At 68.7% G+C, this 54845-nt stretch carries 53 protein-coding genes (1 of these 53 running past the window's edge); 33 read left to right on the plus strand and 20 right to left on the minus strand.

Annotated features, from left to right (window positions below; genetic code table 11):
- Window positions 1-213 precede the first annotated feature (213 nt).
- Window positions 214-1506, minus strand: coding sequence for a cytochrome P450 (locus AC1RSK_RS21325; protein WP_492909701.1), 1293 nt, complete (start codon window positions 1504-1506; stop codon window positions 214-216).
- Window positions 1507-1653: 147 nt separating this feature from the next.
- On the opposite strand from AC1RSK_RS21325, the gene AC1RSK_RS21330 reads away from it, so the two are divergent.
- Genes AC1RSK_RS21330 through AC1RSK_RS21340 form a run of 3 tightly spaced genes read left to right on the plus strand, consistent with a single transcriptional unit; the run spans window position 1654 to window position 4714 of the window.
- Window positions 1654-3075 carry a carotenoid oxygenase family protein gene (locus AC1RSK_RS21330; RefSeq protein WP_492909702.1) on the plus strand — a complete coding sequence of 474 codons (1422 nt, stop codon included), beginning with the start codon at window positions 1654-1656 and terminating at the stop codon, window positions 3073-3075.
- Window positions 3076-3086: 11 nt separating this feature from the next.
- A complete protein-coding gene (locus AC1RSK_RS21335; protein ID WP_492909703.1) occupies window positions 3087-3878 on the plus strand; it encodes an enoyl-CoA hydratase/isomerase family protein in 792 nt (263 codons plus the stop codon).
- 47 nt (window positions 3879-3925) lie between these two features.
- Window positions 3926-4714, plus strand: a complete 789-nt coding sequence (locus tag AC1RSK_RS21340) for an SDR family NAD(P)-dependent oxidoreductase (protein ID WP_492909704.1) — start codon at window positions 3926-3928, stop codon at window positions 4712-4714.
- Between the two features lie 29 nt (window positions 4715-4743).
- Here the strand turns inward: AC1RSK_RS21340 and AC1RSK_RS21345 are convergent, their stop codons facing one another.
- Window positions 4744-7215, minus strand: a complete 2472-nt coding sequence (locus tag AC1RSK_RS21345; RefSeq protein ID WP_492909705.1) for a helix-turn-helix transcriptional regulator — start codon at window positions 7213-7215, stop codon at window positions 4744-4746.
- Between the two features lie 124 nt (window positions 7216-7339).
- Between AC1RSK_RS21345 and AC1RSK_RS21350 the strand changes: the two genes are divergently transcribed.
- Window positions 7340-8491, plus strand: a complete 1152-nt coding sequence (locus tag AC1RSK_RS21350; protein ID WP_492909706.1) for an acyl-CoA dehydrogenase family protein — start codon at window positions 7340-7342, stop codon at window positions 8489-8491.
- Between the two features lie 33 nt (window positions 8492-8524).
- On the opposite strand, the gene AC1RSK_RS21355 is transcribed toward AC1RSK_RS21350, so the two are convergent.
- Window positions 8525-9418 (minus strand): NAD(P)H-dependent oxidoreductase, encoded by an 894-nt coding sequence (locus AC1RSK_RS21355; protein WP_492909707.1) that lies wholly within the window; start codon window positions 9416-9418, stop codon window positions 8525-8527.
- 60 nt (window positions 9419-9478) lie between these two features.
- Between AC1RSK_RS21355 and AC1RSK_RS21360 the strand changes: the two genes are divergently transcribed.
- Both AC1RSK_RS21360 and AC1RSK_RS21365 read left to right on the plus strand, forming a co-directional pair.
- Window positions 9479-10414, plus strand: coding sequence for a phytanoyl-CoA dioxygenase family protein (locus tag AC1RSK_RS21360; protein ID WP_492909708.1), 936 nt, complete (start codon window positions 9479-9481; stop codon window positions 10412-10414).
- The gene (locus tag AC1RSK_RS21365) at window positions 10411-11364 is read left to right on the plus strand and encodes an alpha/beta hydrolase (protein WP_492909709.1); all 954 of its coding nucleotides are present in this window, start codon (window positions 10411-10413) and stop codon (window positions 11362-11364) included. The genes AC1RSK_RS21360 and AC1RSK_RS21365 overlap by 4 nt, the downstream gene beginning before the upstream one ends.
- Before the next feature lie 10 nt (window positions 11365-11374).
- On the opposite strand, the gene AC1RSK_RS21370 is transcribed toward AC1RSK_RS21365, so the two are convergent.
- The 4 genes from AC1RSK_RS21370 to AC1RSK_RS21385 all read right to left on the minus strand — a co-directional run bounded on the left by AC1RSK_RS21370 (window position 11375) and on the right by AC1RSK_RS21385 (window position 16497).
- Window positions 11375-13696, minus strand: a complete 2322-nt coding sequence (locus AC1RSK_RS21370) for a nitric-oxide reductase large subunit (protein ID WP_492909710.1) — start codon at window positions 13694-13696, stop codon at window positions 11375-11377.
- A gap of 253 nt (window positions 13697-13949) precedes the next feature.
- Window positions 13950-14978, minus strand: a complete 1029-nt coding sequence (locus AC1RSK_RS21375; protein WP_492909711.1) for a sensor histidine kinase — start codon at window positions 14976-14978, stop codon at window positions 13950-13952.
- Window positions 14975-15664 (minus strand): response regulator transcription factor, encoded by a 690-nt coding sequence (locus tag AC1RSK_RS21380; protein ID WP_492909712.1) that lies wholly within the window; start codon window positions 15662-15664, stop codon window positions 14975-14977. The genes AC1RSK_RS21375 and AC1RSK_RS21380 overlap by 4 nt, the downstream gene beginning before the upstream one ends.
- Window positions 15665-15690: 26 nt before the next feature.
- Entirely contained in the window at window positions 15691-16497 is an 807-nt protein-coding gene (locus AC1RSK_RS21385) for a MipA/OmpV family protein (protein WP_492909713.1), read from the minus strand.
- 157 nt (window positions 16498-16654) lie between these two features.
- On the opposite strand from AC1RSK_RS21385, the gene AC1RSK_RS21390 reads away from it, so the two are divergent.
- From AC1RSK_RS21390 to AC1RSK_RS21410, 5 genes are all read left to right on the plus strand, one after another.
- Window positions 16655-17584: a CE1 family esterase gene (locus AC1RSK_RS21390; protein WP_492909714.1), complete on the plus strand. Its 930-nt coding sequence runs from the start codon at window positions 16655-16657 to the stop codon at window positions 17582-17584.
- A 163-nt stretch (window positions 17585-17747) separates the two neighbouring features.
- The gene (gene paoA, locus AC1RSK_RS21395) at window positions 17748-18386 is read left to right on the plus strand and encodes an aldehyde dehydrogenase iron-sulfur subunit PaoA (RefSeq protein WP_492909715.1); all 639 of its coding nucleotides are present in this window, start codon (window positions 17748-17750) and stop codon (window positions 18384-18386) included.
- Window positions 18383-19333 (plus strand): FAD binding domain-containing protein, encoded by a 951-nt coding sequence (locus AC1RSK_RS21400; RefSeq protein WP_492909716.1) that lies wholly within the window; start codon window positions 18383-18385, stop codon window positions 19331-19333. The genes paoA and AC1RSK_RS21400 overlap by 4 nt, the downstream gene beginning before the upstream one ends.
- A gap of 3 nt (window positions 19334-19336) precedes the next feature.
- Window positions 19337-21532 carry an aldehyde oxidoreductase molybdenum-binding subunit PaoC gene (gene paoC, locus AC1RSK_RS21405; RefSeq protein WP_492909717.1) on the plus strand — a complete coding sequence of 732 codons (2196 nt, stop codon included), beginning with the start codon at window positions 19337-19339 and terminating at the stop codon, window positions 21530-21532.
- A 346-nt stretch (window positions 21533-21878) separates the two neighbouring features.
- Window positions 21879-23369 (plus strand): serine hydrolase domain-containing protein, encoded by a 1491-nt coding sequence (locus AC1RSK_RS21410; RefSeq protein ID WP_492909718.1) that lies wholly within the window; start codon window positions 21879-21881, stop codon window positions 23367-23369.
- Between the two features lie 112 nt (window positions 23370-23481).
- Here the strand turns inward: AC1RSK_RS21410 and ilvD are convergent, their stop codons facing one another.
- Both ilvD and AC1RSK_RS21420 read right to left on the minus strand, forming a co-directional pair.
- Window positions 23482-25320, minus strand: coding sequence for a dihydroxy-acid dehydratase (ilvD, locus tag AC1RSK_RS21415; protein WP_492909719.1), 1839 nt, complete (start codon window positions 25318-25320; stop codon window positions 23482-23484).
- Window positions 25321-25402: 82 nt separating this feature from the next.
- Window positions 25403-26344 carry an ornithine cyclodeaminase family protein gene (locus tag AC1RSK_RS21420; protein WP_492909720.1) on the minus strand — a complete coding sequence of 314 codons (942 nt, stop codon included), beginning with the start codon at window positions 26342-26344 and terminating at the stop codon, window positions 25403-25405.
- Between the two features lie 118 nt (window positions 26345-26462).
- Between AC1RSK_RS21420 and AC1RSK_RS21425 the strand changes: the two genes are divergently transcribed.
- The gene (locus AC1RSK_RS21425) at window positions 26463-27290 is read left to right on the plus strand and encodes an aldo/keto reductase (protein ID WP_492909721.1); all 828 of its coding nucleotides are present in this window, start codon (window positions 26463-26465) and stop codon (window positions 27288-27290) included.
- 9 nt (window positions 27291-27299) lie between these two features.
- Window positions 27300-28004, plus strand: a complete 705-nt coding sequence (locus tag AC1RSK_RS21430; protein WP_492909722.1) for a glutathione S-transferase family protein — start codon at window positions 27300-27302, stop codon at window positions 28002-28004.
- Between the two features lie 171 nt (window positions 28005-28175).
- Here AC1RSK_RS21430 and AC1RSK_RS21435 read toward each other — a convergent pair whose 3' ends face one another.
- From AC1RSK_RS21435 to AC1RSK_RS21445, 3 genes are all read right to left on the minus strand, one after another.
- Window positions 28176-30131: a methyl-accepting chemotaxis protein gene (locus AC1RSK_RS21435; RefSeq protein WP_492909723.1), complete on the minus strand. Its 1956-nt coding sequence runs from the start codon at window positions 30129-30131 to the stop codon at window positions 28176-28178.
- A 14-nt stretch (window positions 30132-30145) separates the two neighbouring features.
- Window positions 30146-30823, minus strand: coding sequence for a TorF family putative porin (locus AC1RSK_RS21440; protein WP_492909724.1), 678 nt, complete (start codon window positions 30821-30823; stop codon window positions 30146-30148).
- A gap of 134 nt (window positions 30824-30957) precedes the next feature.
- Window positions 30958-31521, minus strand: a complete 564-nt coding sequence (locus tag AC1RSK_RS21445; RefSeq protein ID WP_492909725.1) for a transporter family protein — start codon at window positions 31519-31521, stop codon at window positions 30958-30960.
- A gap of 145 nt (window positions 31522-31666) precedes the next feature.
- On the opposite strand from AC1RSK_RS21445, the gene AC1RSK_RS21450 reads away from it, so the two are divergent.
- Complete coding sequence (locus tag AC1RSK_RS21450) at window positions 31667-32017, plus strand: ArsC family reductase (RefSeq protein WP_492909726.1); 351 nt, start codon at window positions 31667-31669, stop codon at window positions 32015-32017.
- Here the strand turns inward: AC1RSK_RS21450 and AC1RSK_RS21455 are convergent.
- Together AC1RSK_RS21455 and AC1RSK_RS21460 are read right to left on the minus strand one after the other, a co-directional pair.
- A complete protein-coding gene (locus AC1RSK_RS21455; protein WP_492909727.1) occupies window positions 31980-33296 on the minus strand; it encodes a glycosyltransferase in 1317 nt (438 codons plus the stop codon). The genes AC1RSK_RS21450 and AC1RSK_RS21455 overlap by 38 nt on opposite strands.
- A complete protein-coding gene (locus AC1RSK_RS21460) occupies window positions 33293-33919 on the minus strand; it encodes a TetR/AcrR family transcriptional regulator (RefSeq protein ID WP_492909728.1) in 627 nt (208 codons plus the stop codon). Before AC1RSK_RS21460 ends, AC1RSK_RS21455 begins: the two co-directional genes overlap by 4 nt.
- A gap of 359 nt (window positions 33920-34278) precedes the next feature.
- Here AC1RSK_RS21460 and AC1RSK_RS21465 point away from each other — a divergent pair, with 359 nt between their 5' ends.
- From AC1RSK_RS21465 to panB, 7 genes are all read left to right on the plus strand, one after another.
- Window positions 34279-34722: a hypothetical protein gene (locus AC1RSK_RS21465; RefSeq protein ID WP_492909729.1), complete on the plus strand. Its 444-nt coding sequence runs from the start codon at window positions 34279-34281 to the stop codon at window positions 34720-34722.
- Window positions 34722-35240: an RNA polymerase sigma factor gene (locus AC1RSK_RS21470; protein ID WP_492909730.1), complete on the plus strand. Its 519-nt coding sequence runs from the start codon at window positions 34722-34724 to the stop codon at window positions 35238-35240. The genes AC1RSK_RS21465 and AC1RSK_RS21470 overlap by 1 nt, the downstream gene beginning before the upstream one ends.
- Window positions 35237-35530 carry a hypothetical protein gene (locus AC1RSK_RS21475; RefSeq protein WP_492909731.1) on the plus strand — a complete coding sequence of 98 codons (294 nt, stop codon included), beginning with the start codon at window positions 35237-35239 and terminating at the stop codon, window positions 35528-35530. The genes AC1RSK_RS21470 and AC1RSK_RS21475 overlap by 4 nt, the downstream gene beginning before the upstream one ends.
- Before the next feature lie 134 nt (window positions 35531-35664).
- Window positions 35665-36045: a DUF6249 domain-containing protein gene (locus AC1RSK_RS21480; RefSeq protein WP_492909732.1), complete on the plus strand. Its 381-nt coding sequence runs from the start codon at window positions 35665-35667 to the stop codon at window positions 36043-36045.
- A gap of 33 nt (window positions 36046-36078) precedes the next feature.
- Window positions 36079-36654, plus strand: a complete 576-nt coding sequence (locus AC1RSK_RS21485; protein ID WP_492909733.1) for an RNA polymerase sigma factor — start codon at window positions 36079-36081, stop codon at window positions 36652-36654.
- Entirely contained in the window at window positions 36647-37030 is a 384-nt protein-coding gene (locus AC1RSK_RS21490) for a hypothetical protein (RefSeq protein ID WP_492909734.1), read from the plus strand. The genes AC1RSK_RS21485 and AC1RSK_RS21490 overlap by 8 nt, the downstream gene beginning before the upstream one ends.
- Complete coding sequence (gene panB / locus AC1RSK_RS21495) at window positions 37030-37857, plus strand: 3-methyl-2-oxobutanoate hydroxymethyltransferase (protein WP_492909735.1); 828 nt, start codon at window positions 37030-37032, stop codon at window positions 37855-37857. Before AC1RSK_RS21490 ends, panB begins: the two co-directional genes overlap by 1 nt.
- On the opposite strand, the gene AC1RSK_RS21500 is transcribed toward panB, so the two are convergent.
- Entirely contained in the window at window positions 37854-38063 is a 210-nt protein-coding gene (locus tag AC1RSK_RS21500; protein WP_492909736.1) for a hypothetical protein, read from the minus strand. The genes panB and AC1RSK_RS21500 overlap by 4 nt on opposite strands.
- Before the next feature lie 224 nt (window positions 38064-38287).
- On the minus strand, window positions 38288-38542 hold the full coding sequence (locus AC1RSK_RS21505) for a hypothetical protein (protein WP_492909737.1): 255 nt from the start codon (window positions 38540-38542) through the stop codon (window positions 38288-38290).
- Between the two features lie 143 nt (window positions 38543-38685).
- Here AC1RSK_RS21505 and serS point away from each other — a divergent pair, with 143 nt between their 5' ends.
- The 4 genes from serS to AC1RSK_RS21525 all read left to right on the plus strand — a co-directional run bounded on the left by serS (window position 38686) and on the right by AC1RSK_RS21525 (window position 43202).
- Window positions 38686-40086, plus strand: a complete 1401-nt coding sequence (gene serS / locus AC1RSK_RS21510; protein WP_492909738.1) for a serine--tRNA ligase — start codon at window positions 38686-38688, stop codon at window positions 40084-40086.
- The gene (gene surE / locus AC1RSK_RS21515; RefSeq protein ID WP_492909739.1) at window positions 40083-40865 is read left to right on the plus strand and encodes a 5'/3'-nucleotidase SurE; all 783 of its coding nucleotides are present in this window, start codon (window positions 40083-40085) and stop codon (window positions 40863-40865) included. The genes serS and surE overlap by 4 nt, the downstream gene beginning before the upstream one ends.
- Window positions 40865-41536 carry a protein-L-isoaspartate(D-aspartate) O-methyltransferase gene (locus AC1RSK_RS21520; RefSeq protein ID WP_492909740.1) on the plus strand — a complete coding sequence of 224 codons (672 nt, stop codon included), beginning with the start codon at window positions 40865-40867 and terminating at the stop codon, window positions 41534-41536. The genes surE and AC1RSK_RS21520 overlap by 1 nt, the downstream gene beginning before the upstream one ends.
- Window positions 41537-41627: 91 nt before the next feature.
- A complete protein-coding gene (locus AC1RSK_RS21525) occupies window positions 41628-43202 on the plus strand; it encodes a peptidoglycan DD-metalloendopeptidase family protein (RefSeq protein WP_492909741.1) in 1575 nt (524 codons plus the stop codon).
- Window positions 43203-43425: 223 nt separating this feature from the next.
- Here the strand turns inward: AC1RSK_RS21525 and AC1RSK_RS21530 are convergent, their stop codons facing one another.
- Complete coding sequence (locus AC1RSK_RS21530) at window positions 43426-44259, minus strand: ATP-binding protein (protein WP_492909742.1); 834 nt, start codon at window positions 44257-44259, stop codon at window positions 43426-43428.
- Between the two features lie 159 nt (window positions 44260-44418).
- Here AC1RSK_RS21530 and yajC point away from each other — a divergent pair, with 159 nt between their 5' ends.
- The 6 genes from yajC (at window position 44419) to AC1RSK_RS21560 (ending at window position 49119) form a co-directional block, all read left to right on the plus strand.
- Window positions 44419-44727, plus strand: a complete 309-nt coding sequence (gene yajC / locus AC1RSK_RS21535; protein ID WP_492909743.1) for a preprotein translocase subunit YajC — start codon at window positions 44419-44421, stop codon at window positions 44725-44727.
- 37 nt (window positions 44728-44764) lie between these two features.
- Window positions 44765-46360 (plus strand): protein translocase subunit SecD, encoded by a 1596-nt coding sequence (gene secD, locus AC1RSK_RS21540; RefSeq protein ID WP_492909744.1) that lies wholly within the window; start codon window positions 44765-44767, stop codon window positions 46358-46360.
- 8 nt (window positions 46361-46368) lie between these two features.
- Window positions 46369-47373, plus strand: coding sequence for a protein translocase subunit SecF (gene secF, locus AC1RSK_RS21545; RefSeq protein WP_492909745.1), 1005 nt, complete (start codon window positions 46369-46371; stop codon window positions 47371-47373).
- Between the two features lie 2 nt (window positions 47374-47375).
- On the plus strand, window positions 47376-47729 hold the full coding sequence (locus AC1RSK_RS21550) for an Mth938-like domain-containing protein (protein WP_492909746.1): 354 nt from the start codon (window positions 47376-47378) through the stop codon (window positions 47727-47729).
- 69 nt (window positions 47730-47798) lie between these two features.
- Window positions 47799-48407: a urate hydroxylase PuuD gene (locus AC1RSK_RS21555; protein ID WP_492909747.1), complete on the plus strand. Its 609-nt coding sequence runs from the start codon at window positions 47799-47801 to the stop codon at window positions 48405-48407.
- A 61-nt stretch (window positions 48408-48468) separates the two neighbouring features.
- Window positions 48469-49119, plus strand: a complete 651-nt coding sequence (locus tag AC1RSK_RS21560) for a squalene/phytoene synthase family protein (RefSeq protein WP_492909748.1) — start codon at window positions 48469-48471, stop codon at window positions 49117-49119.
- A gap of 3 nt (window positions 49120-49122) precedes the next feature.
- Here the strand turns inward: AC1RSK_RS21560 and AC1RSK_RS21565 are convergent, their stop codons facing one another.
- The 3 genes from AC1RSK_RS21565 to trmFO all read right to left on the minus strand — a co-directional run bounded on the left by AC1RSK_RS21565 (window position 49123) and on the right by trmFO (window position 53161).
- Window positions 49123-51198: a S9 family peptidase gene (locus AC1RSK_RS21565; protein ID WP_492909749.1), complete on the minus strand. Its 2076-nt coding sequence runs from the start codon at window positions 51196-51198 to the stop codon at window positions 49123-49125.
- Window positions 51199-51270: 72 nt separating this feature from the next.
- On the minus strand, window positions 51271-51756 hold the full coding sequence (locus tag AC1RSK_RS21570) for a methyltransferase family protein (RefSeq protein ID WP_492909750.1): 486 nt from the start codon (window positions 51754-51756) through the stop codon (window positions 51271-51273).
- Between the two features lie 7 nt (window positions 51757-51763).
- Window positions 51764-53161 carry a methylenetetrahydrofolate--tRNA-(uracil(54)-C(5))-methyltransferase (FADH(2)-oxidizing) TrmFO gene (gene trmFO, locus AC1RSK_RS21575; protein WP_492909751.1) on the minus strand — a complete coding sequence of 466 codons (1398 nt, stop codon included), beginning with the start codon at window positions 53159-53161 and terminating at the stop codon, window positions 51764-51766.
- 118 nt (window positions 53162-53279) lie between these two features.
- Here trmFO and AC1RSK_RS21580 point away from each other — a divergent pair, with 118 nt between their 5' ends.
- Together AC1RSK_RS21580 and AC1RSK_RS21585 are read left to right on the plus strand one after the other, a co-directional pair.
- Entirely contained in the window at window positions 53280-54212 is a 933-nt protein-coding gene (locus AC1RSK_RS21580) for a hypothetical protein (protein WP_492909752.1), read from the plus strand.
- A gap of 107 nt (window positions 54213-54319) precedes the next feature.
- Window positions 54320-54845 carry the 5' portion of a hypothetical protein gene (locus AC1RSK_RS21585; protein ID WP_492909753.1) on the plus strand. The gene runs 425 nt beyond the window's last position, so 526 of the gene's 951 nt are visible here — the first part of the coding sequence; the start codon lies at window positions 54320-54322; its stop codon lies beyond the right edge, outside the window.

Consider the following 54845-nt stretch of genomic DNA (forward strand, 5'->3'; position numbering starts at 1 on the left):
GTCTACGCCGCCGGCGACCTCACCAACCCCACCTTGCCCTCGGTCACCACGGCGTCATGGCAAGGCGCGATGGCGGGCATCTTCGCCCAGCAGTCGATGCTGGTTTGAGAGCATGAATGCCCTTCTCCGGTTGCCGCTGACTATCATGGTCTGAAGGTTGCGGGCCGGGGCTCCTGCCGCGACAGGAAGGGTTCGCCTGGCGCCGGGACGAGTTCAGCGGGTCATGCGGTAGCGGATCGGCACGGACTTGGGCCCGTTCACGAAGTAGGAGTGGATTTGCGTCGCCGGGCCGGAGAGCTCGACGCTCTCAAGCCGCTCGATCAGACGCTCGAACAACAACCGCATCTCCAGCTTGGCGAGATGCTGGCCGAGGCAGACATGGGCGCCGTTGCCGAAGGCGATGTGGCGGGTCTGGCGGTCGAGACGGAACTCATCGGGCGCCTCGAAATGGGCCTCGTCGCGGTTCGCCGAGGCGTAGCACAGCATCAACCAGTCGCCCTGGCGGATCGGCTGGCCGGCGATCTCGGTGTCGGCGGTCGCCGTGCGCATGAAGGTCTTCACCGGCGTCTGAACGCGGATCGCCTCATCGACGAGCGCCGGGATCAGGCCGCGATCAGCCTTGACCGCGTCGAGCAGGGCAGGGCTCTGGGCAAGCGCCAGCATGGCGCCGGCCGTCGATGACGAGGTGGTGTCGTGTCCGGCGGTGGCGATGATGCCGTAGTAGCCCAGCTCCTCCTCGTGGGTCAGGGCCCGGCCATCGATCTTCGCGTTGGCGATGACGCTGGCGATATCCTCCCGCGGATTGGCGCGACGATCCTCGGTGATGTTGCGGAAATAGGTGTCGAGTTCCCCCACCGCCGTCGCGAACGCACGCAGAAGCGCGGTCGCGTCCTGCGGGTCGGCGGCCGCGAACTGGTCCGGGTCGCCCGGCGCGAAGATCTCCTGCGTGAGCCGCAGCATCAGCGGCTCGTCCTGTGGCGGCACGCCGAGGATGTCCATCACCACCCGGAGGGGATAGCGAAGCGCGATCGCCTCGACGAAATCGCATTCGCCCCCCAGCGCCGCCATCCGGTCGACGGTCTCGCTCGCCAGCGCGTCGATACGGGCCTCGATGGCCTTCAGGTTCTTCGGCATGAACCAGGCCTGGGTCAGAAGGCGCAGCTTGAGATGCCGCTCGCCATCCAGCTGGACGAGGGATTCCGCGAGATGCGGACTGCCGCCGGTCATGCCGCGGGTTAGATCGTCCGACGCCTTGTTGACCAGCATGGGATTGCGGTCGCCATTGTGGAACAGCTCGTTCTGGCGGCTGATCGCCTGCACATCGTCATAGCGCGTCACCACCCAGAAGGGGTCGTAGCCGGTCGGTTCGGCCCGCCCGAGCGGCTGGTTCCCGCGAAGCCATCGGTAGGCGTCGTGGATGGCCCCGGAGGCATAGGCGGCCGGACTCACCAGGGTCGCGGCGATGTCGTCGGGCAGGCGCAACGCGGGCGCGGTCAACGTCGGCATGGGCAGTCCTCCGGGCGGAGCGGCGGGCGCTCCTTGTTCCCCTGATCTGGAGGCAGGCGGACACCGACGGCCCCCACCTTTCGGATGGGGCGGCGCGTCTGGCCGCGAGCACTGTGGGACCAGGCGCGACAAGACGCGAGGACCCCGATGGCCGACGGAACGACCCTGCCTGACTCCGCGAACCTCTACCTGACCGGCGCCTATGCGCCCGTCCTCGACGAGGTGACCGCGAGTGACCTGGCGGTGATTGGAGAGATCCCCCGGGATCTGAACGGCATGTTCGTTCAAAACGGCGCCAACCCGCGGTTCTCACCGGGAGCCGGACATTCCTGGTTCGACGGCGACGGCATGGTTCACGGCGTGTCCCTGGACGACGGCAGGGCCACCTTTCGCAGTCGCTGGATCGAGACGGCCGGGCTGTCGGAGGACCTCGCGGCCGGCCACGCCACCTATATCGGCTCGCTGGCCAAGCCGGGGGCCGGAAAGCGGCACAAGAATGTCGCCAACACCGATCTGGTCTACCATTCAGGCCGACTGCTGGCTCTCTGGTGGGAGGGCGGCGAGCCCCATGAGCTCAGCCTGCCGGACCTGCGGACCAAGGGGACCTTCACCTACAACAACACCCTCGCCGGCGGCCTGACCTCGCACGCCAAGCTCGACCCGAAGACCGGCGAGCTGTTCTTCATCTCCTGGAGCCCCAGGCCGCCTTTCCTGCACGTCGGCGTCGCCAGCGACCAGGGACAGATCACGCGCTACACCCCCGTGCCCCTGCCTGGGCCGCGCGTGCAGCACGACATGGCGCTCAGCGACCGCTTCGTCTGCGTCTTCGACTTCCCGCTGATGGTCGACATGAAGCGCCCCGGCCAGGACACGCTGGGTTTCGTCCTCGATGCCGGGACGCCGGCCCGGTTCGGACTGCTTGACCGGCAGAACGAGGCCGCGCCGGTGCGGTGGTTTGAAGCGACGCCCTGCTTCATGTGGCATGTCTCGTCGGCCTGGGACGAGGGCGACACCTTCGTGCTGGTCGGCGCCCGCATCGGGGGGGCCACGCGGGTGGACAGCGCCGGAGGCGTCCATGACGACCTCCCGCTGGTGGACGGCGAGCACCGTTTCGACTCCCATCCCTACATGTGGCGGCTGAACCTGAGGACGGGGGCGGTCACCGAGCGGCAGCTCGACTACGCCTATGTCGAATTCCCGCGCGTCAACGACGCCCACATCTGCTCGGGCGCCCGCTACAGCTACATGGCCGAGATCAAGACCACCGAGCGGACGCTCAAGGCCGGCGGGCTCCTGAAATACGATCTCGCGAGCGGCGATCGCGAACGTCTCCGCTTTCCCGACGGCCATATCGGCTACGAGGTGACCTTCGCGCCGCGTGACGGCGGCTCCGGCGAGGACGACGGCTATCTCGTCGGCTTCGTGACCAACGAGGCCGATCTCACCACTGAGTTCTGGATCACCCCCGCCCAGGCGTTCGCCGACGGGCCGGTCGCCCGGATCAAGCTGCCCCAGAAGGTCCCGCCGAAGTTCCACGGGCGGTGGCTTGCCGCCGACAAGCTGCGCTGAAGGAAACTGACATGACACCCCGCTTTGAGTCGCTCGATCTTACGATCGACGAAGGCCTCGCGCGCCTGACCCTGAAGAACGGCGCCAAGGGCAATCCGCTCGGACCGGTCTTCGGGCGCGAATTGCGTGAGGCCGCCATCATCCTCGACGAGCGCCGTGACCTGCGGGCCGTGCTGCTGACGGCGGAGGGCAAGAACTTCTGCGTCGGTGGCGACCTCACCGTCTTCGCGGCGGAGGCGGACCTGGCCTCGGCGGTGAAGACCATGACCGCCGACTACCATGGCGCGCTAGCCAAGCTGATGCGGATGGACGCGCCGATCGTGACGGCGGTCCAGGGCGCCTGCGCCGGCGCCGGCGTCGCGCTGGCGGCGCTGGGCGACCTCGTCGTCGGCGCGGCCTCGTCGCACTACACCATCGCCTACACGGCGATCGGCTTCTCGCCCGACGGGGGCTCGACCTTCGTGCTGCCGCGGCTGATCGGCATTCGCCGCTTCCAGGAGCTGGCGTTCACCAACCGGCGTGTGGCGGCGGAGGAGGCGGCCCGGATCGGACTCATCACGGAAGTGGCGGATGATGACGCCCTGCTCACGAGGGCCGAGGATCTCGCCCGGCGGCTTGCGGCCGGTCCGACCCGGGCGTTCGGCGCGACCAGACGCCTGTTGATGTCCACTTTCGAGTCGGGCCTCGAAACCCAGCTCGAATGGGAGGCGCGGTTCCTCTCGGACCAATGCCGCGGCCAGGATGTCGGCGAAGGCGTCCGGGCCGCGCTTGAGCGCCGTCAACCCGCCTTCCAGGGCCGCTGAGTCCGGCCGGCGTCCCGGCCACAGGTTTCATAGTCTCAGGATTTCCAATGGCTTTCTCTCCCTTCGACCTTACGGGCAAGGTGGTGCTCGTCACCGGCGGCAATGGCGGCATCGGCCTGGGCATGGCTGAGGGGCTGGCGAGCGCCGGCGCGACGACGATTGTCTGGGGGCGTGACGCCGCCAAGAACCAGGCCGCCGCTGAGGCGCTGGCCCGGCATGGGCAGCCGGTGGAGGCGCGCCAGGTGGATGTCGCCGACGAGGCGGCGATCAACGCCGAGATGGACCGGATCGCCGCGACCCATGGGCGGATCGACGCCGTCTTCGCCAACGCCGGCCGTGGCGCGCCGCCGACGCCCTTTCTCAACCAGGATCGGGCGCAGTGGGATGAGGTCTTCGCCACCAACCTCTGGGGCGTGCGGGCCACGCTGCAGGCGGGCGCCCGGCACATGGTGGCGCGCGCCAAGGCCGGGGAGCCGGGAGGCTCGTTGGTGACGGTGGCCAGCCTCGCCGGCATCAACGCCACGCCCTATCTGGAGGCCTACGGCGTCTCCAAGGGCGCGGTGCTCTCGCTTTCGAAGCACCTCGCGGGCGCCCTGGCGCGCTACGGCATTCGCTCGAACGCCATCGTGCCCGGGTGGGTCGAGACCGACATGACCTCGCGCTCGCAGGAGACCCCGGAGATCGAGAAGGCAGTGACGGCGCGGATTCCCATGCGGCGCTGGGGCAGGCCGGAGGACTTCGCGGCGATCGCCATCTACCTGGCGTCCGACGGCGCCCGCTATCACACCGCCGACACCTTCCTGATCGACGGCGCCTACGCCGTCACCATGGTCTAGGCGCTGTCCGAGAGCGCCACCTGACGCGCCTAGGCGACCAGGCCCTGGCGACGGGCCTCGGCCAGGGCGGCGGTTCGCGAGCGAACGCCCAGCTTGCCGAAGGCGTTGTGCAGATGCCATTTCACCGTGCTCACCTGGACCAGAAGGCGTTCGGCGAGGTCGGCGTTGGACAGGCCCTGGGCGACGAGCGAAAGAACCCGTCGCTCCATGTCGGTCAGTTCGGCCGCCGTCATGGGCTCGCGACCGCGGTCGTCGGCCTGGCTCGATGGCTCCCAGGTCTGGCCGGCGCTCAAGGCCAGACGTTCGAAGATGCCGTGCAGGGCGCCGTTTCGAGCGCCTTCGACGCGCGCCCGGGCGAGCAGATCGTCCAGAAGGGGCGCCAGCAAGACCTGCTCCTCCCAGATGGCCGCGCCCAGGCCGATCGCCGCCAGCTGCTCGATGGCGTGCCATGCCATGCGCGCGGCGCGCTCGGGCTCGTCCAGGCGCGCCAGACCGCCGGCATAGATCAGGCTGGCCTCGCCCCACACACGCAACCGACCCTGCTGCTGCGCGGCGCTGACGATGGGCTGCGCCAGCGAGATGGCCGATCTGGGGTGACCATGCAGGACGCGCCAGCGGGCCAGCGTCAGCCTTGCCGCCTCGTCCAGCCCGCGCGCCAGGCCAAGCGAGAGGCTGTCACCGCCGATCGCCTCCAGCTCGGCGCCAAGATCACCCGCCCGTCCGTCATCCGGATTCTGCAGCAGGAGCTTGCCCCGGAACAGTCGGACAAGGCGGCGCGCGCGCTCACCATGGCGGGAGGCCATGGTCGTCTCGGCCTCCCGCAACAGCTTCAGGCCGCGCGAGAGCCCGCCGTCCCGGGTCGCGATCCGCGCCGCCGTCGTCCAGCCGAGATAGGCCGTCTCCACGACGGTGTGCCGGGCGCCCTGGCGCAGGCTGGCCGCCGCCAGTTGCCGCGCGCGCGGCTCGTCGCCCTTCTCCCAGGCGATCGCCGAGCGGATCAGGTTCATCGTGTGATCGATGACCCCGGAGGCGGTCGCCTCGTTGAGAAGGCTGTCGGCTTCGGACAGCCGTCCAAGGTCCCACCTGTGCGCGGCGTCACAGATCACCAGCCAGGCCTCGAGGAAGCGCGCGTCGGCCCTTGCCGTCTCCGCCCGGGCGCGGGCGAGCGCCCGTTCGGCGCCCGGCGCGTCCAACTGCGCCAGGCAGGACCAGAACAGGGACACTGCCGCGATGGCGCGGAACCGCGGATCGGCTTGCGGATGTTTGTCCAGCCACCGGGGCGCGACGCCCATGACCCGTTCGAAGCGTTCGAGCCCGAAGTCGATGCTGATCGAGATCGCCTCAAGTTTCTCCCGCTGGGGCTCGGGCAGGCCGCCCATGACCGGCTCCAGGCTCTCCAGGAGACGCTCGGCCTCGGCGAAGTCGCCTGAGAAGATCGAGCCCAGCGCCAACTCCGGCGCGAGGCTTCGCAAGGCGCGAAGTTCGCTGGAAAGGCCCGCCGCCATCTGCCGGAACGACAGAACGTCGCCCCGCGCCGTGATCACGTCGTCGGTGTGGCGGGCCAGGATGTCCGCCGCCCGGTGCGGTTCGTCGGCTTCGGCGAACAGCTGGGCTGCGTATAGCCAGTCCTCTTGCGCGGTCGCCCAGTCGGCCGCGCGGACAAGGGCGGCGTTCAGCGCCTTCGGCCCATCGCGGCGGCGTTGGTGACGCACATAGTCGCGCAGCAGCTTGCCCGGCCGTCTCCAGAGGTTGTCCGCCGTTTCGATGAAGGCGCATTGCGCGCCGGCCAGCTCCAGCAGCCGCAGGCCGTCCGACCGCCCCGTCACGGCGTCGGCGAGCGCGGGCGAGAGCCGGTCGAGCATGCCCACCTCCAGGATGAACGATCGCACGTCCGGTTCGAGGCGCGGCAGGATGAGGTCGTCGAAATATCCGCGCAGCTCCGGCATGGCGCCGCTGAAGGCCGCGCGGATCTGGGACAGGGTGTGGCCTTGTTCCGCCTGCGCCTTGACGATGTTCCAGGCCCCGATCCAGCCGCCGAACCCATCGTAGAGGGCGCGGAGGTCGCGCTCGGTCTTGTCGTCACCAGGGTCGGCGCCCAGGAATTCAGCGAGCTCATCCTGCCGCAGCGCCAGCTCCGGCAGTCTGAACACGCGCACCTGGTTGCGCAGGCGAAGCCGCGGAAACGCGGTGTCCAGGGGGCGTTCGGTCGCCAGAACGATCCGGCCGCCTTCGGCGATGCGTTGCTCGACCTCGCGGGCGGATGGCGCGTCCCGCGGCGCGTCGATGTCGAGGACCAGGGTCGCCTTGGCGTCGGCCGCGCCCAAGCCTTCGACGACAAGGTCGCCGCGCGCGCGGAGATCTCCGGCGATCTGCGCGAGCAGCACCGTCTTTCCCGACACCGGCGGCGCCGTCAGCAGGACAAGGGGATAGGCGTCGAGCGACTCCAGCAGCCGCCGACGCAGCTTCCGTCGTTCGATGAGGCGGTGGCGGGGCTGCGGCAAGCTGAAGAACTCCGATCAGGCCCACCTTAACACGCGCGTGACGCCCCACCTCCGCCCCCATCCAAAGGTTGGGGCGCGAAGCGAGCCGCCGCGTTGGTCTGGCGCCAAACCTTGGAGCCGTGCCGTGATCGATCTCGACGAGGATTTCCTGTCCGCTGAACACCGGCAGATGCGCGACCAGTTGCGAAAATTCATCGCCAGGGAGGTCGCGCCCGAAGCGCCGGCCTGGGAGGAGGCGGGCGCGATCCCGGCCGCCCTGTTCCAACGCATGGGCGCGCTGGGCTATCTGGGCCTGTCGCTGCCTGTGGAATACGGCGGGTCCGAAATGGACGCCCTGGGTTCGGTGGTCTTCGGCGAGGAGCTGGGCCGCTCCGGATTCGGGGGCTTCATGGCGGCGGTGAGCGACCATGCCGACATCGCCGCCCCGATCATCATGCGCAACGGCTCGTCCGAGCAGCAGGCGGCCTACCTGCCGGACATCGTCGCGGGACGACGCATCGCCGGTCTCGCCGTGACCGAGCCGGGCGGCGGCTCGGACCTGACACGGATGCAGACCTCGGCGCGGCGCGATGGCGATGACTGGGTGCTCAACGGCCAGAAGACGTTCATCACCAACGCCCTCTGCGGCGAGATCTTCGTCACGGTCGCCAGGACCGATCCCGACGCCAAGGGGGCGGCGGGGTTCTCACTCTTCATCATCGAGAAGGGTGGCAAGGGGTTCTCAACCGGCAAGGCCTTCAAGAAGACCGGCTGGCTGAGCTCGGACATGAGCGAGCTGTTCTTCGAGGACTTCCGGGTCCCCGCCCGCAATCTTCTCGGGGAGGAGGGCAAGGGCTTCTACCTGATGATGCGGGGCATCGAGAATGAGCGCCTCAGCATCGGCTCGCAGTGCGTCGGCATGATCGAGCGCGGGCTGGAGATCACGCTCCAGCACCTGAAGCAGCGGGAAGCCTATCGGGGCACGCTCTGGGATCTGCAGTCGATCCGGCACGACATGGCGCGGATCGCCAGTGAACTGAGCGCCGCCAAGCTGCTGCTGTACCACGCCGCCGCCCGCAAGACCCGGGGGCAGTCGGCCCGCCTGGAAGCGACCATGGTCAAGGCCACCCTGCCGGAACTGCTGAAGCGCTCGGTGGACGTCTTCGTCCAGGCGCATGGGGCCCAGGGCTACATGCGGGGCTCGGAGATCGAGCGGCTTTGGCGCGACACACGCCCCCATTCCCTGGGCGGCGGGGCATCCGCGGTCATGCTCGACGAGGTCGCGAAGCTCCTTTGATGAGCCGAGGCGATGGAGTTCCTTGGGGATAGGTCACTCCGGCCGCCGCAACCTGTCGAGCACGCCATTCGGCGCGCGTCCGAAAAAGTGGCCGACCGTCCGCGGCTCGACATCCGGCTTCATTTTCCAGCGACGGTCGAACTCATCGCGGCGATGGAAGAGCAGGGGCGGCTCCTCGTGGAGTCCGGCCAGGCGACGGCCATAGTCGGCGAGGAGCGCGGTCCGGGCCGAGGCGTCCGCGTAGGGCACGGCGTTGGCGACGAACGGCGACAGGACGTCGAAGCCGCAGAAGGCGAGCACGCCGTTCTGGATCGGCCACAGATTGACCTCGAGCAGCCCGTTGATGCCGTCGGCCTCCAGCATTTCAGGATAGGCGGCCATGGTCGTGGCGAGCATGGCGCGCTTGCCGACCAGGCCGCCCCGCTCGTACCAGGCGCCGCCGCCGAACGCGAAGCCGGGGACGAACACCCGGTCGATCCAACCTTTCAGGATCGCCGGGACGGAGAACCAATACAGCGGGAACTGCAGGATCATCAGGTCGCACCAGGCGATCTTGGCGATCTCCGCGACGATGTCGTCCGCCAGAGTCCCGGACGCGTAGGCGCGCTTCTGTTCGGCGAAGTAGTCGAGCCGCCCGGAGGTATCGAAATCCTTGAAGTCCGTGGCGCGAACGACGGGATCGAAATTCATCGCATGGAGATTCGAGATGCGCAGTTCGTGGCCGCCGGATGAAAAGACCTGTTCGGCCACCTCCAGCATGCCGCCATTAAACGAATGGGGTTCGGGATGGGCGCAGACGACGAGCACCTTCGACACTTGGATTCCCCAAGACGATACGGAAGAGGACGGACTACGGCGGGATGGGCGCTCGGGGCCCCATCCTAAGTATGGGAGGATCGGGCCGGGCCTTGGTGGCGGCCTGAACATCTTGCGGGCGTTTGAATAATCGAGTGGAAGTGAGCTTGGCCGACAGGATGGAGTGAGGCGATGAGCGGGGGCGACCAGGCGCGGTTCACGGCGGAGGACGTTGAGGTTTGGGAGCGCGAGGGCGTCACCCTGCTCAAGGGCCTGTTCACGCCGGAAGAGTGCGCGGCGGTGCGCGCGGATTTCGACATCGTCTTTGGCCGCGAGGGGGCCGACACGCCGCTCGTCAAGAAGCGCGAGGGCGAGGTCGGGAAGTTCAACCCGGCGCAGTTCAAGACGCTGGAGATCGCGCCCTTCGACTGTTCGCCGGCCCTCAACCTGATCGGCGTGCACCCGGCCCTGGTCGCCTTCGCCAAGGCGGCGCTGAAGACCGATGCCGTCCACCTCTACCAGTGCCAGGCCTGGGCCAAGTTCACCGGCGACGCCGACTATGACCAGCCGTTCCACTGCGATTTCTCGAACCACACCCTGACCGTTCCGTCGGAAGACACGCGGAAGAACTCGGTGACCATCTTCTGCTACTTCACCGACGTCACCGACGCCCATGGCGCGACCCACTATGTGACCCGCACCGACAGCGACAAGGTCGCCGGGCCGGTAGAGTCCCTGAACCAGGACCCGGAAGCGCAGGCGAAACTGCAGGCGGGGCTGATGAAGTACTCGCGGTCGAGCGCCTCGCCGGCGGGGACGGCGATCGCCTACACCACCGACGTCTACCATCGCGGCACCAACCTGACGGCGCCCGGCGGCCACCGCTATGCGGTGATGGCCTGTTTCAAGAAGGCCGGCGACGAGAGCATCGGCTTCACCGCCTGGCAGTTCCATCACACCCGGCCGTGGTCGCGCATCTTTGACCACGCAACCCCGGAGCAGCTGGCCTGCTTCGGCGTACAGATGCCGGGCGACCCCTTCTGGACCGAGACGACGATCGCCCGGACCCAGGCCCGCTACCCCGGCTGGAACGCCGCGCCCTATCGCGCCGCGCTTCCCAAGGGATGAGCCGCGAGGTCGAGGTCGGGCCTGACTACCGGCGGGCGCCGGTGTTCGACGTCCTGCCAGGCGCGCCGGCCGGCCTGGTCCGCGCCTTCACGATGAGTTCGCGCGGCAGCCAGATCTATCCGGGGATCCGGCGGGTCGACAACGCCGTCACCCGCCGCCGGGACGCCCATGGCAACCGCCTGGCCGCGGAGGCCCACGAGCAGTCGGAAGCGGCGCCCTACGTCCGCACCGTCTGGGTCTATGTCCCCCGGCAGCTGCCGCCGGGCGCGCCGGCCCGGTTCATGGTGGTGCAGGACGGGCATGCCTTTCTGAACAGCCTGCCGCCGGTGCTCGACGCCCTGATCGCCCAGGGCCGCGTCCCGCCCCTGGTGGCCATCCTGATCGACAGCGGCGGCGGCGACGCGCAGGGGTCGCAGCGGGGGCTGGAATACGACACCGTGTCGGGCCTCTACGGCGACTTCATCGAGACGGAGGTGCTGCCCCGGGTTTCCCTGGAGACGGGTGTCACCCTGACCGAGGATCCGGAGGGCAGAGCGACCATGGGGGTGAGCTCGGGCGCGGCCTGCGCCTTCACCATGGCCTGGTTCCACCCGGACCGCTGGCGGCGGGTGCTGTCCTACTCCGGCACCTATGTGAACCAGCAGTCGCCGCCCGACCCCGCCACACCGCGCGGCGCCTGGGAGTACCACGCCACGCTCATCCCCGAGGCGCCGCGCAAGCCGCTGCGGATCTGGCTGGAGGTGGGGGAGAAGGACCTGCACGCCGACGATCCGGAAGAGACCTGGCACAACTGGCCGCTGGCCAACCGGCGCATGGCGGCGGCCCTGGCGGCCAAGGGCTACGACTACCGCTTCACCCTGTCCCGCGAGGGCCGGCACTTCGATCCGCGCGTCCTGGAACACACCCTGCCAGGCGCCATCGAATGGCTCTGGCGGGACGACGCGGTCTGACGGCGAGCCGTCAGACCTCGCGGACGACGACCGGCTCCAGGTCCACCGCCGGCTTGTCGGCGGTCTCGCCCGTCCGATGACGGGTGAAGAGGGCGCGGATCATGAAGAGGACGAAGGCCCCGACCCCGACCGAGAAGACCAGGTCGCCCGGCACCCGCATCCAGACCAGGGTCTCCATCAGCGGGCTGTGGATGACCTCGGCGCTGCGCGCATGGGCGTAGTCCTGGGTGAAGCTGGCATAGGTCTGGATCAGGCCCTGCGGGAACAGCGACAGGAAGACCATCATGGCCAGGCCGATGTTGAGGCACCAGAACGAGGTCTTGAGCAGGCCGTTGCTCCAGCGGGCCGGATCGGACAGGCCGCGCATGCAGAACAGGGTCAGGCCGATGCCGAGCATGCCGTAGACGCCGAACAGGGCGGCATGGGCATGGGTGGCGGTCGTGTTCAGCCCCTGCATGTAATAGAGGGCCAGCGGCGGGTTGATGAAGAAGCCGAACAGGCCGGCGCCGATGAGATTCCACACCAGCACGCTGGCGAAGAAGGCGAACGGCCAGCGATAGGTCTCCTGCCAGCCGTGGCGGTGCTCGAACTTGAGGCGGTTGTAGGCCTCGAAGCCGACGACCATCAGCGGCACGACCTCCAGGGCCGAGAACACCGAGCCGAGGGCGATCACCGCTGTCGGGGTGCCGCTGAAGTAGATGTGGTGGAACATGCCGAGCACGCCGCCGCCGAGGAAGATAATGGTCGCCAGCAGCACCGAGGTGGCGGCCACCGACATCCGCACCAGCCCCATCTTGACGAACAGGGCCGAGACGATGGCCGTGGCGAACACCTCGAAGATGCCCTCGACCCAGAGGTGGACCACCCACCAGCGCCAGTACTCCATGATCGAGATGTGGGTGTGCTCGCCGTAGAAGAGGCCGGTGCCGAACAGCAAGCCGATCGAGACGGTGGCGATGGCGACCAGGAAGACCAGCGAGCGGCCGGCCTTTTCCCGCAGCGCCGGCCAGACGCCGCGCAGCACCAGCACGACCCACAGCAACAGGCCGATGAACAGGTAGACCTGCCAGAAGCGGCCGAGGTCCAGGTACTCGTAGCCCTGGTGGCCGAACCAGAAGTTCAGGGTTCCGGCCGGCAGGTGGCGGTTGATGGCCGCCCACTCGCCGGCGAAGGAGCCGACGACGATGAGCAGCAGGCTGACGAACAGGAAGTTGACGCCGAAGCGCTGGAACTTCGGTTCCTTGCCGCCGAGCAGGGGGGCGACATAGAGGCCGGTCGCCAGCCAGGCGGTGGCGATCCACAACACTGAAAGCTGGGTATGCCAGGTGCGGGTGACCGCGTAGGGGAAGTATTCGGCCATCGGCAGGCCGTAGAGGCCCTGGCCCTCGACCGCATAGTGGGCGGTGATGATGCCGAGCAGCACCTGGGCAGCGAACATCGCCGTGACCACGAAGAAGTATTTGGCCGTGGCGCGCATCGACGGGGTGATGGTGGCGGTGGCGAACAGGTCGGTGGTCGCGAAGCCCTCGACCGGCTCGGTGTCGCGCCGCCAGACGTCGAACTCGCGGGCGTAGTACCAGACCAGGCCGCCGATGCCGGCCAGCAGCACGAAGATGGAGATGAAGGTCCAGAGAAAGATCGCCCCGGTCGGGGTGTTGCCGACCAGCGGCTCGTGCGGCCAATTGCTGGTGTAGGTGATCGTCTTGCCGGGCCGCTCGGCCGCGGCCGCCCAGGAGGTCCAGAAGAAGAAGGCCCCCAACTCATGGGCTTCGGTGGCGGTCAGCACGGCGTTCTGCGGCATGGCGTAGAGTTCGCGCAGATGCTGGTCGGCCGGGGTGCGGTTGGTGAACAGGCTTTCGAAGTGGGTGGCGGTGGCCGCGATGGCGGTCGCCCGCTGGTCGCTGACGGAGATCACGCCGCTGCCGGCATCGTAGCCGCCGGCCCGCATCTGGCGCTTGAGCAGGGCGCCGATCCGGGCCCGGTCCGGCTCATCCAGGGCCTCGAAGCCGCCGCCCGCCAGCAGGCCGCGCAGGGCCAGCGCCTCGCGATGCAGCCAGTCGGCGCTCCAGTCGGGGGCCACATAGCCGCCGTGGCCCCAGATCGAGCCCTGCTGCATGCCGCCGGTCGATTGCCAGACGGCCTGGCCGCGGCGGATCTCCGCGCCCGTGTAGAGCATCTGGCCGGAGGCCGACCGCACGGCGGCCGGCATGGGCGGCTTGGTGTGATAGATTTCGCTGCCGAACCACAGCAGGGCCCCGAACATGATGGCCATGCTGGCGCCGAAGATGATCCACAGACGGCGGATGGAGAATTCTGAAGCGTAGTCGGACATGGCTGTCCCTCGCCCGAAAACCGTGTCGGGTGGCGCGCCAGTCGGGGTGAATCGCCGCCGGTCTCTTCGCGAGCCGGCCCAGACATCGTCCGGCCTGGCCGGACACCGGAAGCATTAGCGCCTCCGCCTCGCGCCCCTTCTAGACTCGCCGGCGGGCTGGTGACAGTCGTATTTCCATTTTCGCAACGGCTGCGGGAATCGTCGAGGTGTCCAGCGTCGTCGCATGCCGTTCCGGCCGTCTACGAGTGCGAACTCACCTGATGACCCCCCCGGGCGGAATCGACAGCTTGAAGCGGGCGCCGTTCTGGCCGGCCTCCAGCCAGGCGCGTCCGCCATGCTGGTCGGCGATGCGCGCCACGATCGATAGCCCCAGGCCGGCCCCGTTGCTGGTCGGGTCGGCCCGCGAAAAGGGCTGGAAAGCGCGCGCCGCGAACTCAGCGGACAGGCCCGGACCATCGTCGACGACTGAAACCACGCCGTCGGCGTCGATGGCGACCGTGGTCGTTGATCCGCGCGGGGTGTGATTGAGAGCGTTGTCGAGCAGGTTCCGAACCGCGACGCGCACGAGAACCGGATCGCCGTGGCGCAGTAGGGTCTTGGGCTCGCAGTCCAGCCCGATCTGCCGGCCGCCGCGGATGAATTCCGGCGCGTAATCGGTGGTCGCGGCAGTGACCACCGCCACAAGGTCAAAGGGACTGGTTCGTCGCAAGGTCGCGTGCTCGCCCTCCGACAGGACGAGCAACTGGTTGATAATGCGCGAAAGCCGGTCGAACTCGGCGGTCGCCTCGCCGCGACTCTCGGCTGGCAGCAGGCTTTCGACATGCGCCCTGAGCGCCGCCAGGGGCGTTCTGAGCTCGTGGGCGGCGTTGGCGGAGAAGGCGCGCTGGGCTTTCCAGGCCGACTCCAGGCGGTCGAGCGCGGTGTTGAAAGCCACGACCAGCGGCGCGATCTCGGTGGGCGCTTCAGCAACCGGCAGCCGTTCGTCCAGATTAGCCGGTCCGATCCGGCTGGCGTGCCCGGAGAGCTTGCGGACTGGCGCGAGTGTCCGCTGCAAAACGATCCAGATCGTAAGCATCACAAGGACGAGAAACACCCCGACCGCAACGCCGCTGCCCCGTGTGGTGTGGATGAAATAGGAGAGGGTGAACCGCTCCGCCAAGGGAATCAGCGGGTCCGATCCGTCCGGGAGCAGGAACTGCATCAGCAGGTAGATGGACAGGGCGACGCCGGCGATGGAGACGAACAGGACCGAGAACAGGGAGCGCCCGAAGCGGAACGTCATGCGTTGTCGCCTCGATCAACCGTGGCGATGTAGCCCATGCCGCGCAGCGCCTGGATCGATACGCCACCGCCGACGCTCGCCAGTCTGCGCCGGACGCGGTGCATGAGAATGTGCAGCGAGTTCTCGCTGTAGTGTCCCTCGATGGAATGGAGCGCCTCGCCGAGCTGTTCCTTGGTGATCACCCGCTCGGGGCGCCGGAAGAAGCGCTCGATAACAATGCTCTCGGCCCGCGAAAGCTGGATCGGGCCACTGTCGGCCGCCAGGGTGCGCGCATCGGCGTCATACCGCATCGGCCCGACGGTCAGCACCGGTTCGAGCAGCTGCTCGGGCCGCCGGCCGAGCGCCTTCAGCCGCGCGATCAGTTCATCGACCGCAAAGGGCTTGACCAGATAATCGTCGGCGCCCCGATCCAATCCGTGCACCCGGTCGTCGATCTCCCCCATGGCGGTCAGCACCAGCACGGGCGTGGCAAGGCCGGCGCGACGCGCGCGCGCCAGCAGGTCGAGGCCGTGATCCTCGCCCAGCATGAGGTCGAGGATCACGGCGTCGTAGGAGGGCGTTGAGCTCCAGGCATGCCACCCATCCTCGAGGCCATGGAAGACATCGACGATGAACCGGGCGGCGGTCAGGGACCGAGCCGTGCTTCTCGCCAGGAGGATGTTGTCTTCGACGAAGAGGATGCGCATGCGCCGGGAGTCCAATCGTCTCTGGATCAGAACTTGTAGAACAGGGCGAGACCGCCGGTATATTGGTCCGGCGAACCCTCCAGGGTGATGATCGGGCCGTCGGCGGCGGTGTCCAGCAGGCGATCATAGCCACCGAACATCGCGACGCCCCAACGCTCGGTCATGCGGTAGGTGAGGTTCACGTTCAGGCCGGCTTTTTCGAGGCCGGCCTTGGGCCTGTAGCCGGGCAGGCCGCTGGCGATGGCGCTTGGCGCATCCACGCCGTAGTAGGTTCCCAGGTATTTCTCGTCGGCCCAGGTCAGTTCGGCGCCGACGCCGAGGCTGAGTTTTGAGGTGATCGGCGCTCGGTATCCGGCGTTCAGCCCCACGGAATAGCCCTCGTGGACGCCGCTGAGATCCGCCCGCGCTATTACGCCGGCTTTGAACTCGCCCGGACCGACGGGCCATTGCATCTCGAAGAAGGCGCCGCCCTCGACTGCGGCGTCGATCGCCGGCAACAGGCGGACGACAGGATTGCTGATGTCGTCATCACGGCCCTGCTGGTAGGAAATGACGGGGCCGAACGCGATCCGGTCATTTCCCAGCACGTCGAGCTTCAGGTCAGCGCCCGCCAGGGTCACCGCCATGCCCGCGATCGGATAGCGGAGGTTGAGATAGGGAAACGGCTGGACCTCGTCGTCGTCGGAACCCTTGTACTCGGGCCGGTAGGCGCCGCCGCCGCCGATGATGATGTGTCCGTCGTCCCGATCCGCACCCTGGGCCAGGGCGGGATGGGCCAGGGATGCGGTCGCCAAGGCGAGGACGGCGGTCAATCGAATACAGGGGAAGGTCATGGGAGCTCCGTTTGGGGGAGCGCAGACCGTGACGGTCCAATCTTCCGCGAACCTTTCGTGTTGCCGATATTCGCCCCGCCGCGAGGACGTGATGGCGGCGCTCCACGGATGACGATAGACCGCGAGAGAGCGGCAACGGCGACGAGGGCAGGGGACGATGGGCGGTATTTTCGGTCTGTGGCGTGTGGCCGGAGGGACTGCGGCCCTGCTGGTTCTGCTGGCCTGGAGCAATGTCGCCCAGGCCGCCGGCTGCGGGATCGCCGCCCCCGGCCAGACCCAGCGCGTCGTCATCGGCGACACCGGCCGGTCGATGGCGATCCATCTGCCGGCCGGGTTCGATCCCGCCCGGCCGGCGCCGCTCCTCTTCCTGTTCCATGGCAGCACGGGGACCGGCGAGAAGATGCTCAAGGCCTCGCGCCTCTCCCAGACGGCGGACCGCAACGGCTTCATCGTCGCGGCCCCGGATGGCGGCATCCCGGTCCAGGGCGGCTTCGTCTGGAACATCCCCGGCGTTCCGACCGTCACCGGCGCCGTGCCCGGTCCCGGCGACGCGGACGATGTCGCCTATGTCGCGGCGGCGATCGACTGGCTGGTCGGCCAGGCCTGTGTCGACCGGGCCCAGGTCTATGCGACGGGCCTGTCGGGCGGCGGGCGGATGAGTTCCTGGCTGGGCTGCGTCGCCGCCGATCGCTTCGCGGCCATCGCGCCGGTCGTCGGGCTGCGGGCAGGAAACCCGACGCCGGGCGCCCCCCAGCGGCCCGATCCGTCCACCTGCAAGCCAAGCCGTCCCATGCCGGTCATCGCCTTCGCCGGCGACAAGGATGTCGTCAACCCGATCCAGGGCGGCGGCACGGGTTATTGGCAGTACACGATGCATGCCGCCGAACAGCGCTGGGCGGCGCTGAACGGCTGCACGGCCGCGCCGACCTCGGTCTGGGTGGCGACCGGTGTCTATGAGGAGCGCTACTCGGGATGCCGCGGCGACGCCGATGTGGTCGGCCGGGTCACGGTGGGCGGGATCCATACCTGGCTCGCCGACAACGAGGCCATGTGGGCGTTTCTCTCGCGGTATCGCCGGCTGGATTGAGGACCCGGTTCCGGCGCGGGCTCCGCCGCTCATTCATGAATAAGGCTAATAGGCCTATGCCGGATTGAACGGCTAATCCGCGTGCGGCGTCTCCCTTACCCTGAACGGAACGAGGTTCCTGAACCACCGTTTGATGCTCAGGGCCGAGGAGAGGACACTCCACATGCAGCCATTTCCGGAGTTGGACGTGTCGAGACGCGACCTGATCATCGCCGGAGCGGTCACCGCCGCAGGCGCCGCGGCGGCCGGCGGCGCCACCGCCCAGACAGCGGAGGCGCCCGAAGCGCCGGCCACGGCGACGGTCTCCCTGGTGGTCAACGACAAGCCCCGCGAGCTCACCGTCGACACCCGCACCACCCTGCTGGACGCCTTGCGCGAACAGCTGAGGCTGACCGGAACCAAGAAGGGCTGCGATCACGGCCAGTGCGGGGCCTGCACGGTGATTGTCGAGGGGCGGCGGATCAACAGCTGCCTGACCCTGGCGGTGATGCACGACGGCGACAAGGTCACCACCATCGAGGGGCTGGGAACGCCGGGCGACCTGCATCCGATGCAGGCGGCCTTCGTCAGGCATGACGGCTACCAGTGCGGTTACTGCACGCCCGGCCAGATCTGCTCGGCGGTGGCGGTGCTGGACGAGATCAAGGCCGGCGTGCCCAGCCACGTCAGCGCCGACCTCAATGGCAGGCCCAAGGTCACCCCGGACGAGCTGCGCGAGCGGATGAGCGGCAACATCTGCCGCTGCGGGGCCTACTCCAACATCATCGAGGCCATCGAGGATGTGGCGGGGAGCCGGTCATGAGGCGCTTCACCTACGAACGGGCCCGCACCCCGGCCGAAGCGGCCGCCCTGGTCGCGGCCAAGCCGGGCGCCAAGTTCATCGCCGGCGGCACCAACCTGCTGGACCTGATGAAGCTGGAGATCGAGACGCCGACCCACCTGATTGACGTGGGTCGACTGGACCTGGACCGGATCGAGAAGACGCCGGAGGGCGGGCTTCGCATCGGAGCCCTGGTGCGTAACACCGACCTCGCCGCCGACAAGCGGGTGCGCAAGGACTATGGGGTGTTGTCGCGGGCTCTGCTGGCCGGGGCCTCGGGCCAGCTGCGCAACAAGGCGACGACGGCCGGCAACCTGCTGCAGCGGACGCGGTGCCCCTATTTCTACGACACCGCCCAACCCTGCAACAAACGCAGCCCCGGCAGCGGCTGTTCGGCCCTCGGCGGCTTCAACCGACCGCTGGCGGTGATCGGGGGCAGCGACCAGTGCATCGCCACCCACCCCAGCGACATGGCCGTGGCCATGCGGCTGCTGGACGCCACGGTGGAGACGGTGCGGCCGAACGGCGAAACCCGCAGCCTGCCGATCGCCGACTTCCACCGGCTGCCGGCCGCGACGCCGGCGGTCGAGACCCTGCTGGCGCCGGGCGAGCTGATCACGGCGGTGACCCTGCCAAAACCGCTTGGCGGCAAGCACATCTATCGCAAGGTGCGGGATCGGGCCTCCTACGCCTTCGCCCTGGTGTCGGTGGCCGCCGTCGTCCAGCGGGACGGCAGCGGCCGGGCGGCGTTCGGCGGCATGGCGCCCAGGCCCTGGCGGGTCGAGGCGGCGGAGAGCGCCATGCCGAGCGGCGCCAAGGCCGTGACCGACCAGGTGTTCGCCGGCGCCAGGCCGACCGAGCAGAACGCCTTCAAGCTGACCCTGGCGACACGCACCCTGAACGCGGTGCTGGCCGAGGCGAAGGGCTAGATCATGAAATTCGACACCCCCGCCACCACCAACCCGATCGACCAGCTGAAGCACATCGGCAAGGCCACCGACCGCATCGACGGACCGCAGAAGACCACCGGCACGGCGCCCTACGCCTATGAGCGCCACGACCGGGCCCCGAACGCCGCCTACGGCTATGTGGTCGGCGCGACCATCGCCAAGGGCCGGATCAGCAGCCTCGACGCCGCCGGCGCGAAGGCCGCGCCCGGCGTGCTGGCGGTGATCACCCACCAGAACGCCGGCAAGCTGGGCAAGGGCCAGTTCAACACCGCCAGGCTGCTCGGCGGTCCGGAGATCGAGCACTATCACCAGGCCATCGCCGTGGTGGTGGCCGAGACCTTCGAACAGGCGCGTTCGGCGGCGCAGTTGCTGCGCGTGCAGTACGTCCCGGTGGAGGGCGCGTTCGACCTCGCCAAGGCCAAGGGCTCGGCGACCAAGCCCAAGGACGGCGAGCCCGACAGCCGGACCGGCGACTTCGACGGGGCCTTCGCCAAGGCTGAGGTCAAGCTCGACGAGACCTACACCACCCCCGACCACAGCCACGCCATGATGGAGCCGCACGCCACCACGGCGGCCTGGGAGGGCGACAGCCTGACCCTCTGGACCGCCAACCAGATGATCGCCTGGAGCGTCGCCGATATGGCCACGACGCTGGGAATCCCGAAGGAGAAGGTGCGGCTGGTCTCGCCCTTCATCGGCGGCGGTTTTGGCGGCAAGCTGTGGATCCGCGCCGACGCGCTGCTGGCGGCGCTCGGGGCCAAGGCCATCGGGCGGCCGGTCAAGGTGGCCCTGACCCGGCCGCTGATGATCAACAACACCGTCCACCGGCCGGCCACCATCCAGCGCATCCGCATCGGCGCGACCAAGGACGGCAGGATCACCGCCATCGGCCACGAGACCTGGTCCGGCGACCTGCCGGGCGGCGGGCCGGAAGGGGCGGCCGAACAGACCAAGCTGCTCTACGCCGGCGAGAACCGCATGACCGCCACCCGGCTGGCCGTGCTGGACCTGCCGGAAGGCAACGCCATGCGGGCCCCCGGCGAGGCGCCGGGCCTGATGGCGCTGGAGATCGCCATCGACGAGTTGGCCGAGAAGTTGAACCTCGACCCCATCGAACTGCGCATCCGCAACGACACCCAGGTCGATCCCCGCAAGCCCGAGCGGAAATTCTCCCAGCGGCAGCTGGTCGAATGCCTGCGCCAGGGGGCGGACCGTTTCGGCTGGGCCCGGCGTGGCCTTCCGGGACGCAACCGCGAGGGCCGCTGGCTTGTCGGGCAGGGGGTGGCGGCGGCGTTCCGCAACAACCTGACCATGACGTCGGCGGCTCGCATCCGGCTGGACGGCAAGGGCATGGTCATCGTCGAGACCGACATGACCGATATCGGCACCGGCACCTACACGGTCATCGCCCAGACGGCGGCCGAGACCATGGGCGTGCCGATGAAACAGGTGGTCGTGCGGCTGGGCGATTCCAGCTTCCCGGTCTCGGCCGGCTCCGGCGGCCAATGGGGCGCCAACAGCTCGACGGCCGGGGTCTATGCGGCCTGCATGACGCTGCGCGAGACGGTCGCCGGCAAGCTGGGCCTCGATCCGGCCGCCGCCGTGTTCGCCGATGGCCGGGTGGCCGTGGGCAATCGAAGCTTCGCCCTGGCGGAAGCGGCCCGCGACGGCGAGATCGTTGTCGAGGACGCCATCGAGTTCGGCGACCTGGGCAAGACCTGGCAGCAGTCGACCTTCGGGGCCCACTTCGTCGAGGTCGCGGTCGACGCCGACACCGCCGAGGTCCGCGTCCGCCGCATGCTGGCGGTCTGCGCCGCCGGCCGCATCCTCAACCCCAAGGCGGCCCGCAGCCAGGTGATCGGAGCCATGACCATGGGGGCCGGGGCGGCGCTGATGGAAGAGCTGGTCGTCGACAAGCGCCGGGGCTTCTTCGTCAACCACGACCTGGCCAGCTACGAGGTGCCGGTCCACGCCGACATGCCGCACCAGGAGGTGATTTTCCTGGACGAGACCGATCCAACCTCCTCGCCGATGAAGGCCAAGGGGGTGGGTGAGCTGGGCATCTGCGGCGTCGGGGCGGCGGTGGCCAACGCCGTCTACAACGCCACCGGCGTGCGGGTCCGCGACTATCCGATCACCCTGGACAAGCTGCTGGAGGGGATGCCGGCGATGACCTAGGCGGGCTTCGGTCCGTCTGGCTTGTCGAAGCTCCTGATTGTAGCAGATTCATGGACAAAATCACCTGTTAAAACAATAGCATAATGTCCAACCGATGGGCTGCTTTCGACCCCCTTCGGGCTGATTTTCCACCGGGGTGGAACCCGCTTTTCGACCACCCGCGGACCACCCGCTTGCAACCGGCGGGCCCGCGGCGACCGCACAGGCCCAGGGCAAGGCGGGATTTCGGCCTCGAATATGTCTGGACATATTCATTCAGCGCGACCGAGGCTTCCCGGCCGGCCGCGATCCCGCGATAGTCGGGTCATCGAGATGGCGGCGACGGGGCAGGGGAATGGTCAGACAGATGGCAGCGGGCCTTGTGGCCCTGGTGCTTGTGGCCGTCCCGTCCGCGTCGCGAGCCGCCGAGCCGGACGCGGCCCTGCTGCAGGAAGTCGACGGCATCTTCGAACAGTGGCGGCTGGACAGCCATGTGCCTGGGCTCGTCTACGGCATCGTCAAGGACGGCAGGCTGATCGTCGTGCGGGGGCACGGGGTCCAGGACGTGGTCGCCAAGCGGCCCGTCGATGCCGACAGCCGGTTCCGCATCGCCTCGATGAGCAAGGCCTTCACCGCGATGGCCATCCTCAAGCTGCGGGACGAGGGCAAGCTGTCGCTAGACGCGCCGGCCGAGCTCTATGTGCCGGAGATGCGCGGCTGGGCCCGTCCGACCCGCGACACCCGCAAGATCCGGGTCCGCGACCTGCTGAACCACGTCGCCGGTTTCGTCACCGACGACCCCTGGGGCGACCGCCAGCAGCCGCTCAGTGAGGCCGAGTTCACGAAGATGCTCAAGGCCGGCGTGCCCTTCTCGCGGTCCGGCGGCCTGGCCATGGAGTATTCCAATTTCGGGTACGCGACGCTCGGGCGGATCGTCACCAATGTCTCGGGCAAGCCCTATCAGGTCTACATCCGCGAGAACCTGCAGGGGCCGCTCGGCATGGCCTCGACCGGCTACGACATCGCCAAATCGCCCATCGAGCGCCGCGCCATCGGCTATCGCTGGCAGGACGACGCTTGGCTGCGCGAGCCGGACATGGCCGACGGGGTGTTCGGGGCCATGGGCGGGGTGGATACCACCGCCAACGACTACGCCCGCTGGGTGAGCTTCCTGCTGTCGGCCTGGCCGCCGCGCGACGAGCCGGACATCGGGGTGGTGGCGCGGCCGACCGTGCGCGAGATCGTCGAAGGTTCGAACTTCCCGCAGGGGACGATGCGGGCCAGCGCCATCGGCGGCGCCCCCTGCCGGGCGGCCATCACCTACGGCATGGGCTGGCGGGTCAGCGACGACTGCGACCTCGGCCGCACGCTCAGCCACGGCGGCGGCTATCCGGGCTACGGCTCGCATGTGCTGCTGTTGCCCAACAAGGGCATCGGCATCTTCGTCTTCACCAACCGGACCTACTCAGGCCCGTCGGTCCCCGCCTGGAAGGCGGCCCTGGCCCTGCTGGCGGCGGGCGAGGCGCCGGACCGGGCGGTGGCGGTCAGCCCCGGCGTGACGAAGGGTTACGCGGTCGCCCGGCGCATCTGGGACCAGGGCGGGGTTGAGGGCTCGCTGGACAGTCTGGCGATGAACTTCCTGCTGGACCGTGACGCGCCGCATTGGACGAAGGAGCTCAGCCGGGTGAGGGCCGAGGTCGGGCCCTGCGCGCCGAGCGATGTCGTCACCGCCGGCACGGCCATGCAGGGCGCCTTCGCCTGGACCTGCGAGCACGGCCGCATCAACGGCAGTTTCCTGCTGGCCCCGACGCCGGACGTGCGGCTGCAGAGCCTGTCGTTCGAGGTGGCGAAGCCGTGAACTCGATTCCTTCTCCCGCTTGAAAGAAACGGGGACACATTGAATTGCCGGGCACCGCTGGAGCAAGTCTTGGGGCCGGCGCTTGCGGCAATTCAATGTGTCCCCTCTGGCGTTACGGGACGACCCGCACTGCGCCCTTCGCGGCGCTGGTGGTGAAGGCGGCGTAGGCGCGCAGGGCCGTGGAGACCTTGCGTTGGCGGGGGCCAGGCTTCCAGCCGTCTTCGCCCTTGGCGTCCATGGCGGCGCGGCGCTCGGCGATCACCGCCTCGTCGACCCGCAGGCTGATGCCGCGATTGGGGATGTCGATGTCGATGATGTCGCCGTCCTCGACCAGGCCGATCAGTCCGCCCTCGGCCGCTTCCGGCGAGACGTGGCCGATGGAGAGGCCGCTGGTGCCGCCCGAGAAGCGGCCGTCGGTGATCAGGGCGCAGGCTTTGCCCAGGCCCTTCGATTTCAGGTAGCTGGTCGGGTACAGCATCTCCTGCATGCCGGGGCCGCCCTTGGGGCCCTCGTAGCGGATGACGACGATGTCGCCGGCCTTGATCTTGCCGGTCAGGATGGCGCTGACCGAGGCGTCCTGGCTCTCGAACACCCGGGCCGGGCCGGAGAAGGTGAGGATGCTCTCGTCGACCCCGGCGGTCTTCACGATGCAGCCGTCGATGGCCAGGTTGCCGCTGAGCACGGCCAGGCCGCCGTCCTTGCTGAAGGCGTGTTCGGCGCTGCGGATGACGCCGGCCTCGCGGTCGAGGTCGAGCTCCTCCCAGCGGCGGCTCTGGCTGAAGGCGGTCTGGGTCGGCACGCCGCCGGGGGCGGCCTTGAAGAAGGTGCGGACGCTGTCGCTCTCGGTGCGGGAGATGTCCCAGCGCTCCAGGGCGTCGCCCATGGTCTTGCTGTGGACGGTCGGCAGGTGGGTGTGCAGCAGGCCGGCCTGCTCCAGCTGGCCGAGGATGGCCATGACGCCGCCGGCCCGGTGGACGTCCTCCATGTGGACGTCGGACTTGGCGGGGGCGACCTTGGAGAGGCAGGGGACCTTCCTGGAGAGGCGGTCGATGTCGGCCATGGTGAAGTCGACGCCGCCTTCGTAGGCGGCGGCCAGCAGGTGCAGCACGGTGTTGGTCGAGCCGCCCATGGCGATGTCGAGGCTCATGGCGTTCTCGAAGGCCGCGAAGCTGGCGACGTTGCGGGGCAGGACGCTCTCGTCGTCCTGCTCGTAGAAGCGGCGGGTGATGTCGACGATCAGATGGCCGGCTTCCAGGAACAGGCGTTCGCGGTCCGAATGGGTGGCCAGGACCGAGCCGTTGCCAGGCAGGGAGAGGCCGAGCGCCTCGGTCAGGCAGTTCATCGAGTTGGCGGTGAACATCCCCGAGCAGCTGCCGCAGGTCGGGCAGGCGGAGCGTTCGATGGTGGCGACATCGGCGTCGCTGACGCTGTCGTCGGCGGCGGCGACCATGGCGTCGACCAGGTCGAGGGCGACTTCCTTGCCCTTGAGGATGACCTTGCCGGCCTCCATCGGGCCGCCGGAGACGAACACCGTCGGGATGTTGACCCGCAGCGAGGCCATCAGCATGCCGGGGGTGATCTTGTCGCAGTTGGAGATGCAGACCATGGCGTCGGCGCAGTGGGCGTTGACCATGTATTCGGTGGCGTCGGCGATCAGCTCGCGCGAGGGCAGGCTGTAGAGCATGCCGTCATGGCCCATGGCGATGCCGTCATCGACGGCGATGGTGTTGAACTCCTTGGCGACGCCGCCGGCCCGTTCGATCTCGCGGGCGACCAGCTGGCCGAGGTCCTTCAGGTGCACGTGGCCCGGCACGAACTGGGTGAAGCTGTTGACCACGGCGATGATCGGCTTGCCGAAATCGCCGTCCTTCATGCCGGTGGCGCGCCAGAGCCCGCGGGCGCCGGCCATATTGCGGCCATGCGTGGAGGTGCGCGAGCGATAGGCGGGCATGATTTTTCTCTAGTGACGCATCGAAGCCGGGGAGGCGGGGAGAAAATGCCCGTGTTGGCCGGAAAAGTCCACGATTCCGGCGTCAGCTCTCGCGAAAGAGCGCCCAGACGCTGGCCAGGTCCTGGACGATGTGGCCGAGCGACTTGTAGGCGGTGATCTCGTCGTCCGAGCGACGGCCTTCGAGGCGGCCGGCCAGCACCTCGCCGATCTCGCCAACGAGGTGATCGTCGCCGACCAGGCCGGCGGCCCTGGCGTTTCGGAATTCAGCGCCCTGGGCCAGCACGCCCTCGCGGCTGTCGGCGATGAAGCGGCTGCGGACCACCACGGTATTGTCGACCTCGACCGGGCCGGCGTAGCTGGAGCCGACGAGGTTGAGGTGCATGCCGGGGCGCAGCCAGTCGCCCATCAGGATCGGCTCGGCGGCGCCCGAGACGGTGCAGACGATGTCGGCCTCGGCGATGGCCTGCGGCACATCGGCGGCGGGGGTGATGTCGAGATCCAGTTCGGCTGACATCCGCCTGGCGAAAGCCTCGGCGCGCTCCGCCGAGCGGCCCCAGACCCGGACGCTGATCAGGGCGCGCACCCTGGAGAGGGCGCGGATGTGGGTCTCGGCCTGTTCGCCGTAGCCGAGGATGGCCAGGCGCGAGGCGTCGGTGCGGGCCAGGGCGTCGGTGGCCACGGCGCTGGCGGCGGCGGTGCGGATGGCGGTGACCTCGCCCGCCTCGGCGATGCAGACCGGGGCGCCGCTGCCTGGATCGAACAGCACGATCACCCCCTGGTGCGACGGCAGGCTTTTGGCGAAGTTCTCCGGGAAGATGCTGATCAGCTTGGCCCCGAACGCCCCATCGGCGGCCAGGGCGCCGGGCATGATCCCGAACAATTGGTCACCCTGTAGCGGAAGGATCGAGCGCAGCAGCTGGCGGGTCTCGCCGGTCGAGAAGGCGATCATCGCCTCCCGGACGATCGGGATGCAGAGCTCATAGGTCAGCCGCGCGCGGATCTCCTCGCCGTCGATGAAGCGCATGTGGACTCCCTGATTGCGCCCTGACCCTATCGACGGGCGGCGCGGGCGCCTATCTGCGAGGTCGCTCCCGCGCGGGCCGGCGCCGGGGCAGGTCTTCACCCTTGCCAGGATTTCGCCCGTGACCCAGACCCACCTGACCTTCAACGACGGCCGCGCCATTCCGCAGGTGGGCCTGGGCGTCTGGCAGACCCCCAACGACGACGCCGTGGCGGTGGTCAAAACGGCGCTGGACGCCGGCTATCGCCACATCGACACCGCCGCCGCCTATCGCAACGAGAAGGGGGTGGGGGAGGGGCTTCGCGCCTCGGGCCTCGATCGGGCCGACGTCTTCGTGACCACCAAGCTGTGGAATGAAAGCCAGGGCTATGACGAGACTCTGATCGCCGCCGAGAAGAGCCTTGGGCGGCTCGGCCTCGATTATCTCGACCTCTACCTCATCCACTGGCCGGCCCCGCGCAAGGACCGCTATGTCGAGACCTGGAAGGCCTTCGTGCGGCTGAGGGAAGAGGGGCGGGTGAAATCCATCGGCGTCTCCAACTTCGCGGCCGAACATCTGGACCGGATCATCGGCGAGACCGGCGTGGCGCCGGCGATCAACCAGATCGAACTGCATCCGCGCTTCCAGCAGAGGGCCCTGCGCCAGGCCAATGCGGCGCGGGGCGTGCTGACCCAGTCCTGGAGCCCGCTGGGGCAGGGGCAGCTGCTCTCGGACCCGGTCATCGCCGGCATCGCGGCCAAGCACGGCAAGACGCCCGCTCAGGTGGTCATCCGCTGGCACGTCGACAGTGGCCTGGTGGTGATCCCCAAGTCGGTGACGCCGGAACGGATCGTCCAGAACTTCGGCGTGTTCGACTTCCAGCTGGACGAGGCGGACAAGGCCGCCATCGCCGCCCTCGATGCCGCCGACGGCCGCATCGGCCCCGATCCCCTGACCGCCGACTTCTAGGACCTGGTGATGACCGACCTTTCCAGCTTCCCGATCACCCAGCGCTGGCCCGCCAAGGACCCGGCCGTCATCCAGCTGTACGGCCTGCCGACGCCCAACGGGGTGAAGGTCTCGATCATGCTGGAGGAGACCGGCCTTCCCTATGAGCCGCACCTGGTCGACATCGGCAAGGACGAGAGCCACCTGCCGGAATTCCTGTCGCTGAACCCCAATGGCAAGATCCCGGCGATCATCGATCCGAACGGCCCAGGCGGGAAGCCGCTGGGCCTGTTCGAGTCCGGGGCCATCCTGATCTACCTGGCCGACAAGAGCGGCCAGTTCCTCTCCGCCGATCCGGCCACGCGCTACGAGACCATCGCCTGGGTGATGTGGCAGATGGGCGGGGTGGGCCCGATGTTCGGGCAGGTCGGCTTCTTCAACAAGTTCGCCGGCAAGGCCTATGAGGACAAGCGGCCGCTGGAGCGCTACGTCGCCGAGAGCAAGCGCCTGCTGGGCGTGCTGGAGGCGCGGCTTGAGGGCCGCGACTGGATCATGGGCGAGGACTACACGATCGCCGACATCGCCACGCTGGGCTGGGTGCGCAACCTGATCGGCTACTATGAGGCCCGCGAGCTGGTCGAATTCGACCAGTTCAAGGCCGTGCAGGCCTGGCTGGACCGGGGCCTCGCCCGGCCGGCGGTGCAGCGCGGCCTGGCAACTCCGTCGAGAGACTAGGAGCGAGGGTCACCACGGCCTCGCACCAAAACCTTTCCGCTCATCCCGGCGAATGCCGGGACCCATTTCATAGGGCTCTGGCCTAAGCCATCTGTCCCATGAATTTGCTTGCCACCACCGAGATCACGCGGATGGGTCCCGGCATTCGCCGGGATGAGCGGGGTGGGGGGACTAGAACTCTTCCCAGCCCTCTTCGGCCGCGGGAGCCCTGGCGACCTGTGAGGTCGGCTTCAGGGCCGGGGCCGTGTAGCGGTTGCGGAAGTCGTTGGTGATGGCCCGCGGGGGCGCGGCGACCATCACCTCCGGACGCGCGGGCGCCCGGGCGGGGGCGGAGGCCGGCGCGCCGCTGACCTTGAAGCGGGCGACCAGCCGGGCCAGCTCATTGGCCTCGCGGCGCAGCGAGTGGCTGGCGGCCGTCGACTGCTCGACCATGGCGGCGTTCTGCTGGGTCACCTGGTCCATCTGATTGACGGCGGTGTTGACCTGGCCGAGGCCGGAGGCCTGCTCCTGGCTGGAGGCGGCGATCTCGGCGACCAGGGTGGTGATCTCGCTGACCCCGCCGACAATGCGCTGCAGCGCCTCGCCGGTCTGGCCGACCAGGCTGACGCCCTGTCCGACCTGCTGGGTCGAGGCGCTGATCAGGGTCTTGATCTCCTTGGCGGCGTCGGCCGAGCGCTGGGCCAGGGCCCGCACTTCTGAGGCCACGACCGCGAAGCCGCGGCCGGCGTCGCCGGCCCGGGCCGCTTCCACCCCGGCGTTGAGCGCCAGGAGGTTTGTCTGGAAGGCGATCTCATCGATGACGCCGATGATCTGGCTGATCTCCTTGGCCGAGCGCTCGATCTTGCTCATCGCCTCGACGGCGTTGGCGACGATAACGCCGCTCTGTTCGGCGTCGACGCGGGCGTGGCGGACGACCTGGTCGGCCTGCTTGGCGCCCTCGGCGGTGCGGCGGACGGTGGCGGTGATCTCGTCCAGGGCGGCGGCGGTCTCCTCAAGGGTGGCCGCCTGGTGCTCGGTGCGGCGCGACATGTCGTCGGCCGCCTGGCTGATCTCGTCCGAGCCGGAGTGGATGGCCGTGGCGTTGGAATTGATGACGCCCATGGCCTCTTCCAGCTTGCCAAGCGCGTCGTTGAAATCGGTCTTCAGGCGCTGGTAGTCGCCCGGGAAGTCGGCGTCGATGCGCCAGGTCAGGTCGCCGGCCGACAGGGCGCTGAGCCCCTTGGCGGTTTCCTCGACGACGCGGGCCTGTTCGGCGGCGGCGCGATTGCGCTCGGCCTCGGTGCGTTCGCGGGTCGAGCGGGCGTCGCCCTCCATGCGTTCGCGGTCGGCGGAGGCGTCGCGCAGGGCCAGGGCGTTGTCCTTGAACACCTGGACGGCGCGGCTCATGGCCCCGATCTCGTCGCCGCGGCCGGCGCTGGCGATGGCGACGTTGAGGTCGCCGGTGGCCAGGCGCTGCATGTCCTGGGTCAGGGCCCGGACCGGACGGCTGAGGGTCCGCGCCAGCAGCCAGCCGGCGAAGGCGGCGAGCAGGGCGGCCAGGGTGACGCCTAGGATGGCCAGGGTGGTGGTGGCGGCCAGGGTGGCGGCGAAGGTTTCGCGTTCGGCCTTGATGCCGGCCTCGGAGGAGGCGGCGACCTTGTCGAGGTTGTCTTCGGTGGTCCCCATCAGCACGTCGGCCTGGCCTTCGCGGCCCACCAGGGCGGCGGCCTGATCGGCGGCGCCGGAGCCCAGCAGGCGGCCCGCTTCGCTCACCGCGCCCTGGTACCAGGCGTCGGCGGCGGCTTCAGTGGCGGCGATCTCGGCCAGTTCCGTGGCGTCGCCGGCCGAGGCCTCGCGCAGGATGGCCATGCGCTTCTGGAAGTTCTCGCGGTGGGCGTTGACGCGGCCCAGGTAGTAGCCGTCCTTGCTGAGCACCCAGCCGCGCAAGCTGTTCTCCTGGCGGGTCAGGTAGAAGCGGGCCTCACGGATGGCGACATCCTCGTTCCAGGCCACCTTCAACCGGTCCTGCTGGGCGCCGATGTGCTGCACCTGGTAGACGGTGAAGGCGCCCGACGCGCCCATGATCGCCACCACGCCGGCGAAGGCGGCAGTGACCTTGCGGGAGATGGTCCAGTCGGCGAAAGCCATGCGCTCGGTATCCCTCAGAAGCCGTAAGTCAGGGCGGCGACGAGGCGGCCCTCGTAGCGTTCGCCGAATCTGTGGCCGTCGGTATCGTACCAGCGCAGGTCGCCGGAGATAGCTTTGGTGAACTTGTGCTTCACCCCGATGTTCCAGGCGTCGTAGTCCGTGCCGTTCTCGGTGCGGCGCACGGCGTAGGCGAGGGTAAGCTTGTCGTTGTCGCCCAGCTTGGCGCCGCCCTGGGCCTCGACCCACCAGGCCTCGTCGGTGGCGCCGTAGGTGTCGGGCGAGTAGTTGACGCGCAGCCGGCCGCTGAAGGTCTTGCCGAAGTCGCGCGACAGGTCGAACTGGGCCTCGAAGTAGCCGCTGTCGACGCCGTTCTGTTCGCCGAGCATTTCCCGGTAGAGCAGCTGGCTGTCGAGCTCGAACTCGCCGAACTCGGCGACATAGCCGCCGGTCAGGATCATCTCGGCCTCGGCGTCCCTGGTCGAGGCGGCCTGGGAGATGAAGGCGTCGCCGTAGAAGGATCCTTCCGTCCAGCGCACAGAGCCGTTGAAGGCCGGATCCTGATCGCTCTTGCCGAGACCTTTGCCGAGATACTGGCTGGCCAGTCCGACCTTGCCGGAAACCTCGCCGGCCAGCGCCGGCGTTGCCGCGAGCAGGCTGACCAATACTGTCGAAATAACGCTGATATTCTTCATGGGGCCCTTGAACCTTTTCAAGACCCAAATGGCCGTATTCACTTTCAATACGGTAAACGCGCGTTGGGACCGACTATTACTCAAATCGGGTCAGTGGTTCCTGAGTATTACCCAAATTGATGAATGGGCGCTCGTTAGAAACGGACGGCGAACGAGGCCGACACGGTGTCGCCGTTCTCGCCGGGCGCGTCGATCTCCCGATACCAGCGCAGGGCCACGGTGGCGGGCTTTCCGGCCACCTTGGTGTCGTAGCCGACGATGGGGCCGGCGGCGTTGCCCTGCCACTTCATGGCCCCCAGCTTGGGGCCGCCCCGGGTCTTGTCGCCGACCGAGCGGGCCGAGTAGCCGACCGCGCCGATGCGGAAATCGCCGACCCGGCGGACGATCGCCCCCTCGGCCTCGAACAGCCCCTGCGTCTGGAAGTCGCGGGCATTGGCCTCGGTTTCCTCGACGAAGCGGCTGGCGGCCGAGACGTCCCACTCGGACTCCTGGCCCTTCCAGCGCAGGCGGAAGGTCGGCGCCTCCCGGGAGCCCCAGGCGTCGGGGGCGTCCGGATCGACCAGGCTACTGGCCAGGCGGCCGTCGGCCGGCGCGATCCGCAGGCGTTCGAGCGTCGGGTCGGTCAACGCCTGGGCCTGAGCCGAGCCGGCGCACAGGAGCATGCCGGCCAGGGTCAGCAAGGGTTGGAACAGCCTCATGTCCAGCTAACGGCCAGCGCAGGGGCCGGTTGCAAGCCGTGGCGGTCAAGATCAGGTGTCCGCCGAGGTTGACGCCTTCAACGGCTTCGGAGAGGAAAACCTCGCGTCGCGGCCGGCAGTCCGGGCGAGTCTTGGGAGTCCCGCAATGTCCGCCACCATGTTCGGCATCAAGAACTGCGACACCGTCGCCAAGGCCCGCAAATGGCTGGAGGCCGAGGGCGTTCCTTACGAGTTCCACGACTACAAGGCGCAGGGCGTCACCGCCGACCGGCTGCGCGGTTGGGCCGCCGAGGTCGGCTGGGAGGTGCTGCTCAACCGGGCCGGCACGACCTTCCGCAAGCTGCCCGAGGCCGACCGCCAGGACATCGACGAAGCGAAGGCCATCGCCCTGATGGTCGCCCAGCCCTCGATGATCAAGCGGCCGGTGGTTGAGGGGGCGGGACCGCTGCTGGTCGGCTTCAAGCCGGAACGTTACGCGTCCGCATTCGCGCCGTAGAAGAGACCTCGCCCGACCCGACGGCCGGCGCGGCGAGCATTTCCAGCTGGTCCGCGGCGCCGGGGCCGGTATCGGCCAAGCGGATCGCCTCGCCCAGGGCCCGGGCCTGCCGGGCGAAGGTCGGATCGGTGATCAGGCGGCGCAAGGCGGCCTCGATATCGCCTGGGCCCGCGGTCGGCGGCAGGCTGAGGCCCGCGCCCCGATGGGCGACGCGGATGGCGTTCTCGTCCTGGTCGCGGCCATGGGGAATGACCAGCATGGGCAGGCCGTGCGCCAGGGCGCGCATCACCGTGCCGTGGCCGCCATGGGTGACCACGAGCGCCGCCTGCGCCATCAAGGCGCCATGCGGGGCGCTCTCGACAAGGGCGACATTGGTGGCGGCCCGGACTTCATCCGGCATCAGGCCGCCCAGGGTGACAACCGCGCGGACCGGCAGCCGGGCCAGGGCGTCGATGGTCCCCTGGGCCAGGCGGGCGTGGTTCTGGAAGGTGGTCGAGAAGCCGACCAGCACCAGCGGGCGGGCGTCGTCGGCCGCGAACGGCGAGGTCCAGGGGCGCGTCCAGCCGGGCTCGCCCAACTGGGCGCCGACATAGCGGATCAGGGCCGGCGGATCGGCGGGGAAATCAAAGGCGCGGCTGGTCCCCAGCAGGTAGGCCCTGGCCGCGCGGACCTGGTCGGTGACATGGGCCAGCGGCGGCAGGCCAAGCCCGGCGCGGGCGGCGTTGAGGTCGGCCAGACCCTGGTCGAACAGGCCGTGCGTGCCCGCCCGGATGTCGTCGTGCATCGCCCGGTCGGCGTCGCTGGTCGGCGGCGGCAGGCCGGGGCCGAACACCGGCATGCCCTCCAGCGGGTAGAGGCACAGGTTGGCGGCGAACAGGGCCAGCGGCTGGCCGAGGCTTTCGCAGGCGGCCATGACCCCAGGCAGCATCTCGCTGGAGACCACCAGGTCGGCCGGCTCGCGCGCCAGTTCCGCCGTCAGGTCGGCGGCATAGGCGCCGGCCTGGCCGGTGATCAGGCCGGCCAGCAGGCGGCCGATGCCCTCGGGCGGACTGGCCGCCTCCCAATCGCGGATCGGGTCGCTGCCGCGGCCGCGGTCGGGGCGGTTGGGGGCGCGGGTCCAGGGCCGGAAGGCGAGACCGGCGGCCTCGGCATCGGTGCGGGCCGCCTCGTCGCTCATCAGGCGCACCGCGTGGCCGCGGTCGGCCAGCTGGCGGGCCAGGTCGATGACGGGCGGCAGGTTGCCGCCGCCCTCCCAGGTGGTGAACAGAAAACGGGTCATTCGGGGGTTCCGGATTTTGGCGGCGCCTCGTCGAGGACGGCGCGGATGAGGGTTTTCGCGAGGGTCTGAAAGGCTTCGAGCGGCCGACCCATGTCGCGGCGGATGAGCACCCAGAGAAACAGGTCGGTGGCCGCCACCAGCCCGTCGACGCGGGCTTGGGCGGAGGCGGGGGAGAGTCCCGCCAGGTGGGGGGCGAAGGTCTCGGTGATCCAGGCGCGATGGCTGGCGCGGCCGGTGTCGGTGGCGAGCTTGAGAAGGGTGGAACGGTCTTCCTGGATGACCAGCCGCCACATCAGGTCGCCGGCGGCCTCGTAGTCCTCGGCCAGCACAGCGACGGCGGCGTCGATGTCGCCGACCGGCACGGTGCGGCGCTGGCGGATTTCCGAGCCCATGCGATCGATCGCCGCCTCCAGCAGGCCCTGTTTGCCGCCGAAGCGGCGAATGACCGTCTGCAGGGTGACGCCCGCGTCGCCGGCGATGGCGTCGAGGGTGATCTCATCGAACCACTGCGTCTCGGCTCGGATAATGAAGGCCGCGACGATGCGGACCCCGGTCGCCTCGGCCGCCTGGGCGCGGGCCCCGAGGCGGTAAGGGCGGCGGGAAAGTGGCGAAACATCGTTCATGTAAGTTCTACTAACATGAAAGTTCGCGGGGCGACAATTTAATTTTAGTAATGCTAACGCGAAATAGCTCGCCCTGGCGCAAGTGACGGCGCGCGTCGACCTGCGCTTGCCGTTGGCGACAGCCTGGCCGCCCAGCTGGTCCGCAAGGGTCAGCCCCAGGACGCGGTCGAACTGCTGCAGGAATTCGACGCCTATCTGAAGAAGCATGGCGAGCAGCCCTACTTCACCGCCCAGATCAGCTCGATCAAGGACAAGGCCGGGCTGAAATAATTTTCGCCGGCCTTGCATCCACCGCGCGGTTCGGCGGCGACTAGTCCTCAAAACCGGGCGATGATCGTCCCGGACTGGAGGGCAAGACCGTGGAAGACCTGTTTCGATCCTATTGGTGGCTGCTGTTCCCGCTGGGCTTCTTCATCGCCACGGCGTTCGACCAGTTCATGCGCTACCTGCGCCATCGCGACACCCTGGACCTGATCAAGAGCTACACCGACCAGGGCAAGGAGCCGCCGGCGGCGCTGGTCGACCGGGTCGCGGGCAAGCTGAAGGCCGATGAAGAGGCCGCCGATGACAGCGACGACGGCTGGGACGATCGCGAGGAGCGCCGCCGCTATCGCCGCCAGCGTCGCCGTGAGGGCCGCTGGTACCAGGTGGTGCTGTTCGGCGTGTTGGCGACCGGCTTCGGTGTCACTTCGGGGATGAACTTCTACCCCAGCGCCAGCGGCGCCTTCCTGATCGTCACCTTCGTGATGGCCGCGCTCTGCCTGGCCTCGCTGGTCACCATCCTGACGAGCCGGCGGGACTGATGGACGCCAATCTGGTGAGGGCGGCCCGGGACGGATCCCAGGCCGCTTTCGCCCGGCTGGTCGAGCGCCACCAAGGGGCCTTGCGCGGGTTCCTGCGCCGCGCGCACGGCTGGGCCGAGGCGGACGACATCGCCCAGGAAGCCTTCGTGACCGCCTGGTCCAGCCTGAACCGCCTGCGCGACGACGAGGGCTTCCGGCCCTGGCTGTTCGGCATCGCCTGGAAGAAGGCCCAGACGGCGGCGCGCTCGGCGCGGCGCTCGGCGACGCGGGACCACGACTGGGCGGCGACCGAGGAACAGCAGGCGGCCGAGGGCGTCGGGCCCGAGGAGCGGATGGCGCTGGAGGCGGCGATGGCGCAGCTGTCGCCGGAACAGCGGGCGGCGGTCACCCTCTGCCTGGCCGAGGGCTGGAGCCATGGTGAGGCCGCGGCGGCGCTCGGTCTGCCGCTCGGCACGGTGAAGTCGCATGTGACGCGCGGACGCGATAGACTGCTGCAGAGCCTGGGAGAGCGTACATGACTCCGGACGACAAGATCGCGGCCTTCCTCGGATCCGCCCGGCCGGCCGCCGAGCCGGCCTTCAACGCCGGCGTCATGAAGGCCATCGCCCGCCGCCAGCTGGAACAGTCGCTGCTGCTGGCCGCCCTGGGCGCCGTGGTCGGCGGGCTGGTGCTGTGGGCCGTGGCCCCGGTGCTGGCCGGCGTGCTGGAGCCGGCCGCCCAGTCGATGGCGACCGGCGTGGCGGTGCTGATCGTCACCCTCAGCCTGCTGGGCATGGGTCAACTGGTCGTTCGCCCAAAAGAGGCCTGAGGGGGAGGCCCGCCGCGCCTTACGAACATTTCATGCGCAAATCCGCATCCGTTGCGCCCCGTCCGCGCCTCTCATGATCAGATGGCGCACGCAACAGCGCGGCGCCGCAGAGATTCGAGAGAAGGTTCGACACCATGGAAGTCCTGATCCCCATCACTTTCTTCGCCATGATCGCGGCGATCTTCATCGTTCCGGGCTGGCTGAAGAGCCGGGAACGCGGCGAGATGCAGACCACCCTGCGCTCCGCCATCGACAAGGGCCAGCCGATGCCGCCCGAGGTCATCGACGCCCTGACCAAGAATGTGAAGGTCGCCCCCACCGCGCTCAGCGACATCCGCACCGGCGTCATCTGGATCGCCATCGGCGTCGGCATCGGGGTGTTCGGCTACTTCGTCTCCTATGAGGCCGACGAGGCTCTGCGGCCCATGCTGGGCATCGGCGCCATCCCGGTGATCATCGGCGCCACCTACGTCGTCCTCAGCTTCTTCAACCCCAACAAGGGCAAGCAGGTTTAGGCCTGCTGACAGCTCCAAGGGGGAGTGAACACAATGGCCCAGGCAAGGGCTGTCACAGGACTGCACGATGTGGAGCTCGCCAGCCTCGCGGCGGCGGGCGACCGCACGGCCTTCGGCGAGCTGGTCCGCCGGCACAGCTCGGCCGTCCGCGGTCTGCTGCGCCGGATGGGGGCCCAGCCCTCGACCGCCGACGACATCGCGCAGGACGCCTTCCTGACCGCTTTCGAGCGGGTCGCGGAGTTCCGGGGCGAAGGCACCTTCGCCGCCTGGGTGAAGCGGATCGCCGCCCGGCTGTACGTGCGTCGCTGGCGCAAGGACAGCCGGATGACCGAGGAGGTCGAGCAGGACGACGAAGGCCACGGCGGCGAAGTCAGCACAGCCGATCGGATCGATCTGGACGAGGCCATGAAGAGCCTGTCCGAACAGGAACGTTTGTGTGTGTCTCTCTGCTACGGCGTCGGACTTTCTCACGCTGAAGCGGCTGAATCCATCGGAGCCCCCTTGGGGACGGTGAAATCCCATGTCAAACGTGGTTTGGATAAGCTCCGGATCCGACTTGCGCCAACTCAAGGCGCAGGGCGCGAGGCGGAAAGGCAGGATCATGTCTGATCTAGAGTTCGAAATGCGCCTCGACCGCATGTTCGCCGAGCCGCCCTACTTCCAGGACGCCGAGCTGTTCGCCCGACAGGTGGAGCAGCGGATGGAACGCGGCTGGTCGCTGCGGCGCGTGCTGATCGGCGCGGCCGGCGTCGTCGCCGGCGTCATCGGGGTCGCCCAGATGATGGGCGCGGGCCTGTTCCTCAAGGCCGCCGGCAGCGAGGCCACGGCCCAGGCCAACGCCGTGGGCAAGGCCTTCGGCGAGGTGATGAGCGCCAGTTCCAGCCTCGGCGCCCTGCCGGTGAGTCCCGAAGTGCTGTGGATGACGGCGGCGCTGGGTGTTATGGCCCTGGGCTTCGCGATCACGCGGGCTACCCAGGAGTTCTAGTGTCCTCGCACCGTCAGGAAGCTGTCCGGCGTCTCGCGGCGCCGGACATCGCCGCCCGCAAGGGCGGCGATCCCATTGTCTGCCTCACCGCCTATACCGCCCCGATCGCCGAGATCCTCGACGAGCATTGCGACCTGCTGCTGGTCGGCGACAGTGTGGGGATGGTGGTCCACGGCCTGCCCAACACCGTCGGCGTGACCATGGAGATGATGATCCTGCACGGCCAGGCGGTGATGCGCGGGGCCCGGCGGGCGATGGTGGTCGTCGACATGCCCTTCGGCAGCTACGAGGGCAGCGCCGAGACGGCTTATGACAACGCCGCCCGGATCATGAAGGAAACGGGGGCCCAGGCGGTGAAGGTCGAGAGCGGCCCGACCGTGCCCGACACCATCCACTACATGGTCCAGCGCGGCATCCCGGTGATGGGCCACGTCGGCCTGCGTCCGCAGGCGGTGCTGGTCGACGGCGGCTTCAAGGCCAAGGGCCGCGACGAGGAGGGCAGGGCCAAGATCCTGGCCGAGGCCAAGGCCACCGCCGACGCCGGGGCGTTTTCCGTGGTCGTCGAGGGCGTCGCCGAGAGCCTGGCCCGCGAGATCACCGCCGCCATCGCCCCGCCGACCATCGGGATTGGCGCCAGTGCGGGCTGCGATGGCCAGATCCTGGTCACCGACGACATGCTGGGCCTGTTCGACTGGACCCCGAAGTTCGTGCGCCGGTTCGCGGACCTGCGGGGGGAGATCGCTGAGGCGGGGGCCAAGTACGCGGCTGAGGTGAGGGCGCGGACGTTCCCGGGGGAAGCGGAGACGTATTTCGCGAAGAAGAGCTAGTCGTCGCGGTTCTGAATGCGCAATCGCGCCGCCTTCTGGCGCTGCAGAATGCCCTGCCGCAGACGCTCATAGAGCGCTGGCGGCAACGTTCCATACACGGGTTCCGCCGGACGGCCGGGGATCGGCCGCAGGTCATAGCCGGGCCAGATGAAGCGATTGAGCTCGTCAAACCTGAGCCAATGCCTGCCAGAATCGAGGCCGAGCATTCGGCAGGTCGCCGGTGGAATTTCGAGAGAACCCGCCGGGTCCCCCGGCTGGCTATGGGTGATGGCGGCGACTGTGACGCGAACGGCGCCGTCTGGTCCCGTGCTGGCGGCGACCACAATGGCGCACGGCCGATCCTTGGAGGCCTCGTCCGCTCCGGCCGCCTTTTCGTGGCTCCAGAGGAATCCGTAGCGGATGACCAGACCGGGTCTCGGCTCCGGTATGTTCACTTCGGCGCGACGCCGTATTCCGCCGCTTCGATCTCGGCGATGACATCATCAGGCAATTCGCCGACGATCAGAACCTGTCGTTCGCGGGCCCTTAAGCGCTCGTAACGCGCCAGTTCGCTGGCCGAAAGATAGCCACCCACCACCCGGTCGTGGCTGGTCACCACGATGACCTTCGCTTCAATCGCCTCGTGCTGGTACTTGGCGAAGTTGCGGGCGAACTCCGTGGCGCGAACAGTAGGCGCGTCTGTCATGGCCGGCTCCTCCTTGAGCGCATGCGTAAAATACACAGTTTTCGAGTTTTTCACAAATTGGTTCAACCTGTGTGAGTCCGGGGCTTTATCCCGGCCTCAACGCACACTAGACAGTTCGCCTCCATTCAGACGCCGCCAGAGCCATGCACGACATCCGAGCCATCCGCGAAAACCCCGCCGCTTTCGACGCCGGCTGGAGCGCGCGTGGGCTGTCTGCGCAGACGCCGGCCATCCTGGCGCTCGACGGCGAGATGCGCGCCGCCACCACGGCCCTGCAGGCCGCCCAGAGCCGGCGCAATGACGCCAGCAAGCTGATTGGCCAGGCCAAGGCCAGGAAGGACGAGGCCGCCGCCGCCGCCCTGATGGCCGAGGTCGAGGCGCTGAAGGCCGAGATGACCACCCAGGGCGAGATCGAGGCCCGGGTCGGCGCTCAACTCCGCGAGCTGCTGGCCAGCCTGCCGCAGATTCCCGACCCGCACGTCCCGCACGGCGAGGACGAGGCCGGCAACGTCGAGCAGCGCCGCCACGGCGATCCTGTCCGGCTGAACAACGCCCGCGACCACGTCGACCTCGGCGCGGCCCTCGGCGGCATGGACTTCGAGGCCGCCGCCCGCATGAGCGGCTCGCGCTTCGTGGTGCTGAAAGGCCAGATCGCCCGGCTGGAGCGGGCCCTCGGCCAGTTCATGCTCGACGTCCAGACGACCGAGAACGGCTACACCGAGATCAACCCGCCGCTGCTGGTCCGCGACGAGGCGATGTTCGGCACCGGCCAGCTGCCGAAGTTCTATGAGGACCAGTTCAGCGCCTCGCGGATGAGCGAACGGGAACGGCTGCTTCGCAAGGCGTTGCACAATCTCGACGAGGCGATGGAGTCGCGGACCGCGCCGGCCAATGCCTTCGACCTGGTCTTCGAGCTGATCGACAAGGCCCCGACCGAAGAGGACCTCTGGCTGATCCCGACGGCCGAGGTGTCGCTGACCAATCTCATTCGCGAGCAGATCACCGCCGAGGAAGAGCTTCCGCTCCGGCTCACCGCCCTGACCTACTGCTTCCGCGCCGAAGCCGGGGCCAGCGGGCGCGACACCCGCGGCATGATCCGCCAGCACCAGTTCCAGAAGGTCGAGATGGTCTCGATCACCACCCCCGAGGCCTCGGAAGACGAGCACCAGCGGATGGTCGGTTGCGCCGAGGGCATCCTCAAGAAGCTCGGCCTGTCGTTCCGCACCATGCTGCTGTGCACCGGCGACATGGGCTTCACGGCCCGCAAGACCTACGACCTTGAGGTCTGGCTGCCGTCGCAGAACAGCTACCGTGAGATTTCCAGCTGCAGCAACTGCGGCGACTTCCAGGCCCGGCGCATGGACGCCCGGACCAAGAAGGCCGGCGAGAAGGGCACGCGCTTCGTCCACACCCTCAACGGCTCGGGCCTGGCGGTGGGCCGCACCCTGGTGGCGGTGATGGAAAACTATCAGGACGAGGGCGGCCGCATCGCCATTCCCGAGGTGCTGCAGCCCTACATGGGCGGGCTCAAGCACATCGGATGAGAATCCTCCTCACCAACGACGATGGCATCCACGCCGAGGGTCTCGAAACCCTTGAGAAGATCGCCTACGCCCTGACCGACGACGTCTGGGTCGTCGCCCCCGAATACGAACAGTCGGGCGCCAGCCGGGCCCTGACCCTGTCTGATCCCCTGCGGGTGCGCAAAGTCGCCGAGCGCAAATGGGCGGTGACCGGCACCCCGACCGACTGCGTCATGCTGGGCATCCGCAACCTGGTCGAGGGCGGGGCGCCCGACCTGGTGCTCAGCGGCGTCAACCGCGGCCAGAACATCGCCGAGGACGTCACCATGTCCGGCACCGTCGCCGGGGCCATCGAGGGCATGGCGCTGGGCATCCCGTCGATCGCCCTGTCGCAGGCCATGCTGGCCTTCCACGACGAGGTGAAGGCCTATTGGGAGACCGCCGAGGCCTATGGCCCCGGCATCGTCAAGCGGCTGCTGGAAGTGGGCTGGCCCAAGGACGTCATCATGAACGTCAACTTCCCCTCGCGGCCGCCGGAAGAGGTGACCGCCGTCGAGGTGACCCGCCAGGGCTTCCGCGACATGCACATCCGCAAGGCCGAGCGCCGCACCGACCTGCGCGGCCGCGACTACTATTGGATGGGCTTCTCCGGCCAGCTGTCGAACCCGGCCGAGGGCACCGACCTGAAGGCCACCTACGAGGGGCGCATCTCGGTGACGCCGCTGCACATCGACCTCACCCACAACGAAACCGTCCACGCGCTCAAGGGCGTGCTGGGCGGGGCCCCGCCGAAAGCCTGATGTCCAAGCCCCCGCCCCAGCACGCCGAGAAGGAAGAGGGCGAGGATCGCGCCAAGCTGATCCTGGCGCTGCGCGAGCAGGGCGTCACCGACGTCAAGGTGCTGGGGGCGATGGAGAAGACGCCGCGCGAGCTGTTCACGCCGGACCTCTTCAAGCAGCGCTCCTGGGAGGATTCGGCCCTGCCGATCGCCTGCGGCCAGACCATCAGCCAGCCCTACATCGTCGGCCTGATGACCCAGGCCCTGACCCTCGATCGCCGCTCGCGCGTGCTGGAGATCGGCACCGGCAGCGGTTACCAGACCGCCATCCTCAGCCGGCTGTCGCGGCTGGTCTACACGATCGAGCGCTACCGCACCCTGATGGCCGAGGCCGAGGCGCGGTTCAAAGCCCTGCAGCTGGTCAACGTCATCACCAAATTCGGCGACGGCGGGGAGGGCTGGGCCGAGCAGGCGCCTTTTGACCGCATTATGGTCACAGCGGCGGCGCCCGAGGAGCCGACAAGGCTCCTTGCGCAACTGAAACCGGACGGGGTTCTGGTGGCGCCGGTGGGCCGGGGGCCAGTTCAGCAACTGATCCGCTATGCGGGTGACGGGGCGGGCGGCTTCCTGCGGGAAACACTGTGCGATGTGCGGTTCGTCCCCCTGTTGGACGGCGTCGCGCGCGAGCTGTGACTCCCGCAAAATCATCGGCGTCTTCGTGTGCTTAACGCAGGCTTAACGCGCATCAAGCCAGGTGTGCTGTTTGACTGATTAGAGAGCGGCGATGACCCATTCCCTTACCCGCGCCCTGTTGATCGCGGCCAGCGCCGCCGCCCTGACCGCCTGCGTGACCAATCCGACGCCCCGCTATCCCATCGTGGAAGGCCAGGAGGCCGGCACCGGCCCGACCGCCATCGCCGTGCCCAAACCGGCCTATCCGATCCGCGAGGGCGAAGCCCCGCCACCGCCGCCGCAAGGCGACGCCGAGGAAGCGCCGCCCGCCGATGAGCCGGGCGACGTCGCCTGGGCCCAGCCGCAGCCCCAGGGCGGCATCATCCGGGTCTCCAACCTGGCCCCGCCGGTTCAGGCCGAGCCGATCCAGGTGGCCCAGCTCGACCCGCCGGCCGAGGACGAACCGGCCCCGCCGGCCCAGCGCACGGAGACCCGCACCGTCGTCACCGTCGCCGGCAAGGTCGTCACCGTCGAGGGCAAGCCCAAGAGCTACACCGTCAAGTCGGGCCAGGGGCTCGATGCCGTGGCCCGGGAGCTGGGCACCACCCGCAAGCAGCTGGCCGACGACAACAAGCTGAAGGAGCCCTACCGGCTGAAGCCCGGCCAGGTGCTCAAGGGCCCGGCCAGCAAGGGCAGCAAGGCCTATGTCGTCGACAGCGGCGACACCCTCTACGCCATCGCCAAGCGCTTCAACGTCAAGGCCGCCGCCCTGGCCGAGGAGAACGACCTCACCGTCAAGTCGGCGATCAAGAAGGGCCAGAAACTGCGCCTGCCGCAGGGCTTCAAGGACAGCGGTCCGGTGAAGAAGACGGTCACGGTGACGGTGGATGCGCCGGCGCCGCCGCGCCCGCGTCCGCAGCCCCGGCCTCCGGTCGAACAGCCGCCGCCCGCCGACCTGCCGGACGATCCGCGCGCCTTCCCGCCGGCCCGGCCGCCGGTCGCGACGCCCCCGACTCCCCGGCCGCAGCCACCCGTCGAACTGCCGCCGGCCAAACCGCCGGTGGTCCAGCCGCCGGTCGCTCTGCCGCCCGTCGTGAAGCCGCCTGTCGCCAGGCCTCCGGTGGCCAAGCCGCCCGTGCAATCCCCGCCGGTGGTCGCCACCCCGCCGGTCCAGAAGCCGCCGGTCTACCGGCCGCCGGTGGTCTCGCCGCCGGCTCCGGCCAAGCCGCTGCCGCCGCTGATGCCGGACGACAAGCCGCCGACCTACAGCAATGAGGACTACGTCCGCATGGCGGCCGGCCGCTTCCAGTGGCCGGTGCGCGGCACGGTGATCTCGCCCTACGGCCCCAAGGTCGGCGGCCAGCGCAACGACGGCGTCGACATCGGCGCCTCGGCAGGCACGCCCGTGGTCGCCGCCGCCGACGGCATCATCAAGCTGGCCAATGAACTGCCGGGCTCGGGCCTGACGGTCATCGTCATCCACGCCGATGGCTGGGCGACGGTCTACGCCAACCTGCGTTCCGCCGATGTCAGCATGGATCAGCGGGTCAGCCGCGGCCAGAAGATCGGCGTCGTCGGCCAGAGCGGCGACGCCCCCCGGCCGCAGCTGCACTTCGAGGTGAGGCATTCGCCTTCGGCCAAGTTCAAGGCCCGGGCGATCGACCCGCAGATCGTGCTGCCGAGGTAGGCTGCCGAAGGTTTCGGCCGTCGCCGACGCCGCCGTGAGAGGTCCCTTCTCCCCTTGTGGGAGAAGGTGGCCCGAAGGGCCGGATGAGGGGGCGATAGGTCTTCAAGCTGCGATGAGGTGGTTGCGACGCGCGCCGTAGAAGCCGGTGCGACCCCTCATCCGTCGGCTTCGCCGACACCTTCTCCCGCAAGGGGAGAAGGGCGCCCAGAGGCGAACTCACAAACTACGGCAGCGGTTTGCCCAGTTCCCCCGCTACGTCGCGGATGAACTGCCAGGCCACCCGGCCGGATCTCGACCCGCGCGCCTGGGCCCACTGCAGAGCCCGCCGGTCGAGATTCTCCACACTCAGCTCAAACCGACCTGCATAGGCCCGCACCGCGTCCAGATACGCCGCCTGATCCATCGGCGGAAATCCGACCCACAGCCCGAAACGGTCCGACACGCTGACCTCTTCCTCCGCATCCTCCGCGGAGGCGATCAGCCCGCGCCCCTCGGCGTGGTCGCGTGGCATCAGGTGGCGGCGGTTCGACGTCGCCACGAACAGCACATTCTCCGGCGGCCCGGCGACGCCACCCTCAAGCGCCGACTTCAGCGCCTTGGCCGCCGCCGCCCCGTCCTCGAAAGACAGGTCGTCACACAGGACCACGAACCGCTCGCTCCGATCGCGCAGCACGTCGAACAGGTCGGGCAGGGCGGTGACCTCGTCGCGGTCGACCTCGACCAGCTTGAGGTCCGGATGGCCGGCGACGGCGGCCATGAAGGCGGCCTTGGCCAGGCTGCTCTTGCCGGTGCCACGCACGCCCCACAGCAGGGCGTGATTGGCCGGCAGGCCCCTGGCGAAGCGGGACAGGTTCTCGACAAACCGCTCCTTCTGGCGGTCCACCCCGACCAGCAGGTCCAGCGGCAGCGGGTAATCGGGCGCGGCCAGGAAGGCAGCCCGGGCCGGGTCGTGGCGGAACAGCCGGGCGCCGGCGAAGTCGAGCCTGGCCGGCGCGGCGGGGGCGAGGCGTTCGAGGGCCTCGGCGATGCGGGCCAGAAGGGGCGTGAGGTCGGTCATTGCGCACCGCTTCTAGCGGACTGTGACGGCGAAAAGCCACAGGGCCGAGCCGTGTTTTGACCACTCATTGCAAACCGCAGGGTCAAGCCCTAGTTTCCGCCGACCTGAAACCGGCGCGCTGCGAACAGCCGCGCCAGATGCAAAAATTGCGGAGTTCCAATGCCTGCAGAAGCTTCCGGTCTGTTGCAAGCCATCGGCTTGCCAGTCCTGCTGATCGCCCTGTTCTACTTCATGATCCTGCGGCCCCAGCAGAAGCGCGCCAAGGAGCATCAGAACATGATCTCCAACGTCAAGCGCGGCGACATGATCGAGTTGTCCAGCGGCCTGGTCGGCAAGGTCGTCCGCGTCGAGGAAAAGGAAGTCGGCGTCGAGATCGCTCAGGGCGTCACCGTCAAGGTGGTCAAGAGCATGATCGGCGTGGTCCGCTCCAAGGGCGAACCCGCCCCCGCCAACGACGCCAAGAGCTGATCGCTCTTTCGCAAGTTCGCCCGGAGCGACCCCGACCATGATGACCGTGTCCCGCTGGAAGATCATCGCCGTTATCGCGGCGGTGCTCCTCAGCCTCCTGTTCGCGATGCCGAACGTCCTGCCTCAGAACGTTCGCGACGGGCTTCCGGGCTTTCTTCCCAAGAAGGGGCTGAATCTCGGCCTCGACCTGCAGGGCGGATCGCAACTGTTGCTCGAGGTCGACACCTCGGCGCTTCGCAAGGAGCGGGTGACCAACCTGATCGAGGACATCCGCCGGCTGCTGGGCGAGGCGGGGATCACGGGGGCCAACATCACGGCGGCCGGCGACGGTGTGCTGATCGTGCTGCCGGACGAATCGCGCGTCGCCGAGGTGCAGGGCCTGATCAGCCGCCAGCTGGCCGCGCCGACCCGGGCGGGCACGCCCGACCTGCGGGTCGACCGCAAGGGCGCCGAGGTTCGCGCCACCTACACCGACGACGCGATCCGCGAGGTCTCAACCAACGCCGTCGAGCAGTCGATCGGCATCATCACCCGCCGCGTCGACGACATGGGCACCCGCGAGCCGGCGATTAGCCGCCAGGGCGAGAACCGAATCGTCGTCCAGGCCGCCGGCGAGAGCGACCCGGAAAAGCTGAAGTCGCTGATCGGCCAGACCGCCAAGCTGACCTTCCAGATGGTCGATACGACGATGTCGGTGCAGCAGGCGCAGGCCGAGGGCATCCCGCCCGGTTCGGAGATCCTGCCCAGCGTCGACCAGTACGCCGGCGCCTACCTGGTCAAGAAACGCGCCGACGTCACCGGCGAGATGCTGACCGACGCCCGCCAGGACACCGACGGCCAGACCGGCCAGACCGTCGTCTCCTTCCGCATGAACGGCGAGGGGGCCAAGCGCTTCGGCTCGGTGACCAGCAACAACATCGGCCAGCCCTTCGCCATCATCCTTGACGGCAAGGTCCTGTCCGCCCCGCGCATCAACAGCGCCATCACCGGCGGCTCGGGCATCATCACCGGCAACTTCACGGTGGCCAGCGCCAACGAGCTGGCCATCCTGCTGCGCGCCGGCGCCCTGCCGGCCCCGCTGAACGTCGAACAGCAGACCACGGTCAGCGCCAGCCTCGGCGCCGACGCCGTCGACGCCGGCCTGATCTCGACCATGATCGCCTTCGTGGCGGTGCTGGTCTTCATGGTGCTGGCCTACGGCTTCCTGTTCGGCGGCGTCTCGGTCATCGCTCTGCTGGTCAACGGCGTGATGATCGTCGCGGCCATGTCGATGACCCAGGCCACCCTGACGCTTCCAGGCATTGCAGGCCTGATCCTGACCCTGGCCGTGGCCGTCGACGCCAACGTGCTGATCTACGAACGGATGCGGGACGAGATCCGGGCCGGACGAACGCCGCTGGCGGCGGCCGACGCCGGCTTCTCACGCGCCATGTTGACCATCTTCGACGCCAACATCACCCACCTGGGCGCCTCGATCATCATGTTCAGCCTCGGGGCCGGCCCGGTGAAGGGCTTCGCCTGGACCCTGGCCATCGGCGTGTTCACCTCGGTGTTCAGCGCCGTGCTGGTCACCCAGGTCCTCCTGGCCTTCTGGTTCCGCGTCGCGCGGCCCAAGACCCTTCCGATTACGTGAGCGGCCCCATGACCCACGAAACCAAAGGCTTCTGGCCACTCATCAAGCTGATCCCGATCAAGACCAACTTCCGGATGATGCGGTACGCCGCGCCGCTGGCCGGCATCTCCCTGCTCCTGTGCATCGGGGCCATGGTCGCCACCGTCCTGCCGTTCACGCCGCCCTGCGGCGGCCTGGCCTGCGGCGTCGACTTCAAGGGCGGCACGCTGATGGAGATCAGCACGGCGCCCAAGACGATCGACCAGAAGCGCCTCACCGACCTCATCCAGTCCCACGGCGTCAACGACGTCCAGGTCCAGGGCATCGGCGAGCCGAACGCGGCCGGCGGGCAGACGTCCGCCAACATCCGCTTCATGACCCCCGAGACCGCCAACCCGGCCCAGAAGGTCACCGAGATCCAGACCGCCCTGACCCGGGAACTGGGCGCGACGAAGTTCACCCGCACCGAGGTTGTCGGCCCCAGCATCTCGGGCGAGCTGTTCGGCAAGGGCCTGCTGGCCCTGGTGCTCGGCATCGGCATGATGATGACCTACATCTGGTTCCGCTTCGGCCGCTCGTTCGGCGTCGGTGCGGCGCTCGCCCTGCTGCACGACGTGGTGCTGACCTTCGGCCTGTTCGCCCTGACCGACATGGAATTCACCCTGACGACGGTGGCGGCCATCCTGACCATCATCGGCTATTCGGTGAACGACACCATCGTCGTCCTCGACCGCATCCGTGAGAACCTGCGCAAGTACAAGAAGATGCCCATGCAGGAGCTGCTGGACCTGTCGATCAACGAGACCTTCTCGCGGACCATCATGACCGGCATCACCGGCCTGATGGCGCTGGGGGTCCTGGCGGTGTTTGGCGGGGAGGCGCTGTTCGGCTTCTCGATCGCCATGATCTTCGGCATCGTCGTCGGCACCTACTCCTCCTTCTTCATCGCCGCGCCGGTGCTGATGTGGCTGGGCGTCGTGCGCGGGGACGAAGAGGCCGAGGTACAGATCCTGGGACCCGCCTCGCGGGCCTGACCATGCGGCAGGCCCCGTCCATCGACGCCTGGGGCGGCGGCGGCTTTCGGGTCTCCGGCCTCTGGCGGCCGGGCTCGTTGCTGATCGTCGATGACGTGGCCCAGGACTGGTCGGTCAAAAGCCTCGCCGGTCTGACCCTGGACGCCTTCGCCCCGGTCTTCGCGGCCGGGCCAGCCGTTGAGTTCGTGCTGCTCGGCACGGGGCTTACCCAGGCGCTGCCGCCGAAGGACATCCGCGAGGGCCTGCGGGCCAGGGGCCTGGGCCTGGAGTTCATGTCCAGCGAGGCGGCGGCCCGCAGCTACAACGTCCTGGCCTCGGAAGGCCGCCGGATGGCGGCGGCCCTGATCGCCGTCTGAGCCTTTGCAGGCCAGACGAAGCGGCCTATAGCAGAGCCCCTGGGTAGGACTTTTCGAGGGGCTCGAACAATGACGGCGCTGCTGTCCAATTTCCGAAACACCATCATCCTCAGCGTCATCCTGTCGCTGGTCATGGTCTACGCCTATTTCGCCGCGAACCAGGGCACGACCGCCGACTTCGCCATCGCCGCGCTGCGCTGGTTGCACGTGCTGTTCGGCATCCTGTGGATCGGCCTGCTCTACTACTTCAACTTCGTGCAGATCCGCGTCATGCCGCAGATCCCGGCCGAGCTGAAGCCGGCGGTGTCCAAGTACATCGCGCCGGAAGCCCTGTTCTGGTTCCGCTGGGCGGCCCTGGCCACCTGGGTGGTCGGCGTCTTCCTGGCCTTCCATCGCGGCTACCTGATCGAGGCCTTCACGCTGGGCGCCACCGAGAACTTCGCGGTTCCGAGCCACATCCTGATCGGCATCGGCATGTGGCTGGCGACCATCATGTTCTTCAACGTCTGGGCCTTCATCTGGCCGGCCCAGAAGATCGCGCTCGGCATCAAGGAAGGCTTCGACGCCGACGCCAAGGCGGCGGCCGGCAAGAAGGCGATGCTGTTCTCGCGGACCAACACCCTGCTGTCGATCCCGATGCTGGTCACCATGACCATGAACCAGACGATCTTCGGCTAAGCCTCGGCTTCCGCTAAGAGAAGGGCCCGCCGGCGACGGCGGGCCCTTTTTCGTGGACCCTATGCAAGACCTCGACGCCATCCTCGCCGACAAGGACCCCGACCGCTGGCTGTCCGGCCGCTTCGTCGCCGATACGGCCGCGCGGGCCGACCTGGTGGCGCTCTACAGCCTCGACAACGAGCTGGCGGCGGTCGGCCGCAAGGTGCGCGATCCGCTGGTCGGGGAGATGCGGCTGGCCTGGTGGCGCGAGGCGCTGGAAGGCCTGATCGCCACCGGCGCGACGCGCGGCCACGCTGTGTTGGAAGCGCTGAAGACCGCCCGCCTGCCGATGGACACGGTCGCCGGCCTGCCCGACCGCTACATCGACGCCTTGGGCCCCACCGATGACGACGAGGCCCTGCTGGCCCGCATCGACGAGACCGACGGCGTGGTCATGGCCCTGGCCGCCCTGCGCCTGCACCCGGACGCCCGGGTGGAACAGGTGGCCGACGCGGCTCGGGCGCTGCATCTGGCGCGGGCCAACCATGCGGACAGGGCGGCGGTTCGCGCCGTGCTGAAGCGAGGGCAGGGGGCTTTGGCGTCACTGCCCGTCGCGGCCTTCCCAGCCGTCGCGCACGCGGCCCTCGCCAAGGCCTACGCCGGCGGCGGCAAGCCGGGGCCGCTGGGCAAGCGGCTCCGGATGACCTGGGCGGTGATGACGGGGAAGCTGTAGGGCCTACTTCTTCTCCGCCGTCCACTCGTCGAGCCAACCCAGCACCTCGTCGTGCCACTGCACCGAGTTCTGCGCCTTCAGCACCCAGTGGTTCTCCTCCGGGAAGTAGAGGAACTTGCTCGGCACGCCGCGCCGCTGCAGGGCGGTGAAGGTGGCGATGCCTTCCTCCAGCGGCACGCGGTAGTCCTTGCCGCCGTGGACCACCAGCATCGGGGTGTTCCAGCTGGCCACATGGTTGGAGGGGTTGAACTTGTCGTAGGTGGTGTTCGGCTCATACGGCGTGCCGCCGTTTTCCCACTCGCTGAACCACAGCTCCTCGGTCGAATAGCCCATGAAGCGGGCGTCGAAGATGCCGTCGTGGTTGACCAGGCACTTCCAGGGCTTTGACCAGTTGCCGGCGATCCAGTTGACCATGAAGCCGCCATAGGAGCCGCCAAGCGCGCAGGCCCGGTCGCCATCGAGGAAGCTGTAGCTCTTCAGGGCGTGGTCCCAGCCCTTCTGCAGGTCCTCCAGCGGCCGGTCGCCCCAGTGCTGGCTGATGGCGTCGGTGAAGCCCTGGCCATAGCCGGTCGAGCCGTGGAAATCGATCATCACCACCGCATAGCCCCGCGCCGCATAGGCCTGGGCGTTCCAGCGGTAGTGGAAGAGGTTGCCGAACGAACCCTGCGGCCCGCCATGGATCAGGAAGGCGACCGGATACTTCTTCGAGGCGTCGAAGTTGGCCGGCTTGACCAGGTAGCCGCGCACCGTCTCGCCATTCCAGCCGGCGAACTCGAACTGCTCATAGCCGCCCCAGTCGACGTCCTTCAACTGCTCGGCGTTCAGCTGCGTAATCGGCCGCGGCATGGCCTTGGCCTTGAAGTCCTGCAGATACAGCTGGGCCGGGCTATCCAGCGCATCCTGGGCGTAGACCGCCCCGGTCGGGGTCAGGCTGAAGGCGCTGACGTGGCCGGGGCCGGTCTTGGCCGTCACCTTGCCGCTCTTCACATCGATGCCGAAAATCCGGGTCTGGCCGATGTCTTGGGCGCTGACGTAGAGGGTCTTGCCGTCCTTGGCCCAGGCCAGCGTGTCGGCCGAACGATCCCAGTCGGCGGCGAGATCCCGGGTCGCGCCGGTGGCCACGTCGCGCAGCTTGATCTGCCAGCGGTCGGCCTCGAAGCCGGGCCGCGCCATGGCCCGGTAGGCCATGGTTTTGCCGTCCGGCGAGAACACCGCCCCGGTGTCCCAGGCCTTGTTGGCCTCGGTCAGGTTGACCGCGCCCTCGCCGCTGAGCGGAACCTGCCAGAGGTCAAAGTTGGTCGACCAGGCCTCGCTCTTGCCGGCGATGCGCACGGCGTAGACCACGGCCTTGGAGTCCGGTGTGAAGCTGTACTCGCTGTCGTCGCCGAACGGCTTGGAGGGGGCGTCGCCATCGACGCCGCGCATCAGGTGGACGGCCTGGCCGGCTTCCACGGCTTTGCCGTCGGCGCCCAAGGAGAGGGCGAACAGGCTGTTGTTCTTGCCGTCGGCCCAGGCGTCCCAGTGGCGGATGAACAGGCGGTCGTGGACCACGCCGTTGGACTTGGGCGTCAGATCCTCGGGCATCTTCTTCTTGCAGAGGATTTCCGGACAACTTGAGTCGACGCTCAGCGACACCACCAGCGTCTTGCCATCCGGCGAGACGGCAAAGGAGCCGACGTCGAGAGGGAGGTTGGTGACTTGGGTCACGGCGCCGCTGGCGACGTCCAGCTTGAACACCTGGTCGACCCCGCCCGTGCGGCCCGAGGCGAAGTAGAGGGCCTTGCTGTCCGGCGACCAGCGCGGCGACACGCCGCCGCCGTCCGAGGCGGCCAGGCGGACCGGCTTGGCGCCCTTGGCCTTCAGGTCGACCAGCCACAGGCTCATCGCCGCCTTGTTGGCCTCGTAGTCCATGGTCCGCAGGCTGTAGACGACGTAGCGGCCGTCGGGCGAGACGCGCGGATCGCTGACCCGTTCGAGGGTGACCATGTCCTTGGCGGTGAAGGGGCGGGCTTCGGCGGCGCTGACGGTCATGACGGCCGCGAGGGCGGCGCCGGCCAGCAGGCGGAATGCGATCTTCATACTCAGGAAATCCCCGGAAGGCGTTGTCGATTGGCGCGGACCCTAGACCCGGCGAAGGCCCGACGCCAGACGTCAGGGACGCCAGGGTTTGAGGCGTGGAATCCAGCGTGGCACGGCCGCGAAATAGGCCGCGTAGTCGTCCGGAAACTGCTGGCGCAGAGTCGGTTCCTCGTAGGTGACGACGAAGGCGTGGGTGACCAGTCCGAGCAGGATGCCGTAGGCCAGCAGGTCGACGCTCAAGGCCATCGCCGCCTGGCCGAGGATCAGGGTCAGCACCGAGACGTACATCGGATTGCGCACATGCCGGTACAGCCGGCTGGTCACCAGCCGCGCGGTTGGGGCGATGGGGGCGGGGGTGCCGCCGCCCTTCAGCGCGAAGTCGGCGAAGCAGAGCAGAAGCCCGACCAGGCCGAGGGCCGCCGCCAGCAGGCCTGGCCACAGCAGCCAGCTGGCCTTCCAGTCCCAGCGGGTGATCCACCAGGGGATCAGCCCGGCCACCGTGCCCGGCGCCACGAACAGGAACAGCACCGTCCCGGCGATGGCGCGGACCCGGCGCATCGCTCCGCTACTCCGCCGCAAGGGCGCGTTGGCCCAGCCAGCCGTCGAGGTCGTCGAGCGCCCGCTGGCTCATCAGCTGCTTCTTGGCCCGGCCACGCTCCTTCATGGGGATCTTCTCACCGGAGGCGTCCTTCTTCGGCGCCTCCATCGGCGGCAGCAGGCCGTAGTTGATGTTCATCGGCTGGAAGCTGCCCTTGCCCTCGACCAGGTGGCCGCCGGTGATGTGGGCGGCCAGCGCCCCCAGGGCGGTGGTCGCCGGCGGCGTCTCGATCGGCGCGCCCAGCCGCTCGGCGGCGGCGAGGCGGCCGGTCAGCAGGCCGATGGCGGCGCTCTCGACATAGCCCTCGACCCCGGTCACCTGGCCGGCGAAGCGCAGGCGTTTGTCGGCCTTGAGCCGCAGCTGCTCGTCCAGCAGCCTGGGGCTGTTGAGGAAGGTGTTGCGATGCAGGCCGCCCAGCCGGGCGAACTGCGCGCCCTGCAGCCCCGGAATCATCCGGAACACATCGGCCTGGGCCCCGTGCTTCAGCTTGGTCTGGAAGCCGACCATGTTCCACAGGGTGCCGAGCGCATTGTCCTGCCGCAGCTGGACGATGGCGTGGGCCTTGACCGTCGGATCGCGCGGGTTGGTCAGGCCGACCGGCTTCATCGGTCCGTGGCGCAGGGTCTCGCGCCCTCGCTCGGCCATCACCTCGATCGGCAGGCAGCCGTCGAAGTAGGGCACATGCTCCCAGTCCTTGAACTCGGCCTTGGGCCCGTCCAGCAGGGCGTCGATGAAGGCCTCGTACTGCTCCCTGGTCATCGGGCAGTTGATGTAGGCGGCCGCGTCGCCGCCGGGGCCTTCCTTGTCGTAGCGCGACTGGCGCCAGGCGATGTCCATGTCGATGGATTCGAGGTGCACGATCGGCGCGATGGCGTCGAAGAAGCTCAGCGAGTCCTCGCCGGTCAGCGTCAGGATCGCCTCGGCCAGGGCCGGGGAGGTGAGGGGGCCGGTGGCGACGATGACGCTGTCCCAGTCGGCGGGCGGCAGGCCGGCGATCTCCTCGCGTTCGATGGTGACCAGCGGATGGGCTTCGAGCTTCGCCGTCACCGCCGCCGAGAAACCGTCGCGGTCGACCGCCAGCGCCCCGCCGGCCGGCACCTGATGGGCGTCGCCGCAGGCCATGATGATGCTGTCGCAGCGCCGCATCTCGGCGTGCAGCAGGCCGACGGCGTTGAACCGCCAGTCGTCGGAGCGGAAGCTGTTGGAGCAGACCAGCTCGGCCAGGCCATCGGTCTGGTGGGCGTCGGTGCCGCGCACGGGGCGCATCTCGTGCAGGATGACCGGCACGCCGGCCTGGGCGATCTGCCAGGTCGCCTCGGAGCCGGCCAGGCCGCCGCCGATCACATGAATGGGTTTGTTCGTCATGGGCGGACAGATAGTCGCCAAACCGTCCGGGGGGAACGGCCTGTTCGCTTTCTGGTGGCGCACCGGCCCGGGCTGTGGTGTCCTCCGGGCTCATTGTGGGACCTCGGGGGAGGCAATCGTGGCTCAACTGGATATCAGCCAGTCGGCGTTTTCAGGATTTGGCGTCATCAGCCGCAACTGGGTCGCGCCGGCGATCTGGGGTTTGGTGCAGACGGTGCTGGCCGTCCTGCCCATGCTGCTGGTGCTGCCGACGCTCATCGACTTTTTCGCGACGATCTCCGCGTCCATGGCCGGAGGCGCCGAGCCCGACCAGGCTGAGCTCATGCGCCTCTCCAACCAGATGAACATCGTCCAGCCTCTGACCTGGATCACCCAGCTGCTGGCCCAGGGCCTGGTTACCGGCGCCATCATCCGCGCCGTGCTGCATCCCGAGCAGAAGAGCTGGTTCTACATGCGCCTGGGCATGGCCGAGGTCATGCTGGTGGCCGTCAGCCTCGTCTTCACCATCCTCTACATCGTCGCCTTCGTCGTCGCCGCCATCGTGGTGGCTATCATCGGCTTCGCGGTCGGCGCCGCCTCGCAGGAGGCCGGCATCGCGGCGGCGGTGCTGTTCGGCCTGGTCGCCTTTGGCGTCCTCATCTGGGGCAGCCTGCGCTTCTCGCTGAGCTTCGCCATGAGCCACGAGAAGAAGCAGTTCCTGCTGTTCGAAAGCTGGAAGATGACCCAGGGCCACGCCGCCGGCCTGTTCGGCATGGGCCTGCTGGCGGTCATCGTCGGCATGCTGATCAGCTTCGTGGTGGTTGGCCTGCTGTTCGCCGTCGGCGCCTTCCTGGTGCTCGGCAACGGCGGCTTCGAGGCCCTGCAGGCGCTGGACGACAGCAAGGACTTCGGCGCCTTCTTCACGCCGCAGCGGATCCAGGCCCTGATCGGCTTCGGCGCGCTGTATCTGATCGTCGCCTCGGCCATCAACGGCTACGTCGGGGCCATTTTCACCGCCCCCTGGGCCGAGGCCTACCGACAGCTGAGGGGCGAGAACGTCGAGGTCTTCTGAACCCCGTCCTTACCTGTCGCGTTGCTCCCGAATGCTGGCATAAGCTTCACCCGTCGATGGGTGAGGCGAATCAGCTGACCCGCGACAGGGGATAGAACGGTTTCAAGATGTCCTTTTCGCCCGTCCAGGCGTCCCTAGAGGGCTTCCGCTTCATTCGTGACCGGCCGCGGCCGGTGACCGTGTGGATGGCGGCGTTGCTGGCGCTCAACCTCGCCGCCGCCCTGTTCAACCTGTCGCCCTGGGCGCGCCGGCTGGAGCAGCTGCAGGCGGCGCAGGGTTTTGAATGGTCCTGGGCGACAGTGCAGGACCTGGCCCTGCACCTGCTGCCAGCCGCCGTCATCGCCCTGTTCCTGACCTTCGCCAGCCTCTGCATCGTCACCCCGTCGATCTTCCGGGTGATGCTGGGCAAGACACACAATCCCGACTTCCGGCTGGGGGCCGACGAGGCCCGCATGTTCTGGCTGTTCCTGGCCATCCTGCTGGCCATCACCGTGGCCGCCATCCCCTTCGGCATCGTCCTGGGGCTGAGTCGGGCCCTGGCCGGCCCGCTGGCCGAGAAGGTCGGGCTGTCCGGCCTGATGGCGCTGCTCGGGCCGCTGTCAGTGCTGTTCCTGCAGGCCTACTTCATCATCC

The sequence above is a fragment of the Caulobacter sp. GW821-FHT11A05 genome (assembly GCF_058809015.1).

Bases quoted from the DNA above. Each gene is read 5' to 3' on its own strand.
- AC1RSK_RS21325 (WP_492909701.1), bottom strand. From the start codon at position 1,506: ATGCCGACGTTGACCGCGCCCGCGTTGCGCCTGCCCGACGACATCGCC.
- AC1RSK_RS21330 (WP_492909702.1), top strand. From the start codon at position 1,654: ATGGCCGACGGAACGACCCTGCCTGACTCCGCGAACCTCTACCTGACC.
- AC1RSK_RS21335 (WP_492909703.1), top strand. From the start codon at position 3,087: ATGACACCCCGCTTTGAGTCGCTCGATCTTACGATCGACGAAGGCCTC.
- AC1RSK_RS21340 (WP_492909704.1), top strand. From the start codon at position 3,926: ATGGCTTTCTCTCCCTTCGACCTTACGGGCAAGGTGGTGCTCGTCACC.
- AC1RSK_RS21355 (WP_492909707.1), bottom strand. From the start codon at position 9,418: ATGTTCAGGCCGCCACCAAGGCCCGGCCCGATCCTCCCATACTTAGGA.
- AC1RSK_RS21360 (WP_492909708.1), top strand. From the start codon at position 9,479: ATGAGCGGGGGCGACCAGGCGCGGTTCACGGCGGAGGACGTTGAGGTT.
- AC1RSK_RS21365 (WP_492909709.1), top strand. From the start codon at position 10,411: ATGAGCCGCGAGGTCGAGGTCGGGCCTGACTACCGGCGGGCGCCGGTG.
- AC1RSK_RS21370 (WP_492909710.1), bottom strand. From the start codon at position 13,696: ATGTCCGACTACGCTTCAGAATTCTCCATCCGCCGTCTGTGGATCATC.
- AC1RSK_RS21375 (WP_492909711.1), bottom strand. From the start codon at position 14,978: ATGACGTTCCGCTTCGGGCGCTCCCTGTTCTCGGTCCTGTTCGTCTCC.
- AC1RSK_RS21380 (WP_492909712.1), bottom strand. From the start codon at position 15,664: ATGCGCATCCTCTTCGTCGAAGACAACATCCTCCTGGCGAGAAGCACG.
- AC1RSK_RS21385 (WP_492909713.1), bottom strand. From the start codon at position 16,497: ATGACCTTCCCCTGTATTCGATTGACCGCCGTCCTCGCCTTGGCGACC.
- AC1RSK_RS21390 (WP_492909714.1), top strand. From the start codon at position 16,655: ATGGGCGGTATTTTCGGTCTGTGGCGTGTGGCCGGAGGGACTGCGGCC.
- paoA (WP_492909715.1), top strand. From the start codon at position 17,748: ATGCAGCCATTTCCGGAGTTGGACGTGTCGAGACGCGACCTGATCATC.
- AC1RSK_RS21400 (WP_492909716.1), top strand. From the start codon at position 18,383: ATGAGGCGCTTCACCTACGAACGGGCCCGCACCCCGGCCGAAGCGGCC.
- paoC (WP_492909717.1), top strand. From the start codon at position 19,337: ATGAAATTCGACACCCCCGCCACCACCAACCCGATCGACCAGCTGAAG.
- AC1RSK_RS21410 (WP_492909718.1), top strand. From the start codon at position 21,879: ATGGCAGCGGGCCTTGTGGCCCTGGTGCTTGTGGCCGTCCCGTCCGCG.
- ilvD (WP_492909719.1), bottom strand. From the start codon at position 25,320: ATGCCCGCCTATCGCTCGCGCACCTCCACGCATGGCCGCAATATGGCC.
- AC1RSK_RS21420 (WP_492909720.1), bottom strand. From the start codon at position 26,344: ATGCGCTTCATCGACGGCGAGGAGATCCGCGCGCGGCTGACCTATGAG.
- AC1RSK_RS21430 (WP_492909722.1), top strand. From the start codon at position 27,300: ATGACCGACCTTTCCAGCTTCCCGATCACCCAGCGCTGGCCCGCCAAG.
- AC1RSK_RS21435 (WP_492909723.1), bottom strand. From the start codon at position 30,131: ATGGCTTTCGCCGACTGGACCATCTCCCGCAAGGTCACTGCCGCCTTC.
- AC1RSK_RS21440 (WP_492909724.1), bottom strand. From the start codon at position 30,823: ATGAAGAATATCAGCGTTATTTCGACAGTATTGGTCAGCCTGCTCGCG.
- AC1RSK_RS21445 (WP_492909725.1), bottom strand. From the start codon at position 31,521: ATGAGGCTGTTCCAACCCTTGCTGACCCTGGCCGGCATGCTCCTGTGC.
- AC1RSK_RS21450 (WP_492909726.1), top strand. From the start codon at position 31,667: ATGTCCGCCACCATGTTCGGCATCAAGAACTGCGACACCGTCGCCAAG.
- AC1RSK_RS21455 (WP_492909727.1), bottom strand. From the start codon at position 33,296: ATGACCCGTTTTCTGTTCACCACCTGGGAGGGCGGCGGCAACCTGCCG.
- AC1RSK_RS21460 (WP_492909728.1), bottom strand. From the start codon at position 33,919: ATGAACGATGTTTCGCCACTTTCCCGCCGCCCTTACCGCCTCGGGGCC.
- AC1RSK_RS21470 (WP_492909730.1), top strand. From the start codon at position 34,722: ATGGACGCCAATCTGGTGAGGGCGGCCCGGGACGGATCCCAGGCCGCT.
- AC1RSK_RS21475 (WP_492909731.1), top strand. From the start codon at position 35,237: ATGACTCCGGACGACAAGATCGCGGCCTTCCTCGGATCCGCCCGGCCG.
- AC1RSK_RS21480 (WP_492909732.1), top strand. From the start codon at position 35,665: ATGGAAGTCCTGATCCCCATCACTTTCTTCGCCATGATCGCGGCGATC.
- AC1RSK_RS21485 (WP_492909733.1), top strand. From the start codon at position 36,079: ATGGCCCAGGCAAGGGCTGTCACAGGACTGCACGATGTGGAGCTCGCC.
- AC1RSK_RS21490 (WP_492909734.1), top strand. From the start codon at position 36,647: ATGTCTGATCTAGAGTTCGAAATGCGCCTCGACCGCATGTTCGCCGAG.
- AC1RSK_RS21500 (WP_492909736.1), bottom strand. From the start codon at position 38,063: ATGCTCGGCCTCGATTCTGGCAGGCATTGGCTCAGGTTTGACGAGCTC.
- AC1RSK_RS21505 (WP_492909737.1), bottom strand. From the start codon at position 38,542: ATGACAGACGCGCCTACTGTTCGCGCCACGGAGTTCGCCCGCAACTTC.
- serS (WP_492909738.1), top strand. From the start codon at position 38,686: ATGCACGACATCCGAGCCATCCGCGAAAACCCCGCCGCTTTCGACGCC.
- surE (WP_492909739.1), top strand. From the start codon at position 40,083: ATGAGAATCCTCCTCACCAACGACGATGGCATCCACGCCGAGGGTCTC.
- AC1RSK_RS21520 (WP_492909740.1), top strand. From the start codon at position 40,865: ATGTCCAAGCCCCCGCCCCAGCACGCCGAGAAGGAAGAGGGCGAGGAT.
- AC1RSK_RS21525 (WP_492909741.1), top strand. From the start codon at position 41,628: ATGACCCATTCCCTTACCCGCGCCCTGTTGATCGCGGCCAGCGCCGCC.
- AC1RSK_RS21530 (WP_492909742.1), bottom strand. From the start codon at position 44,259: ATGACCGACCTCACGCCCCTTCTGGCCCGCATCGCCGAGGCCCTCGAA.
- yajC (WP_492909743.1), top strand. From the start codon at position 44,419: ATGCCTGCAGAAGCTTCCGGTCTGTTGCAAGCCATCGGCTTGCCAGTC.
- secD (WP_492909744.1), top strand. From the start codon at position 44,765: ATGATGACCGTGTCCCGCTGGAAGATCATCGCCGTTATCGCGGCGGTG.
- secF (WP_492909745.1), top strand. From the start codon at position 46,369: ATGACCCACGAAACCAAAGGCTTCTGGCCACTCATCAAGCTGATCCCG.
- AC1RSK_RS21550 (WP_492909746.1), top strand. From the start codon at position 47,376: ATGCGGCAGGCCCCGTCCATCGACGCCTGGGGCGGCGGCGGCTTTCGG.
- AC1RSK_RS21555 (WP_492909747.1), top strand. From the start codon at position 47,799: ATGACGGCGCTGCTGTCCAATTTCCGAAACACCATCATCCTCAGCGTC.
- AC1RSK_RS21560 (WP_492909748.1), top strand. From the start codon at position 48,469: ATGCAAGACCTCGACGCCATCCTCGCCGACAAGGACCCCGACCGCTGG.
- AC1RSK_RS21565 (WP_492909749.1), bottom strand. From the start codon at position 51,198: ATGAAGATCGCATTCCGCCTGCTGGCCGGCGCCGCCCTCGCGGCCGTC.
- AC1RSK_RS21570 (WP_492909750.1), bottom strand. From the start codon at position 51,756: ATGCGCCGGGTCCGCGCCATCGCCGGGACGGTGCTGTTCCTGTTCGTG.
- trmFO (WP_492909751.1), bottom strand. From the start codon at position 53,161: ATGACGAACAAACCCATTCATGTGATCGGCGGCGGCCTGGCCGGCTCC.